40 protein-coding genes (2 of these 40 running past the window's edge) are annotated in these 57,671 nt (G+C 45.5%); 31 read left to right on the top strand and 9 right to left on the bottom strand.

Annotation, left to right across the window (positions count from 1 at the left end):
- The 4 genes from HQN88_RS18520 to HQN88_RS18505 all read left to right on the top strand — a co-directional run.
- Positions 1 to 397: the final stretch of an extracellular solute-binding protein gene (locus HQN88_RS18520; protein ID WP_173115187.1), read on the top strand. The gene continues 1,247 nt to the left of window position 1, outside the view; the window shows 397 of its 1,644 coding nt (coding positions 1,248-1,644); the start codon falls outside the window, past its left edge; it ends in the stop codon at positions 395 to 397.
- 125 nt (positions 398 to 522) lie between these two features.
- Positions 523 to 2,358 (top strand): cache domain-containing sensor histidine kinase, encoded by a 1,836-nt coding sequence (locus tag HQN88_RS18515; RefSeq protein WP_173115185.1) that lies wholly within the window; start codon positions 523 to 525, stop codon positions 2,356 to 2,358.
- An 18-nt stretch (positions 2,359 to 2,376) separates the two neighbouring features.
- The gene (locus HQN88_RS18510) at positions 2,377 to 3,183 is read left to right on the top strand and encodes a response regulator transcription factor (RefSeq protein WP_173115183.1); all 807 of its coding nucleotides are present in this window, start codon (positions 2,377 to 2,379) and stop codon (positions 3,181 to 3,183) included.
- Positions 3,184 to 3,284: 101 nt separating this feature from the next.
- Positions 3,285 to 3,815, top strand: coding sequence for a GrpB family protein (locus tag HQN88_RS18505; protein WP_246320311.1), 531 nt, complete (start codon positions 3,285 to 3,287; stop codon positions 3,813 to 3,815).
- 96 nt (positions 3,816 to 3,911) lie between these two features.
- On the opposite strand, the gene HQN88_RS18500 is transcribed toward HQN88_RS18505, so the two are convergent.
- Positions 3,912 to 4,910: a helix-turn-helix transcriptional regulator gene (locus HQN88_RS18500; RefSeq protein WP_173115181.1), complete on the bottom strand. Its 999-nt coding sequence runs from the start codon at positions 4,908 to 4,910 to the stop codon at positions 3,912 to 3,914.
- Positions 4,911 to 5,046: 136 nt separating this feature from the next.
- Here HQN88_RS18500 and HQN88_RS18495 point away from each other — a divergent pair, with 136 nt between their 5' ends.
- Positions 5,047 to 5,922: an SDR family oxidoreductase gene (locus HQN88_RS18495; protein WP_173115235.1), complete on the top strand. Its 876-nt coding sequence runs from the start codon at positions 5,047 to 5,049 to the stop codon at positions 5,920 to 5,922.
- 105 nt (positions 5,923 to 6,027) lie between these two features.
- A complete protein-coding gene (locus HQN88_RS18490) occupies positions 6,028 to 6,225 on the top strand; it encodes a hypothetical protein (protein ID WP_173115179.1) in 198 nt (65 codons plus the stop codon).
- A 474-nt stretch (positions 6,226 to 6,699) separates the two neighbouring features.
- Here HQN88_RS18490 and HQN88_RS18485 read toward each other — a convergent pair whose 3' ends face one another.
- The 3 genes from HQN88_RS18485 to HQN88_RS18475 all read right to left on the bottom strand — a co-directional run bounded on the left by HQN88_RS18485 (position 6,700) and on the right by HQN88_RS18475 (position 10,191).
- On the bottom strand, positions 6,700 to 8,235 hold the full coding sequence (locus HQN88_RS18485; protein WP_246320310.1) for an extracellular solute-binding protein: 1,536 nt from the start codon (positions 8,233 to 8,235) through the stop codon (positions 6,700 to 6,702).
- An 84-nt stretch (positions 8,236 to 8,319) separates the two neighbouring features.
- A complete protein-coding gene (locus HQN88_RS18480) occupies positions 8,320 to 9,201 on the bottom strand; it encodes a carbohydrate ABC transporter permease (protein ID WP_173115177.1) in 882 nt (293 codons plus the stop codon).
- A gap of 12 nt (positions 9,202 to 9,213) precedes the next feature.
- On the bottom strand, positions 9,214 to 10,191 hold the full coding sequence (locus HQN88_RS18475) for an ABC transporter permease (RefSeq protein ID WP_173115231.1): 978 nt from the start codon (positions 10,189 to 10,191) through the stop codon (positions 9,214 to 9,216).
- Between the two features lie 262 nt (positions 10,192 to 10,453).
- On the opposite strand from HQN88_RS18475, the gene HQN88_RS18470 reads away from it, so the two are divergent.
- The 4 genes from HQN88_RS18470 (at position 10,454) to HQN88_RS18455 (ending at position 15,227) form a co-directional block, all read left to right on the top strand.
- Complete coding sequence (locus HQN88_RS18470; RefSeq protein ID WP_173115174.1) at positions 10,454 to 12,742, top strand: AraC family transcriptional regulator; 2,289 nt, start codon at positions 10,454 to 10,456, stop codon at positions 12,740 to 12,742.
- Entirely contained in the window at positions 12,739 to 13,566 is an 828-nt protein-coding gene (locus tag HQN88_RS18465) for an AraC family transcriptional regulator (protein ID WP_173115171.1), read from the top strand. Before HQN88_RS18470 ends, HQN88_RS18465 begins: the two co-directional genes overlap by 4 nt.
- 164 nt (positions 13,567 to 13,730) lie before the next feature.
- On the top strand, positions 13,731 to 14,339 hold the full coding sequence (locus HQN88_RS18460; protein ID WP_173115168.1) for a pentapeptide repeat-containing protein: 609 nt from the start codon (positions 13,731 to 13,733) through the stop codon (positions 14,337 to 14,339).
- Positions 14,340 to 14,387: 48 nt separating this feature from the next.
- Positions 14,388 to 15,227, top strand: coding sequence for an AraC family transcriptional regulator (locus HQN88_RS18455; RefSeq protein ID WP_173115165.1), 840 nt, complete (start codon positions 14,388 to 14,390; stop codon positions 15,225 to 15,227).
- Between the two features lie 20 nt (positions 15,228 to 15,247).
- Here HQN88_RS18455 and mgrA read toward each other — a convergent pair whose 3' ends face one another.
- Positions 15,248 to 16,240, bottom strand: coding sequence for an L-glyceraldehyde 3-phosphate reductase (gene mgrA, locus HQN88_RS18450; protein WP_173115162.1), 993 nt, complete (start codon positions 16,238 to 16,240; stop codon positions 15,248 to 15,250).
- Positions 16,241 to 16,439: 199 nt separating this feature from the next.
- Between mgrA and HQN88_RS18445 the strand changes: the two genes are divergently transcribed.
- From HQN88_RS18445 to HQN88_RS18390, 12 genes are all read left to right on the top strand, one after another.
- On the top strand, positions 16,440 to 18,797 hold the full coding sequence (locus HQN88_RS18445; protein WP_173115229.1) for a helix-turn-helix domain-containing protein: 2,358 nt from the start codon (positions 16,440 to 16,442) through the stop codon (positions 18,795 to 18,797).
- A gap of 236 nt (positions 18,798 to 19,033) precedes the next feature.
- Positions 19,034 to 20,674: a type 2 periplasmic-binding domain-containing protein gene (locus HQN88_RS18440; protein ID WP_173115159.1), complete on the top strand. Its 1,641-nt coding sequence runs from the start codon at positions 19,034 to 19,036 to the stop codon at positions 20,672 to 20,674.
- Positions 20,675 to 20,762: 88 nt separating this feature from the next.
- Complete coding sequence (locus HQN88_RS18435; protein WP_173115156.1) at positions 20,763 to 21,740, top strand: ABC transporter permease; 978 nt, start codon at positions 20,763 to 20,765, stop codon at positions 21,738 to 21,740.
- Between the two features lie 12 nt (positions 21,741 to 21,752).
- A complete protein-coding gene (locus HQN88_RS18430) occupies positions 21,753 to 22,625 on the top strand; it encodes a carbohydrate ABC transporter permease (protein ID WP_173115154.1) in 873 nt (290 codons plus the stop codon).
- 46 nt (positions 22,626 to 22,671) lie between these two features.
- The gene (locus tag HQN88_RS18425) at positions 22,672 to 25,782 is read left to right on the top strand and encodes a glycosyl hydrolase family 95 catalytic domain-containing protein (protein ID WP_173115152.1); all 3,111 of its coding nucleotides are present in this window, start codon (positions 22,672 to 22,674) and stop codon (positions 25,780 to 25,782) included.
- 87 nt (positions 25,783 to 25,869) lie between these two features.
- Positions 25,870 to 29,088, top strand: coding sequence for a discoidin domain-containing protein (locus tag HQN88_RS18420; RefSeq protein ID WP_173115150.1), 3,219 nt, complete (start codon positions 25,870 to 25,872; stop codon positions 29,086 to 29,088).
- A 577-nt stretch (positions 29,089 to 29,665) separates the two neighbouring features.
- Positions 29,666 to 31,282, top strand: coding sequence for a glycoside hydrolase family 10-like protein (locus HQN88_RS18415; RefSeq protein ID WP_173115148.1), 1,617 nt, complete (start codon positions 29,666 to 29,668; stop codon positions 31,280 to 31,282).
- 17 nt (positions 31,283 to 31,299) lie between these two features.
- Entirely contained in the window at positions 31,300 to 32,901 is a 1,602-nt protein-coding gene (locus HQN88_RS18410) for a response regulator transcription factor (protein ID WP_337995162.1), read from the top strand.
- Between the two features lie 349 nt (positions 32,902 to 33,250).
- Positions 33,251 to 34,156, top strand: coding sequence for an ABC transporter permease (locus tag HQN88_RS18405; RefSeq protein WP_173115225.1), 906 nt, complete (start codon positions 33,251 to 33,253; stop codon positions 34,154 to 34,156).
- A gap of 30 nt (positions 34,157 to 34,186) precedes the next feature.
- On the top strand, positions 34,187 to 35,107 hold the full coding sequence (locus tag HQN88_RS18400; protein ID WP_173115147.1) for a carbohydrate ABC transporter permease: 921 nt from the start codon (positions 34,187 to 34,189) through the stop codon (positions 35,105 to 35,107).
- Between the two features lie 110 nt (positions 35,108 to 35,217).
- The gene (locus HQN88_RS18395; RefSeq protein ID WP_173115145.1) at positions 35,218 to 36,750 is read left to right on the top strand and encodes a type 2 periplasmic-binding domain-containing protein; all 1,533 of its coding nucleotides are present in this window, start codon (positions 35,218 to 35,220) and stop codon (positions 36,748 to 36,750) included.
- A gap of 114 nt (positions 36,751 to 36,864) precedes the next feature.
- Positions 36,865 to 37,701 carry a Gfo/Idh/MocA family oxidoreductase gene (locus HQN88_RS18390; protein WP_173115143.1) on the top strand — a complete coding sequence of 279 codons (837 nt, stop codon included), beginning with the start codon at positions 36,865 to 36,867 and terminating at the stop codon, positions 37,699 to 37,701.
- Between the two features lie 125 nt (positions 37,702 to 37,826).
- On the opposite strand, the gene HQN88_RS18385 is transcribed toward HQN88_RS18390, so the two are convergent.
- A complete protein-coding gene (locus HQN88_RS18385; RefSeq protein ID WP_173115140.1) occupies positions 37,827 to 38,378 on the bottom strand; it encodes a TetR/AcrR family transcriptional regulator in 552 nt (183 codons plus the stop codon).
- Positions 38,379 to 38,526: 148 nt separating this feature from the next.
- Between HQN88_RS18385 and HQN88_RS18380 the strand changes: the two genes are divergently transcribed.
- A complete protein-coding gene (locus tag HQN88_RS18380; protein ID WP_173115137.1) occupies positions 38,527 to 39,450 on the top strand; it encodes a ketopantoate reductase family protein in 924 nt (307 codons plus the stop codon).
- 94 nt (positions 39,451 to 39,544) lie between these two features.
- Here HQN88_RS18380 and HQN88_RS18375 read toward each other — a convergent pair whose 3' ends face one another.
- From HQN88_RS18375 to HQN88_RS18365, 3 genes are read right to left on the bottom strand one after another with little or no spacing between them, the layout of a single operon-like run.
- The gene (locus tag HQN88_RS18375; protein ID WP_173115135.1) at positions 39,545 to 42,700 is read right to left on the bottom strand and encodes an Ig-like domain-containing protein; all 3,156 of its coding nucleotides are present in this window, start codon (positions 42,698 to 42,700) and stop codon (positions 39,545 to 39,547) included.
- A gap of 19 nt (positions 42,701 to 42,719) precedes the next feature.
- On the bottom strand, positions 42,720 to 43,778 hold the full coding sequence (locus HQN88_RS18370) for a Gfo/Idh/MocA family protein (RefSeq protein WP_173115132.1): 1,059 nt from the start codon (positions 43,776 to 43,778) through the stop codon (positions 42,720 to 42,722).
- A 32-nt stretch (positions 43,779 to 43,810) separates the two neighbouring features.
- Complete coding sequence (locus HQN88_RS18365) at positions 43,811 to 45,409, bottom strand: FAD-dependent oxidoreductase (RefSeq protein WP_173115129.1); 1,599 nt, start codon at positions 45,407 to 45,409, stop codon at positions 43,811 to 43,813.
- A gap of 226 nt (positions 45,410 to 45,635) precedes the next feature.
- On the opposite strand from HQN88_RS18365, the gene HQN88_RS18360 reads away from it, so the two are divergent.
- From HQN88_RS18360 to HQN88_RS18325, 8 genes are all read left to right on the top strand, one after another.
- Entirely contained in the window at positions 45,636 to 46,736 is a 1,101-nt protein-coding gene (locus HQN88_RS18360; RefSeq protein WP_173115126.1) for an SGNH/GDSL hydrolase family protein, read from the top strand.
- A 39-nt stretch (positions 46,737 to 46,775) separates the two neighbouring features.
- Complete coding sequence (locus HQN88_RS18355; RefSeq protein ID WP_246320309.1) at positions 46,776 to 48,281, top strand: extracellular solute-binding protein; 1,506 nt, start codon at positions 46,776 to 46,778, stop codon at positions 48,279 to 48,281.
- Positions 48,257 to 50,107, top strand: coding sequence for a cache domain-containing sensor histidine kinase (locus HQN88_RS18350; RefSeq protein WP_173115123.1), 1,851 nt, complete (start codon positions 48,257 to 48,259; stop codon positions 50,105 to 50,107). Before HQN88_RS18355 ends, HQN88_RS18350 begins: the two co-directional genes overlap by 25 nt.
- A 61-nt stretch (positions 50,108 to 50,168) precedes the next feature.
- Positions 50,169 to 51,575 carry an MATE family efflux transporter gene (locus HQN88_RS18345; protein WP_173115219.1) on the top strand — a complete coding sequence of 469 codons (1,407 nt, stop codon included), beginning with the start codon at positions 50,169 to 50,171 and terminating at the stop codon, positions 51,573 to 51,575.
- Positions 51,576 to 52,116: 541 nt separating this feature from the next.
- The gene (locus HQN88_RS18340) at positions 52,117 to 53,859 is read left to right on the top strand and encodes a sensor histidine kinase (RefSeq protein ID WP_173115120.1); all 1,743 of its coding nucleotides are present in this window, start codon (positions 52,117 to 52,119) and stop codon (positions 53,857 to 53,859) included.
- Complete coding sequence (locus HQN88_RS18335) at positions 53,860 to 55,524, top strand: response regulator transcription factor (protein ID WP_173115117.1); 1,665 nt, start codon at positions 53,860 to 53,862, stop codon at positions 55,522 to 55,524. It begins immediately after the preceding gene.
- Between the two features lie 107 nt (positions 55,525 to 55,631).
- Positions 55,632 to 57,296, top strand: coding sequence for an extracellular solute-binding protein (locus HQN88_RS18330; RefSeq protein WP_173115114.1), 1,665 nt, complete (start codon positions 55,632 to 55,634; stop codon positions 57,294 to 57,296).
- 108 nt (positions 57,297 to 57,404) lie between these two features.
- Positions 57,405 to 57,671, top strand: the 5' end (the start) of a protein-coding gene (locus HQN88_RS18325; protein ID WP_173115111.1) for an ABC transporter permease. 627 nt of this gene lie beyond the right edge of the window; 267 of the gene's 894 nt are visible here — the first part of the coding sequence; the start codon lies at positions 57,405 to 57,407; the stop codon falls past the right edge of the window.

Genomic DNA, 57,671 nt, shown 5'->3' with positions numbered 1-57,671 from the left:
TGGCAAGATGAAGGTGATGACCAACGACATCGTAGACCCGACGACAATGCTGGACAAAAACGGGAGTTTCCGCGGTGTGCAGAGCTACCTGTTTGCTCCGGGACTGCAGGGCTGGCCGCGTTATCTGGATTCTGTACAGACCCGGAATGCTCAGGCGCTTGATGTCGCGATTAATAATAAGTTTCAGATTACGGACGCTTCCAACTATTTAGATTCATCGACGAAGATCGCTAAGCTGGTGGAACTGAACACGATGCGTGACTCTGTCTTTACGCAAATCATTATGGGTGCCGACATCAAGAAGTTCGACGAGTTTGTGGATAAATGGAAGTCACAAGGCGGTACACAAATCTTGAAAGAGCTAGAAGAGTCCTTCAAGAAGAAAACCGGCAAATAAAAGCCTCCTCTTGCAGGAGGATATCATCTGCATGAAGAAACCTTAAGAGATTGGGGAGCCCCTCGGCCGGCGAATTACGGCTGAAGGGGCTTCTGCAATAATGCCAGCGAAAGAGGGGGATGAGGATGGCAGTAAGTAAACAAAAGCGGAGCAGCAATTCGAGATTACTTACAAGACTGAGTCTTCCGATTTTTGTGTTGATCGTCACCTTCATCGCTCTTTTTGCAACGGCGGCCAGTTACGTCCTCATTCGCGTACAGAACGACCATACCCTCAAGATGGCGGAACAGTCGATGAAGTTTGTTTACAGGAATATAGGATACCAATTCGATACGATGAATAACGTAGCGGCTTTTATTTTATCCAATCAATCGATTGAAAATTTGCTGGAAAGCTCTTATCAGGAACCATTCGAGGCAGTCGGCGATTTTTATTCACTCCAGACCAACTTGCAGAATCTGTCTTTGTTGTCTCTCCTGAACGATTTCGGCTCCCATAATGTGGCGCAGCAATCCTATATTGTTTCCGTCGCATTGGAACCGGGGAGCGGGCTATACGAAATGGCACCAGATCATTTTTACCCATCAACGGGAATCTTTAAAAATGGGGATCTGAAGAGTGAGGAATGGTTTCGAAGCCTGAGTCGCGGGGAACGACAGACTGTGTGGTGGGGCCAAAAGACCGACCGATTAAATGCAGCTATGATCTATTCGGCGAGAAAAAAGACGAGCATCAAAGACGGCCGAAACATCGGTACGGTGATCGTTGCTGCGGATACTGGGAGCATCAAGGGTGCTTTCGACAATGCACCGCTGGAGAAAGGCTATCATTTGCTGCTGGATGAAAGCGATCGTGTTATCTTCAGCGAGCGATACGATTTTCTCGACAATGTGGGAGAACTTCCCTATATCCGCTCCTTGACTGGCACCAAGGGATCAATCGTGACTAGAATCTACGGAGAAAACCACAGGGTGATGTTCGAGACACTGGAGAACGGTTGGAAGCTGCTGGCGGTAGTTCCTGAGAGCCATTTCAGCAGATACACCTTCGTTATATCAGCAATCGGAGCGGCCACCGCCGCAGCTGCCTTGCTGGTCGCGGGTTTCTGGCTCAGAAGAATCGTCATACGGGTCACCGTTCCTATCACCAGGCTGGTTACCGCTATCCAACGTCCGGAAGTCGTGGAATTTAAAGAACCGCTTCCTTATCAAAATACAGGCATCTATGAAGTGGATGAGCTGAACCAGAAGTTTGCTTCCATGCTCGTCACCATTCATGGTCTGATCGAGAAATCCTTTGCCGAAGAGATTGAACGCCGAGTGATTCAGCTTGAGCTTTTACATGCACAGATCAATCCTCATTTTTTATATAACACGTTGGATTTAATCAACTGCCGGGCCATCATGGCGGGGGATCGAGAAACGAGCCAGATCGTCCTTTCCCTTGCCAATGTTTTTCGTTACGGATTGAATCAGGGGCATGCCTGGATCTCCTTGGAAGGGGAGGTTAAGCAGGTCGAAGCCTATCTCCATATTCAAAAGATGATGATGGATGATCTGCAGGTGGATATACGAATACCGGACGATCTCGTGTCCATCAACATTGTGCACCTTACTTTGCAACCGTTGGCCGAAAATGCCATCATTCACGGGTTTGCCGACCGTCCGTCTGAATGCCGGATCACAATTTCAGCCCGACTGGAGGGGATAGCACTTGTGCTGCGGGTCGAAGATAACGGGCGAGGCTGCGAGGTAGATAAAATGAACCGCATGCTCCGGCAGCCGCCCGTGAGCGATCCTGTCGGCAAATCGAACAGCGGTGGAACCGGCTACGGAACGATGAATGTTCATCGGAGAATTCAACTGCATTGCGGGGAGGCGTTTGGTTTGCGTTATGTTGAAGTAAGTGAGGGCACCTGTGTCGAAGTCGTTCTGCCCTGCAATACGGAGCAGTCGGTATGAAGATCGGGGGAGTTGCTAATGTTTAAGCTGCTTGTTGCGGAAGATGTGAAAACCATCCGTGAAACTTTGGTGCGCGCCATTCCATGGCAGGCTTTTGGCATCACATTGTTGGGTGCTGTAGAGAATGGGGAAGAGGTGTTGGCGTGGCTTGACCATGAGGAACCGGACCTGATTTTAACTGATATCGGGATGCCCAAGATGAACGGTTTGGAGTTGATTGAGACTGTAAAGGCTCGTAATCCGGACATCCGCTACATCATTTTATCTGGATTGAGTGAGTTTGAGCATGCAAGGCAAGCGCTAAAGCTTCAAGTATTGGACTATGTCCTGAAGCCTATCGATCCGGTTGAAATAGAAAGGGTTGTTTTGCGTGCGGTCGAAGTGCTTCACAAAGAACGGGAAGAGCGCCGGAAGTTGACCGTCGCAGAGCATGCCACCAAGGTAGAGTTTCCATATTTGTCGGATACGTTGCCTCAAGGGGAATGGTATGGAAGTTTGAAAAAGACGAAGCTGGTCGAACAGGCGATTCAGTATATGAAGGAAGAATTTACACGTAGGGAATTGACGCTAGCGGATGTGGCGGCCTCAGTCGGATTAAGCGAAAAATATTTGAATCTGCTGTTTAAAGAAATAACCAGCATGACGATCAATCATTGGATCATTCGCCTCCGTATGGAGGAAGCGGGCCGGCTGCTGAAGGATCCTGCGATAAAAATCTACGAAATATGTGACAGGATCGGGTATACAGACCAGGACCACTTCCGGGAGAACTTCAAGAAGCAGTTTAGTTTGACTCCGACCGAATATCGCAACAAGTTTTTGTAACGGGAGTTAAAGGAAAGTTTACCCAATAATAGTCATATTGAAATAGTAAGAAATATGATTTGGACGATAGAAGAACCCTGGATATAGGAGGAGTTAACGAATTGAAAAGGCAATGGTCGATTTCACCTTGGACAAATGAATGGAACCACCAATTTGAGATGGAGTCCAACGTTTTACAGGAGATTTTTCAAACAGAACTTGTTGATATCCATCATGTTGGAAGTACCTCGGTGCCCGCAATTGGTTATGCTAAACCGATTATCGACGTTTTGATCATCGTAAAAAATATCGAGCAAGTGAATGCATGTCATGAGCAAATGGTCAATGCGGGATACCTAGTAAGAGGAGAGAACGGCATTCCGAATCGACGATACTTCACAAAAGGGGATGTAGAACGTACGCATCACGTTCATATTTACCAACAGGGGGATCCAAGAATATTAACCTATTTGGATTTTAAGGCTTATTTGATGCAACATCCTGCGGAAGCTGAGAAATACGGTCAACTCAAGCTGGACATCTTAGCATACTATCCGAATGATCAATACCAACAAGTGAAAGAAAAGCGCATTAATCACTTGGTTGAGAAAGCAGTGCGATGGGGAGAAGAGGGAAGGAAAGGGTTGGAATGAACCTTTCGCGATGTAAGCAGCAGTTTCCTGAGTCGTGCGATACGTTAAGCTAAAAGAATAGTGACAAAAGACGGCAAGCATGCTCATTGTGAGTCTTTACTTGCCGCTATACATAGAAGATATGTTGTTCGCTGCCTCTAACAGTGCTTCGCGGAGCTCCGATGGTTCCAAGACACGGACCATAGTCCCAAAGCCTAGCAGAATTTCGCAAGCGGAGCTCAGCGTATTGAATTCCAGCTCTGCTTTACGCCAGACAACGGGACTATTGGCGTTTGCCGAGCTGGTTTCGGCTTCGTGTCCTTCGAGCCATGCGACTATGCGAACGAAGCGGGTCTGTTCGAGCCGAGTGGAGACGCTCGGATGCACAAGTGCTTGAACCGCGTAGTGTGGAAGTGCGCTGCGGAACAGGTCGACCGATCGCTGCCAATAAGCAGCGAGGTTGAAATGATCCGGGCGCACCACCGGCTCATCCAGTAAGGAAGCATCCCGGATGCGTGAAACACGATAGGTGCGTGGTTCTTGCTCGATGCCAGCCGCAACGAGATACCAAAGTGAGCCCTTGAGGACAAGCCCGAGAGGGCTCAAGATGCGTTCGCTTACAACTGAGTCGCCACCTGAGGCGTATAATAATCGCAGTTGACGGTCTTCCCATACAGCTTCCTGTAGGAGGGACAACCAGGGTAATTCTTCGACAGTTTGATGCCAGCCTGCCCCATCCACGTAGACCCGTTGTCGCATATAATCGGCATCCCGTCGTAAATTAGGAGAGAGCGAAGCGAGTACTTTCAAAACCGCTGCTTCATAAGCATCGCCGAAACCTAGATCGGTTAAATGCCGATGCGGCTCGGCGGCAAGTAAAGCCAGGAGCTCGTCTTTGTGCAGACCTGCCCAATCTGCTCGATAACCCTCCATTAGCCGCCATCCACCTGCAGCTCCGCGTTCCGCATAGACGGGAACTCCCGCTGTGCTTAACGCTTCCATATCCCGATGAATGGTCCGTTCCGAGACTTCCAGTCTCGCGGCTAACTCTCGAGTTGTCATGCCGCCGCGCGTTTGCAGCAACATCATTATTTGCAGTAACCGATCTGCTCTCAATTGTACCCCTCCTCATGTAATTAAATTCTAACATACATATATGACAACAGGTGACATGATTCTAAAGGTATGATGATACCAGAGTTAAGTTCATACAGTTTACTATCTTATATTTGAAGGAGTTGGTTCCATGAGTATGAAAAATCAACCATTACGCAATCAAATCGCTTTGGTCGCAGGAGCGACTCGAGGAGCAGGACGCGCGATTGCGGTCGAACTCGGCCGTGCTGGCGCAACGGTCTATGTGACAGGACGTTCGACGAGGGCAAAACGCTCGCCGATGAACCGACCAGAGACGATTGAGGAAACGGCGGAACTTGTTACGAAAGCAGGTGGCGCAGGCATTGCAGTCTGCATGGATCATACGAGGGAAGAGGATGTCGTGGCACTGTTCGATCAAATTAAGAGTGAACAGCAGGGTCGGTTGGACATTCTAGTCAATGATCTCTGGGGAGGGGACCCGCTTACCGAATGGGGCAAAGGATTCTGGGAGACTCCGCTTGCAAACGGATTGTTAATTCAGAAACAAGCTGTTCACTCTCATATCATGACCGCTTATTATGCAGCTCCATTGATGGTCGAACGCAAGGCTGGGCTTATTGTTGAAATTACAGATGGCGTCGGCTATCACTATCGGGGTAACTTGTATTATAGTCTGGCTAAAATCGGAGTTTCCCATTTGGCGCAAGGGATGGCGGCAGATCTGAAACCTCACGGTGTGACAGCACTTGCGGTGACACCGGGCTTCCTTCGATCGGAGGCGATGCTGGAGTACTTCGGGGTGCAGGAGGAGAATTGGCGAGATGCTGCGGAGCAGGACATCCATTTCCTACAATCCGAGACGCCATACTTCGTTGCTCAGGGGATCGCTGCACTCGCTGCTGATCCGCAGGTGGCGGAGAAAACCGGCCAACTGCTCAGTTCTTGGTCTTTGTCCGACGATTACGGATTCATCGATGTCGATGGGCGTAGTCCACATTGGGGAAGATACGCGAAGGAGAATGGGTTCTGAGTAGGACTCGCCCATTCTCCGCGCTGTAACGGGCCAACTCCGCCCAACCATCAAGCTGCAACGGTAAAAACATGCTTACAGCGTTGGCGCGGGGCGAATCCACCCATGCCCCCAGCTGTAACGGTGAAAAACGCGCTTACAGCGTTGGCGTGGGCCGAATCCCCTCACCCCCAAGCTGTAACGGTGAAAAACACGCTTACAGCGCTAGTGCGGGCGAATCCGCCCACCTCCCAAGCTGTAACGGTGAAAAACACGCTTACAGCGCTGGAGCGGGGCGAATCGGCCCACCCCCCCAAGCTGTAACGGTGAAAAACATGCTTACAGCGCTGGTGCGGGGTAAATCGGCCCACCCCCCAAGCTCTAACGGTGAAAAACACGCTTACAGCGTTGGCGCGGACAGGTGTATGCGATTTGGTAGCGTCAAAGTTGCAAAAATACACTTATTTCCGGGGAGAACAGCTAAAATTGGATGAATGCGTGCATATGAGCAACCTTTTTCGCCAAATAGGTGCGCAAATGATCCGAGCAAGCGGAAATTGTTGCACTTTCGCACGCATTTTTCCCAGAGGGGCTATTCCGAAAAAAAAGGATGCTCTTTTGCACTTTTGCCGCGGGATGACAAGTTGATGCCAGCAGTTTATCGCACTAATAATCAACGCAGAACCCAAATCAGACCTAACTAGGTACAATTGTACCTGATTAGGTCTGTTAGACGTTCAGCACTTTATTCACTTATTCTTTTATTCACTTATTCATTTTTTCATTTTTTCATCATGCTTATTTATTCTTATAAGCTTCCGTCATCTCTTGCACAATTTTCAGATACGTTGGATCTGCCTTCGTCTTGGCAACGAATTCGTCCCACGCGGCCAAGGATTCCTTGCCCATGATCACTTTGATTTTCATATCCAAAATTTTCTTGTTTAATTCAGGACCGCTCGTTAAGTTGGTTTGTGAAATGAGGCCGTAAGCGACATTCGGTTTACTGAAAGCGCCACGGTCATCAATAATTTTTTTGCTGCGATCATAGAACTCTTTGGGAATACCGTTGTAGTAAGCGCGCGTATATTTATCGTATTTCTGAGCAATTTGCAGGAGATTATTGGAAACATCAGGGATGTTGTCCACTTTGGCTTGTTCGGTTGCTGTTTTAAATCCATCCTTGATCGTATAATGCTTGTCAAGAATGCCATAAGCGGCGAGATCTGCGACATCATCGGATAAGATTTTATCCATAAAGCCCAAGAGTTGTTTCATTTTGGCCTCAGGCACCGTTTTCGGAATGACGTACATACCGAAGTTCCCCGAATCTTGCGCGGCAAATTTATTTCCGTCTGGCGTCATCAAATAAGTGAGTGGGAATGAATCTGCTTTCGGATCAATTTTGCGCATCGCATCTGTGTAGAGCCATTGTGGATTAAGGGCAGAACCGAGTACACCAGCCTTGCCACCCATGTATTGCTCACGTGCTTGAGAATTCTTGATCACAGCGAAATCTTGTGTTAGCACTTTCTCGTCATATGCTTTTTTGAGCCATTCTAATGCCTTGCGTTCCGTTGGCTCTAAAGCAGCGATGACAATTTGATTATTGGAAAGTTTCCAAAACCCATTATTGTTGTTAAATACATCTTCAATCCATCCGTATAAGCCCATGCCATCCGCATCAACTTGACCTGTGATCCCAATGGTATCCGCTTTACCGTTACCATCTGGATCTTTTTCGGTGAAAGCTTTCAACACAGCATACATGTCATCCATCGTTTCGGGTACTTTCATACCAAGCTTATCTAACCAATCTTTACGAACATGTACGCCCCAAGCACCTTCTAACGGACGAGGACGAGGGATTCCATAATTTTTTCCTTTTATTTTGGCATTGTCCCAAACCACAGTGGGCATCGCACTTAAAGTTTTATAGTCTTTAATATATGGCGTAATGTCCCAGAAAGCGCCGGATGTCGCCATTTGGACAACCTGTGAATCAAAAACATTCATCACGAGACTAAGATCGGATAAATCGCCGGAAGCCAGCATGACCTTCGTTTTCTCCGAGTATGTGTTAACGGGTACCCATGTGATATTCAGCTTCGTATTGGTTTTCTTCTCGATCTCTTGCAGAATAGGATTCGATGGGTCAACGGCTTGAGCCCCCTGTTGATTCGTGAACATGGAGATCTTGACAGGCTCGTTACTCGTAGCTTCGGCTTTCTTATCCGTTGTTGCTTCTTGTCCAGAGCTGCAAGCTGTGAGCGTTAAGGCAGCGATCACGCCGATAACAGTGCCCTTTGTAAATACGTGTTTGTTTGTGTTCAAATGAATCAACCTCCCATGGTTATCATACAATTTCTCATTGAACTTATAAACCTGTCTGCCATCGCGATACGTTCCCGAAATCTGTTAACCCTTAATCGAACCGACCATCACCCCTTTAGCAAAATGTTTTTGAAGCAGCGGATACACGAGTAGAATAGGAACTGTCGCGATGACAACTGCAGCCATCTTCAACGTATCAGTCGGAATGGCAATTTCCCCAACCATGCTATTGGCAATCTCTCCAGATGAAGAGGATGAGGAATCAATAAGGAGCTGTTGAAGCACAATTTGCAAGGGCCGAAGATCGGGCTTGGTGATATACAGCACAGCAGAGAAGAATGTGTTCCAATAAGCGACGGCATAGAAGAGTCCAAATGCGGCAAGCGAAGGTAAGGATAAGGGTAAAATAATTCGGAACCACACCCCCATATCCGTTGCACCATCGATCTTGGCCGCTTCTTCGAGCTCATCGGGGATGCTGTCAAAGAAGCCTTTCATTAAGATCACATACCAACCACTTGTCAGCACAGGTAAAATTAGTGCCCAGATCGTATTGATCAGATGTAAATCTCGAACAACGAGATACGGGGGAATGATCCCTGGGTTGAATAAAGTTGTCATCAAGATTAGAATAAGCAGCACTCTTCGGCCTTGAAGACGTTTTCTAGACAAGGCATACGCGCCGGCAGATGTAATGATCAAGCTTAGGGCAGTACCGACCGTGGCTAGAAAGGTGCTGACACCAGCTGCCTGGATAAAGACATTATTGGAAAACAGATATCGGTAGGAGTCTAGAGTCCATTTTTCAGGAAAGATAACAATGGTTTTCTGTAAATACTCAATCGGTGATGTGAAAGAGACAGCAGTTATATAATAGAAAGGGAATAACATGACGATAGCCACAAGAATCAATGCAGCTAAAATACTTCCCTCAAACCACTTGTCGGCTGTTGTACGTTGATTCATGGGTGAGACCTCCTAATAGATGCCGTCATCGCCAAATTTCTTGGCAAGCCGGTTCGTTAAAACGACCAAAATGACACCCACAATGGATTTAAACAAACCAACAGCCGTGCTAAAGCTGAACTGAGCTTGTTGAATACCGCTGCGGTACACATACGTATCAAACACATCTGCGACATCCGAAACAGCGCCGTTCATCATGAGATAGACCTGTTCAAACCCTACATCCATCATATGCCCGATGCGCAGAATGAGCAGAATGATAATGACATTGCGGATTGCAGGAAGTGTGACGTGCCATATTTGGCGAAGTCGCCCTGCGCCATCCATGCGAGCTGCTTCGAAGAGTTGGGTATCTACAGAAGCGATGGCAGCCAAGAAAATAACGGTACCCCAGCCGACTTCTTTCCAGATGGATTGCAGCGTAAGTAAGGCCCAGAACATGCCCTGACTTGTTAAGAAATTGATTTTGTCATAACCAAGAGACTCTAGAAATTTATTCACAAAACCGCTCGAAGTCGATAGCATCAAGTAGGTTATTCCTACAATAACCACCCATGATAAGAAATGCGGCAAATAAATAATAGATTGAATGATGCGTTTCACCCATTCTTTGCGTACCTCATTCAGCATGAGTGCGAGTACGATCGGTAAGGGGAAGAAGAAGATCAAGTTTAGTAAATTGATAGCGAGCGTGTTGCGTAATAATAGGAAGAAGCTGTCATTCGAGAAAAAACGTTCAAAATGCTGGAATCCGACCCAGGGACTGTTCCAGAAACCCAGATAAGGCGAGTAATCTTTGAAGGCGATCAGAACGCCCCACATTGGAAGATACTTAAAGATAAGGAAGTAGGCCAACATGGGAGAAGCGATAAGGTACAGCATGCGATCTCGTTTCAACCCCTGCCATACACGCCTGCTTTGCGAGAGAGAGGGGGTAGATGCGGGTTGTCTTTCACGAGAAAGAGTTGTGTGTGTTGTTTCGGTTTTCATCATTTTCACCTTTCCCAGAAGAAGTAGTTTCGGTCTCTTGGCTTTACTATAGGGAAGGAGCTAATTTCCGACAATTAGACAGTTATTCTAAGATATTTCCTAGCGTTTCACTTTTCAGCAAAGCTCATTTCCTGTCATTGGACATTCATTCTTAGCCTGTTTTTAATGATTTTCCCTTTGCAGATGGCTTTTTTTTCTTATATGATGGATGGACAACAGGTGAAAGACAAACATCGAATGTTGATAGGGAGGCGTAATGAGCATGCGGAGACAGCATTATCAACGGAAGGGATTTCTCATCGCCATTATTAGTGCTTGTCTACCAGCAGCGATTATCGGAATGATTCTCTATGTGGTTGGCACGCAGCAAATTGAAGCAGAGGCACAGAAAACGCATCGCAATCAAGTTGCCTACGCAACAGAGCGGATCAATGAAAACCTAAACCATTTGGAATCCATCATGGCCCAGTGGTCATTTAATTTAAATTTAAGCAGTAGTTATAAGGATTTGGATCTCTACAAAGATTACAAAAGTACGCGCTCGATTTATCAAGCGCTATCCTGGATTAAAGCGTCAGATCCACTTATTCAGGAAGTAACCCTCTATCTGGACAAGCAGCAAGTGCTGATCAAGGAAAGTACAGGTATTGTGGGCATTGAATCCTTGGAAGAGAAGCAGTTGTACCGTGCATTGGCTTCGTATCAGCGTGATGTCTATTGGACGAATCGGCTGGTGCCGCGCAAAGAGAACGTACCCTATACGTTAGTTGTGCGTATTCCAGGGGGACTTGTAGAAACGGAAGCCGCGTTAATGATTGATGTAAGCGCTAAACAATTAAATGCGCTCATCGCCGAATTAGATTCGGAAGGGACAGGAGCGACCCTGCTCATGCAGCAAGATGGGGGCATTGTTTCATTGGGTGCAACGGATATTGGTCAGCCAACCGAGCTAGATCAGACTTTGATGAAATCGGTTCTAGGGCAAAAGACAGAGCATGCTTCCTCTGTAGAATCTTGGGATGGCGAAGCTTATTCGGTCTCCTATGGTCAGATGAAGCGAATCGAGAATATGTGGATCATAGCCGCCGCTACGCCACTCGAACAAATGACCAAACCCGTCCAGACGGTGTCACGTGTCATGATCATGACCGGCTGCTTCGGAATCTTATTGGCTTTATTTCTTTCGTGGTATTCGTATCGCCACATGTACCAACCTGTCCAACGGCTGATGCAGCAGCTATTACCAGGCAGAACTGCCGTTACGACAGATGAGTTTGCAACCATCGCCGATGAGTGGAAGCACCTTTCGCGCGAGAGCCAGATTTTGCAGGAGCGGGTTGATCAACAACTGCCTTCCCTGCGGGAAAATTTCCTCCTCCAACTGTTACAGGGACATCTTTCTTTTCTGAGTGAAGTCGAACTGGCCGATCGCATGGCGCAGTATGGGTGGGAGGTGTCAGATCGTGTATTTGCCGTGCTAGCCGTCCAGATGCATGGTATATATCGATCCGAAGGCAAATTCTCGCAAGGGGACGAACAACTTGTTACTTTTGCCGCGGTGAACATTACGCAAGAGTTAACGAAGGGGAAAGGCATGGAGGCGAACACGGTTAATTTTCAAGATATGACGCTCGGGATACTCATTCGACAACCTGTGAATATGTCCGTAGAAGGCATGCAATCAAGTCTATTTCATTTGGCAGAAGAGCTCGCTCACACCTTGAATAGTTTGCTTAAGTTGGAAGTTACTGTAAGTGTTGGAACGCGTACAACGGAGTTGCGAAGACTTCCTGTTCTATTCGATGACGCGCGCAGTGCGCTGAATTATCGAAAAATTGGGGAGGAACAGCAGATTCTCGATGTGAATGAACTCATTCCAGATGGGCATGATGCCATTCACTACCCTTTCGAAGAAGAGAGTTTGCTCCTTAAGGCTTTGCGTTCAGGGAACGAAGAGGAGTTAAATCAGCGATTGGATGAGTTTCTCCGTCTATTGAAGAATCAATCCGTTATTGAACTTGGAGTTCGGCAAGGGCTGCTTCAATTGTGCAGCAATATGCTGAATACCATTATGATTTCCGGCTTTAATCCGCTTACGTTGAATGAAGGGCTGGATATGTGGGAACAACTAGCCGAAGTTCGAGAGCCAGAAGCGGTGCTTGCTTGGATGAAGCAGCATATTATTGAGCCGTATGTGTTACGCTTGCACAGCACGCAAGATATGCAGCTGAAACAGCTCGTTGAGAATGTGCTGCAAACGATTCATACGAATTATGCCACAGATATTTCGCTTGAAGCCTGTGCTGATTTGCATGGCACCTATTCCAAGAAACTAAGTCTCGGCTTTAAACAAGTAACCGGGCAGACGTTCATCGACTATTTGACACAGTTCAGGCTCAATCAGGCAAAGAAGCTGCTTGTAGAGACAGATGAAAAAATTAATGATATTGCGATACAAGTGGGTTATCAGCCTCCTTATTTCAACCGGTTATTCAAAAAGTATGAAGGTATTACGCCAGGTCAATACCGCGAAAAGGCGGATCAGGTATGAGTGATGAATTTCTGACGAGCTTTACACCTAGAATTATCGATGTTGTGGAGCGGGATCCGGCCTTTTGGGAAGATTTTAACTATCTATTATTGCGGGATAAAACCAAATTGCATACACTGTCTTATGTGTATCATGGTGCAGGAACACTTGAGATTGACGGGGAGAAGTATCAACTTCAAGCGGGACATTTGTTTCAAGTGCGGCCTGGCGTTAACATGCGAATCACAACGGATCCGAAGTTTCCCGTTTGTTTTATTTCTTTTCATTTTTTGTATCGCTTAGTACGATGGGAAAATGGCGAAATGCTGTCCGTGGACAGTATAGCGAAGTTGCCGATTTGTGGAGATGTTTTTCCAATAGGGCAAGTAAATATTGAAGAATCTTTTCGCAAAGCATTCCATCTGTGGCAGTCCAAAAGCAAGAACTATGAATGGCTTGTGAAGCTAGAATTTCTAAATAACGTCCAGGCCGTGAATGAGCTTGCTAGTAGGGAACTCGAACAGAGTTCAACAGCAAGTATGATTGAGAAGGCTTCAGCTTATATTCGAACCAACTATCAAGAAAATATCACCCGGGAAATAATTGCGGAGTATGTCTCGTTATCTCCAGGTTATTTATCCATTACTTTTAAAAAGCATACGGGAGTAAGTCTGATTGAATATGTGACGAAAATCAGGTTGGATAGGGCGAAATTTTTGTTGAAGAGTACGAAACTGCCCGTAAAACAAATCGCGGATGACTGCGGGTTTACAGACTCTTTCTATTTCTCACGTATTTTTTCCAGAGATACAGGAATGAATCCACGGGACTACAGGAACGCATAGTGCGGCTAATATACAATGAATAAAGCGACATCGGAAGCTTCTTGTCGAAGCTAGGGTGGCGCTTTTTCTCATGAAAAAATAAAACTCTTGACTTCCATTTGGTGATATGCAGGTACTTGACTGCCGTGTGCTATATTAAAATAACTAAACCTAGGAGGCAGCTTATGTTTCAGCAAATGAATCAGACTTATTCAGGCGTTAACTTTGGCACACAAGATTTAAGATATGGCGAGCTTATCAGTTGCACATTTGACGGATGCTCGTTTGCGAATGGTTCTTTAGAGGAAATTAATACTAGTCACTGTCGCTTCATTGCGTGTGACTTTCGCGGAGCTTCGTTAAATGGCTCTCTACATAAAGAATCCGCGTTTGAAAATTGTAGCTTTAGCAGTGCTAATCTGTTTGTTACGAAATTCGAGAACTGTAAAATGTTGGGATCTGATTTCTCGAACGCGAATTTGGATGGCATTACGATTGACCGGGGGGATTGGTCCTACACCAATTTACGGCATAGTCGATTAGTTAGACAGGATTTGCGCGGGGTTAAATTTCATGAAGCTGATTTCTCCGGATCCAATCTGGATAGGGCTGATTTAAGAGATTGTGATCTGAGTATGGCGAACTTCGCCAAAGCCAATCTGCAAGGCGCTGACGTTAGAGGCGCCATAATGGCTGGCGTAGATTTCAAAACCTTGACCATCACCGGCTTGCGTATGGATCGAGAGCAAGCTGTCTTATTCACGCTTTCGCATGGTGCTAAGATCAATGGATGATTGATTTATGGTATAATGTCTGTACGCAAGAGGAGGTGAGGATGACGAATGGCGATCTTTCATTACAATCAAGAACGATTATTCCGGAAGGATCCGGATATACATCTCATGCATTGGGGCAAAGAGGATTGTAAACCCGGTCATACCGTAGGGCCAGGCGTTCGTGATATGTACAAAATTCATTTTATTCATAAAGGTACGGGATTTGTCCGTATCGGAAATGGGACACATCAGCTGAATCCAGGGCAGGCATTTCTTATACACCCACATGTGATTACCTATTACGAAGCAGATCAGGCAGATCCTTGGACATATTCGTGGTTTGGCTTTCAAGGGGCACAGGTTGAATCCATTTTATCTCGAACTAGATTGTCGCCGGAGCAGCCGGTTTTTTCGATGGATCGGAAAGTTATGCCGACGATGTACGAACAATTAACGGACGCGAATGCTCATGCTCATAGTGCTGATTTACAGCTGAAAGTTATTATGTATGAATGCATGACGGCATTACTTGAAGTGGCTCCCGCCTCTTCGGTTGGTGATGTACTTCCTAATAGATGGGATAGTTATATGATCCAAAGTATGGAATTTATTCATGCTCATTATAATGAGCCTATTTCAATCGAGGGGCTTGCTGCACTTCTGAAGCTGGATCGCAAATATTTCTCGGCTATTTTCAAAGAGGCGACAGGGCTGCCTCCCCAGCAATATCTCCTGCAATATCGGATGAATAAAGCAAGTGAGTTACTGGAGAAGAGCAACTATGCCATAGGGGAAATTGCTAACTCAGTCGGCTATCAAGATCAATTGATCTTCTCCAAAATGTTTAAGAGAGTCAAGGGCGTATCCCCTAAACATTTTCGGAATCAGATATCACAGAATGCTTGATGATCAAGAAAATTGAGCTCTTATGCGTTCAGAATCTTATCGATTTGGTCTAATTCTTCTTGGGTAAATGCAGGAGCTTTCAATGCTTCAACCGCATCTTCGATTTGGCTGACTTTGCTAGCTCCGATAAGAGCTGATGTGACACGACCACCGCGCAACACCCATGCTAATGCCATCTGAGACATTTTCTGACCGCGTTCAGCTGCAAGTGTGTTTAATTGTCTGACCTTCGAAATTCTTTCTTCATTAATATCGGATTCTTTAAGGAACACACTGGAGCTTGCAGCGCGTGAATCCGGTGCAATACCGTTCAAATAACGGTCGGTAAGTATTCCTTTGAACAGGGGTGAAAAGGCAATCGAACCGATTCCTTCTTCTTCCAAAACATCCTGAAGACCATCCTCAATCCAACGGTTCATCATGGAATAACTCGGTTGATGGATCACGCAAGGCGTCCCAAGTCGCTTCAAGATACGGGAGGCTTCTTTCGTTTCTTCAGGCTTATAGTTAGAAATACCAACGTATAGTGCTTTGCCTTGTTGCACGATTTGATGCAAGGCAGCCATCGTCTCTTCAAGCGGTGTATTTGGATCTGGACGGTGATGATAAAAGATGTCAACATAGTCTACTTGCATCCGCTTCAAGCTTTGATCTAAACTGGCAATCAAGTTCTTCTTGGAACCCCATTCCCCATAAGGCCCCGGCCACATGTAGTATCCCGCTTTCGTCGAAATAATAAGTTCATCTCGATAGGCAGCGAGATCACCTTTGAGCATCTTCCCAAACATTTCTTCTGCTGAACCCGGTGGCGGCCCGTAATTGTTCGCTAAATCGAAGTGTGTAATCCCCAGATCAAACGCACTCTTGAGCATCGTTCTGCCATTCTCAAACGCGTCAATCCCGCCAAAATTATGCCACAGTCCTAACGAAATCGCCGGAAGTTTCAGGCCGCTGCGACCACTCCGGTTATAAGTCATTGAATCATATCTGGATGTACGAGCTGAATAACTCATCATTAAACCTCCTAATGGTGTGAATAAGTTACATTTTAGAGAGATTTGATTCATAAGACAATGTTCACAAGGATGTTATTTATGTCCTAATGTCTGTTTATATGTGGCGTTCTAAAAAGTTGTATTGCAACTTTGATGAAGAGAAGCTACAATTTTTAGTAAATTCGTTTGCGGAATGGATGGTGAGCTTGTTTTGAAAATGCCTTTCATTATACGTCTTTTCGATAGTCGCAAAAGTGCGCTTTCAACGATCATCGCCTCCAATTTATTCATCCTATTGATACCGCTTGCAATGGGACTTTTCCTGTATACAAAAGTAGAACAAAGCTTGGAGAAGAGCTCGACAAGATCCAATGTGGCCATGCTCGAGCAGCTGAAACTGTCACTCGATAATAAATTGTCGGAAGTGGATACGTTAATGCGCCAAGTCGTGTTCGATCCGAAGTTGGACTATATGCTGCGAATCCCAGCCAACTCGAGTGATGTTGATAAATATGAGTTTATTCAATTCATGCGAGACAAGATGAGTAAATATCACAGCATGACCAGTAATTTTATCCTTGATTATTATGTTTATTTCGCAAATAGCAATACGATTGTCAAATCGGATTTGGTGACGGACTCATCGACCTTTTATTCGATCTATTATGCTTATAAGAACATGACGTATGAGGGCTGGCAACAGCTGCTCAGCAAGGAACATAAGATGTCTTATTTACCGGTATCTTCATTATCCAACGGTGTAGATCAATCCCCGAAAGAAGTCATTACCTATATACAATCACTTCCTGTTCAATCGCAATCACAAAATCTTGGGAATTTTATCGTGTTGATTGACGTCGATCAGGTTAAGCAACTGTTCGCGCAGCTGGAATCAGCGAGTCATAGTTCCGTTTATATTATTGATAACGCAGGCAAAACAATTATGAGCAACAGTGAATTACCATTTCCATCTGATTTGCTGGGGCGTGTTCAAAAGAACACGGGGCCGTTTGATTACCGGCTTAAAGGTGTGGATCAAGTGGTTTCCGTGACTTCCTCTCAAAAAGCAGGATGGAACTATGTATCGATCATGCCCAACGATGTTTTTATGCAGCAGGTGAATCAAATTCAGAGTTGGTCCATTGGACTGTTCATTCTATGCTTGATTTGCGGGTTAGTGGCTGTCAGCATCGGGGCTTATCGCACGTACAAGCCACTCCAAAAAACAGTTCACGCGATTATGCGCGGGAAAGAAATGATCTTGCGTCCTTCCTCGAATGAATATGAGTTTATTCGGCAAACTGTCGAGGGCTCCATTCATGAAGAGAAGAACCTACGCATGACCTTAGCGCAGCAAGTTCCTTTTATTCGAGCGAACTACTTGTCTCGTCTTCTCAATGGTTATATGGATGTGGATATATCGGTCGAAAATGGAGATCGGCTTCAATTCATGGATTTACAATTCACAAGTGACAGCTTTGCAGTACTCATCGCAAAGATTGAGGATGTTCATTTCTTAGGAGAAGAGGATGAACAGCAGTGGGCTCATGCAAGGTTTATCGTCTCTAATATCGGTACGGATCTCATTGCGACGAATCATAGAGGATTCTCCGTTGAACTCGATCGAGATCGCATTGCGTTTCTCATTAATCTGACGACAAATAAGGAGAGTGTGGCCCAAGCGAATATCCGCGAAATTGCGGAATTGCTCCTCAGCATCACCTCTCAAAGATTCCATATGGGCCTAACCATCGCAGTTGGCGGCATTCATACAGGCCCCAAAGCGATTCGTGATTCTTACCCAGAAGCACTAGCAGCACTTGAGTACAGGCTGATCGTAGGTAAGCAGGCAACGATTCATTTTCAGGATATTCTCGAGGTAAAACAGCATTATTATTATCCGCTTGAAATCGAGATACAGCTCATTAATTTTGTGCGCAGCGGTGATACCGAGAATGTTGAAAAGGTTCTCGATAAAATTTATTCCATGAATTTCGATTCCAGTCAGATCACGCCAGAATTAGGCAAAGCCTTGTTCTTCAATGTGACGAGTACGCTCTTGAAAATTATGAACTCCACGAATACCAATCAGGAAGAAGTGCTTGGCGTAGGTTTTGATCCCATTAAAGAAGTGTTTAGTTATCCAACTGCCCAAGGCATGTACACGAAAACCAAGGAGCTTTACGAGACGCTGACACGTTCCTTTAATCTAGAACGATCTGATCACAGTTCACTGCGTCTTCAGGAAATTGTCCGTATTGTACACGATAATCTAGGCGACTCGAACCTTGGGGTTGCACAAATCGCTGAACGTATCCAGATGACACCGCAATATTTATCCACTTTTTTTAAGAAGAATCAAGGGCAGAATCTGTTGGATTACATCACGCAGAAACGGGTTCAGCAGGCGAAACAGTTGATGGAGAACAGGGAACTAACGATTGTACAGATCGCTCAGAAGGTCGGCTACAATAATGATGTCGTGTTCATCCGAGCCTTCAAGAAGATCGAGGGCGTTACACCGGGGAAATACCGGGAGAGCATGCTGCCGGATATCATCGGCGCAGACACATGAAAAGCAGCCTCTTGAGGCTGCTTTATTTGATTCGCAGAGGCAACTGACGATTTCTAAGACGGACTGATGATTTCTCTTGTAGCCCGAATTTCTTACTAAAATACAGCGGAAATGAGATCTAGACAGTATTCATATCGTGCCTGGAGAAGCATACTTGGGAACAGGTGCTGACGACGATAACCGCTTCTCAGTTCCAAGCAAGCTTAGTGTTACTCATATAAAGGGAGGCAAGAAAAATGAAGAAAACATTAAAACAAGCTGGATCCGTTGTATTACTATCTGCACTAGTCATTTCGGTAAGCGCATGCGGTGATGATACGGGTAGCACTAACTCATCAGCAGCGCCCCAGTCAAGTACAGAAGCGCAACCGCCTAAATTGACGAAATTAACGTATTGGGTAGCTAATCACTCGGCAGCCTCAGGTCAAATGAAAACATACGCAGAAATGGGCATGTATAAGGAGCTCGAAAAAGCTACTGGGGTCAAGGTTGACTTTCAGCATCCACCACTTGAGGTACCGCAAGCACAAGAGCAATTCAATCTCATGATTGCGACAAATGAGCTGCCGGATGTCATTGAAGCGAGTTGGGGAGCAACAAGCGGAGCCGTTATTCGTTATCCAGGCGGACCGGAAAAAGCGATATTAGATAAGAAAATTATTAAGCTGAATGATCTCATCGATAAATATGCCCCGAATCTGAAGAAGCTGCTAGCTGCACATCCAGATTGGAAAAAGCAGATATCCACAGATGAAGGAAGCATCTATGCGTTCCCGTTCTTGCGTGGTGATGATAAAGTCAGAGTGTTCTTCGGTCCATCTATTCGCCAGGATTGGTTGGATAAATTGGGGTTGAAGATGCCGACAACCATCGACGAGTGGTATACCGTGCTGAAAGCTTTTAAAGAAAAAGATCCCAATGGCAATGGCAAAGCGGATGAGATTCCAATCTATCTGGATAAAAATTTATTCTCAACAGACGCTCCTTTCCTAGGCGCATGGGGCATTAACTACAGCTTCTATCAAGATGGCGGCACGGTTAAATACGGTCCGATTCAGCCTGAATATAAGGAATTCCTGGCAACTATGAACAAATGGTACAAGGAAGGCTTACTGGATAAGGATTTCGCAGCTCCGAACGATAAATTATTTGATAACAAAATGACGACCAACCTCTTGGGGGCAACGGCGTCCTTCAATGGCGGGGGCATTGGGAAATATGCCGGTCTCATGAAGGATAAAGATCCTAAGTTCGATTTGGAAGCAGCTCCATATCCGGTATTGAAAGCTGGCGACAAAGCAATTTGGGGACAAAAGGATTTTGCCTATAACGGTGTTGGGGCAGCCATTTCGGCAGTGAACAAAAACCCAATCGAAACGGTGAAATGGCTCGATTACGCTTATGGAGAGAAAGGCGATCTGCTGTTCAACTACGGTGTAGAAGGTACGAGCTATAAGATGGAGAACGGCAAAGCAACCTTCTTACCAGAAATTTTGAACCCGCCAGCAGGAACAAGTATTCAACAATCGATTGCCAAATATAATCGTGCGACATGGAGTGCGCCTTTCGTGCTGAGCGATAATTTCCAAATGCAATATCTCGCGTTGCCACAGCAGAAGAAAGCCTTGGAAATTTGGTCGAAACCAACAGCAGAGCGTAAGATTCCGCTCGTCTCTCCAACGCAGGATGAAAGCAGCAAGTTTGCTTCCATCGTGACGGATATCCAAACGTATCAAGACGAAATGCTGTTGAAATTCATCATGGGTGTGGAACCGATTGATAACTTTGATTCCTATGTGAAAAAGATTAAGAGCATGGGCATCGATGATGCTACGAAGATCCAGCAAGGGGCTTTGGAGCGTTTTAACAAACGCTAAGGCATGGTGTAACTGGGGATGAACAAGGCGATTAGGGTTTATCCCCTTTTTCTAAGTAGAGACACTGAATGAAAGGGTAGGGGAAACGATGAGGCAAAGCCATGCACCTATAGAGGCCGCACAGGCCATAAAGACAACGAAAACCTATCGCAATCCGACTGTTCTGGAAACCATACGTAGGGATTTGAAACGCCATTGGTCCATTTATGTCATGGCCATTCCTGTTATTGCGTATTATTTAATTTTTCATTATGGACCGATGTACGGATTGCAAATTGCGTTTAAAGATTTCTCCCCAGCGAAAGGGATTTTGGGAAGTCCATGGGTGGGCTTTAAACATTTCGAGAGTTTTTTTAACGGGATTTACTTCTGGCGATTAATCAAGAATACCATCTTAATTAACTTGTATGATTTGCTGTTCGGCTTTCCGGCAGCGATCGTTCTTGCGTTATTGCTTAACGAAATCCGCCATAGCGTGTTCAAAAGAGTCGTGCAGTCTATCTCCTATTTGCCGCATTTCATTTCAATTGTTGTTGTGGCAGGGATGATGATTGACTTTTTGAGCCGTAATGGACTCATAAATCAAATCCTAGGCAGCTTTGGCATCGAATCGATTGATTTCTTGCAAAAAGAAGGCTGGTTCCGCTTTCTATTCGTTTCCTCTGGCATCTGGCAAGGCATCGGCTGGGGCTCCATCGTATATTTGGCGGCGATGTCTACTATTGATCCAACACTGTATGAAGCAGCCAGGATGGATGGCGCAAACCGCTGGAAGCAGACGCTGCATATTACGATACCAGGCATCATGCCAACAATCGTTATCTTATTCATTTTGCAAATGGGGAATATGCTGACGGTTGGCAGTGAAAAGGTGCTCCTGTTATACAATCCACTGACCTACGGAACAGCCGACGTGATATCGACCTATGTATATCGCAAAGGGGTACTAGAAGCAAGTTATAGCTTTACAGCAGCTGTGGGTCTGTTCAACTCGGTGATCAGCTTTATTCTGATCGTAACGGCCAATAGCTTTTTTAAGCGGATTAGTGAGAACAAACTGTGGTAAGGAGATTTGCATATGAAACTAACCCGTGGAGAGCGCACATTCGGCTACTTCAACCTATTATTCATGCTCATACTTTGCGCGGTCACCTTATATCCATTCTTGTACGTGGCACTTGCCTCGCTTAGTGATGCGACATCGCTACTGCAGCAACGGGGGATTATGCTGTGGCCAGCAGGCTTTGATCTTGGCGCCTATAAAGCCGTCTTCGAGAACCCAATGATCGTGAAAGGGTATCAGAACACGCTCGTATACGTATTTCTCGGTACGGCGATAAACCTACTTATGACGGCAATTGGCGCTTACGTATTGTCCAGGCCGAATCTCTACTTCAAGAATATCATCATGTTTTTTATCGTCGTGACGATGGTGTTTCATGGGGGACTTATTCCTAGTTACCTGCTCGTGAATGATCTCGGCATGATGAATACCATGTGGGCTATTCTCATTCCAGGTGCGATCAACACGTTCAATATGATTATTATGCGTACTTCTTTTCAAGGCATCCCAGTCAGTTTGGAGGAATCCGCTAGAATGGATGGCGCAGGAGATTGGAAGATTCTATTCCGCATTGTCATCCCGCTTTCGATGCCGGTCATTGCCGTTATGATCTTGTGGTATGCGGTAGGACATTGGAATTCCTACTTTAACGCCCTCATTTATTTGCGAAATAGGGAAGCTTATCCCCTCCAGTTAGTACTCCGTGAAATTCTGATCTCGAACAATACGGATTCCATGATGTCCGGTGGAGGCGACGATAAATATGCAATCGGAGAAACTATTAAGTATGCTGCGATCATGGTCTCGACATTGCCTATCATCTGTTTGTATCCGTTTCTTCAGAAGTATTTTGTGCAAGGCGTGATGATTGGGGCCATTAAGGAATAGATACACGTCGTATCACCGCGAAAGATGGACAGAAGGAGAGATCTATGTGAGAGGCGTTACATACGAGAATGCGCCGAGCAGCTGGAATGAGGCTTTACCGATTGGTAACGGACATTTTGGAGGCATGGCCTATTTCGAGGATAACAAACTGACACTAGCGCTGAATCATTATGAGGTTTATTATCAGAAGCTCCATCGTTACAGTCAGAAGTACCGCAATGGGGATGGGCCTGATTATACACGACAATATGGACGGACATCGGATGAACTGAGCACACTGGCAACAGAAAGGTATCGTAATCCTGAGCAGGGACCCATATTTCTATATGGTGATGCATTATCTGCCAATAGTATGTACAGGAAATATGGCAAGGCTTCTGGCGGAACATCGCACTACCCAACTGGTGAGATAGGGCTTTTTCCTTCAGCGGAGCTGGAACAGCCTGATGAATATTCCTTAAGGCTTGATGTTGAAAAGGCTGTAGTTCACCTGCATGTGGCGAAGGATCATCAGCAGCTTGACGTGAAGACGAGAATTGCGCAGGATGGCGACTTGGTCATCACAGAGATCAAGCAAACAGCGTCATCCTTGTTGCAAGCTGTTACGCTGGCAGTTCCCCAAGGGCGATATGTCGATATGAATGTGATCTATTGTGGGCTGAATGAAACGACTTTCTACTACCAAGGCAGCTTTTATCCCGATGGTGAGAATAAGGAACAATATGAACCCTTCAGTTTCATCGTAATGATGAAGATAATCGGAGCCAGGGGCCGAATCGATAGTTCGGAAGGCTCCCTCCGAATTGCTCTTGAGGATGCAAAGGAAGAAATAACCTTGCTGGCTACCGTGGTGACGGAGGAGGAAACGAAGGAACTGCTTCCTACTGCTCAAAGGAGACTGAATGAGGCATCATCCCAAGTACAGGAGCGAATAGCCTATCATCAAGATCATTGGCTCAGTTTCTGGTCGCGTTCCTCTATCATTTTGCCGGATAAAATGGTAGAAGAACTCTGGTACATCAATTTATATGCGATCGCCTGCTGTAGCGGAAAAGGCGGCAGAATGCGCGAGCAAGCATGCGGCTTGAACGGATTATGGGATATTAAACAGCCGACCAAATGGGGCAGCATGTGGTATTGGGATGTGAATATTCAAGCGGCGTTTTGGCCGCTTTATACGGCTAATCATCTCGAAGTTGCGGAAGCTTTCAATGAAGGGCTGCTATCCTACGTTGATCTAGCGACACAGATGTCAAGGCAGTTTCATGGTCTGGAAGGCATTGCCGGAGATTACCCGCATGCGCTGTATGTCAGCATTTGGCCTTGGTGTGCGCAATTCCTGTGGGACTACTACCGATACAGTATGGACCATGATTTCCTTAAGGTTAAAGCGTACCCGTTATTTAAGGGGATTGCACGCTTTTTCGAAGGCTATTTGCAGGTGAATCCGAAGTCAGGCTTGTATGAGATATTCCCGGATATTTCGCCGGAACAGGGGCCTTTGACCCGAAACTCAACCTGTAGTCTATCGACAGTCAACTATGTCTTGAAAATCGCGATTGAAGCGAACGAACGACTAGGCGAAGATGAGGCCGATCAACTGAAGTGGAAACATTTAATTGATAATTTGGCTCCTTATCCTACAGCTGATTCCAAGCGCTACGGGGATGTCCTGCGGGATTCCGAGTGGGCACCTGTTGACTTGCATTTGCGGCATCCTTCGCTGCTTATGCCGATTTATCCGATCGGGGAAATCAATAAAAATAGTGAAATTACATGGAGGAAAAGAGCAGAGAATACGCTTCGTTATGCGGAACATCAGACGGAATTTGGCATGTTTCAGTTCGGATGGCTCTCCTGTACCGCCTCTAGATTAGGCAAGGGAAATACGGCACTTCGACTGCTGTATGAGCAAGGCATTGACTTGTCACTCCGCAGCAACGGTCTGTTTGCAGAAGAAACCGAACGTTGGATGAACTACTGCAACATCACGAATGAACCTCTGTATCATCCACATATGATGGAGGCTTCGGGAGAAATGGTAGCTGCGGTGAACGAAATGTTACTGCAAAGTTATCAAGGCGTGATTGAGGTGTTCCCAGCATTACCCTCGGGCGAGCCTGAGCATGAACGGGCCATTGGTATGTATGACCATCATGTGGCGGAGAAGGTAAAGCCATATGAGCAATGGAGCGATTGCTCCTTTCAGGGATTGCTTGCTGTAGGGGCATTTGAAGTGAGTGCAGAAAGGAAAGACGGTCGCACGACTTGGGTGACGATCCGAAGCAAGGCAGGGAACAAGGTTACTCTACGTAACCCATTTGATACGGATAAACACTTCGTAGTTTTATGTAAAGTCGGTTCTACGTGGCGTACCATTGATGTCGTGCAGGATAATGAATGTATTTCATTTGAGACCGAGCAGGGAGGGGAGTACGCCATACATCCGGTGTTGACAGCTTTTCAGCCTGAGCACTATGCAGCAGAGTCCACTAGTCTAACGGTGAAGAAGAATGATCCCTTGGTTCATGTAGCCCATACCCATCGACGAGTATTCCTTGGCAAAAATCGAGACACGCAGCACTACCGAATGCTTGACCATTTTACTTTCGATTATTATTCAGGTAATCATCGAGAATCCAGACTGGCTGCCTATCGGCTTGATTTTGGCGTAGCCTCGCATGTATTGGAGAAAGAATATACGCATGTGCTGCCAAGACAGGTCCATATGGAAGGCGTTCTCGGTCAAACGTTTCGTAAAATAACCCCAGAAACCGTGTTCCAGTCTTATACCGGGATCGGATGGGAAAACAGGATTCATCTCGAAGCGATGGATCGTGAAGTGCCTGACGAGCTGCGCAGGGACTTTATCGGCGGAACGTGTGAAGCCACATTTATCGTGGAGCTTCCGAAGGGACGTTATGATTTGCTATTCGTAACTGGCGACAATGATGCACCGTCCTACACGGAGCTTGAAGTCGTTGGGCAAATTACGTGGAAGCCTGAATTGGCATTGAAAGGCGGGCAATTTGCCACGGAGATACTGCCCGTCACACAGAGAAAGGATGGATATGTGAGAATCAAATTCAACAGCTGCAATGGCATGTCGTGGCGAGTAAACGTGTTGATTATCAATAAAAATTACACGTACTTATAGAAGGAATTACTGAAAGGGGGTGAGTTATTTCTGAGGTAGGTTAAGTGATTGTTGCGGGGCCAATATGAATAACATGGAGGTTACAGTATGCGTGCGCTTAAAAAAGTAAAATTGACAGCATCACTTGCTATTCTAACATTGCTAACGATACAAGCAGTGGGGGGATTACAGACAGCTTCTGCTGCGACAGAGAAATTCCCAACGTATGTACAGCATACAGCCGTTCCAAGTCTCACATCGGGCAGAGCAGATATTGCTGGCTCTGCGTTCGTCGACAAAGACGGGGATTTTCACTGGATGTATTCACTAGCTGACTACTCGGCATCGGACAGCGGAGGTTCGTGGATTAAATACAATACGAATACGGACATGGGAGCCCTAAACACGAATTGGGGTACGACAACGATTTATAATTCGTATTGGGATCGGCCGGGAACGTTCAATTATAAGATAGACGAAGCCTATGGTATCCCAACGCCTTATCAAGATGACCATAATGATGGCATTGGCGTCTGGATTGATCCAGATACAGGTTACTGGTATGCATTGATTAATGATGAATATCAATTCTCGCCATTTGCGACGAATAACCCGACGAACAATGAGCGGATTGCCACGGGTATCCACAACAATCGGGTTCTATCCACCTACTCGACAGATAAAGGAGCTACCTGGCAGTTAATTGGGCAGGTTGCGACTTCGCCATGGAACGATAGTAATGAGGCTGCAACTAGTACGAATTTCCCTGGCACGACTTGGTCATACGGTGTGGCTGGCACACGTTTTTTTGTTGATAATGTAAACGGTTACTTCTACGCACTCTACAATAACCACATTAATTGGAAACCAGGGTATAGCAACATTCTTACTTACTTCAGTCTCGCTCGATCACCAATCTCTGCCAAAATGGCCGAAGGCTCTTGGGATGTCTGGTACAACGGGACATGGACGCGTTCTGCACTGAAAGGTTATGCAGGTTGGATCGGTAGTCCAATGGGTGCTGGTAGTGATCATAATCTGACCGTCAGCTATACACCAGCTACTGACAGTCTGTCTTTAACAGGTACGGGCATGGACGGTTCAGCCTTGAACATTACCTATACGAAGCTAACAAGCAGTGGAGATTTCACCTTCCAAGATCTCGCAGGCAACACGTATACGGCTAATAAGACCAATGGCACGATTAAAAATGCAAGCGGGACCAGCACTCCCTCTGTCTCCTACTCGGATCCGGCACTGGATGCGACAATGACGATTTACATTAAAAACAACCAAGTTTGGATTGACCAGGAAAACAACGCCACGGGATACCTGACCTCCATTCAAGCGGGGTCAAGCGGCAATGCCGTATTTAAAAATACAGCGACACAACGCTTATTTCTTCCCGTTAATACCCAATATCAAAATGCCTTCTCTTATAATGCTTATAGTGGCAAATACCGCTCTGTTGGTTACGACGGGTACGTTTACGAGACGGATGATTTGGGCAAACCAGACGCATTCAAAGTAGTAGGTAAACTTCCTTCTACGGTAGGTAGTTATCTGTCTCAACTGGATACAGGAAGTTTGACCAATCAACAAGTCAGCGGGAACTCTTTCCGAACGATTTCGGATTTATCGGGTTCTCAAAAGAACTATACAACAGCAGTTCCTAGTGCAGGGCAGACGTACTACTCAGCCTATAATCCACCAAAGGATCAAAATGGAACAGCGATTTCAGCTTCCACGGCGTATACGATTAACATAGGTGGAACGGCCATCCAGGATGGAACTGCTGGGCAGTGGCAATTCGTTCCTGTTCCTGATGAATTCGATACTTCTAAGAACAGCGGATTCTATCGCTTACAGAATATCTCCACAGGTAAGTATTTGAAAGTGGCTGGGGCGACGGCGCCAGCAACGCGGGCGATGGGGGCAACGGTGATAACTGGTGCAGCCGATGCAAATGCTAATCCGAGCGGAAATGGTGGGAATGGCGCAGCAAGCGGCAGTGATCAATGGTATCTTTTGCCTGTCGGAAACGCAACACCTGCCTATCTCACACCATCTTCCTCTGCCGCCACGATCGCAGCGGCAACGAATACAAGTCTGAATGGCTTAACGACTTATCGACTGGTAAACCGAGCTAGTGCGCTTGGTGTCGAGTTTACCTCAGGTCAAGCACGTATACAGAGTGTGAAGTTTGGGGCAAGTAACCCACAGGCAATGACGATTACCCCAGTAGCCTCAAATCCGAATGTACCATCGATGCCAACAGGTTTACTTGCGACTTCAGCCTCCATGTCTCAGATTAACGTCAGTTGGAATAATGTCACAGGCGCCACCGGGTATGACCTGATTGTTGATGGCGCATTGGTTAATAACGTAAGCAGCCCCTATACACATGCAGGGCTTTCGGCTGGTTCCACACACACGTATACGGTAAGGGCCAAGAATAGCCAAGGCTCAAGTATGTGGAGTTCATCTGTAAGTGCGACTACAGGTACAGGCATTGTTTCACAAGGCAAGACAACCACGGCAAGCTCTTTTCAAACAGGCAATGAGGTAAGCAATGCCAATGATGGGAACACGACGTCTACCCGATGGGCAGCCGTTACGAATAGGTATCCGCAGTGGTGGAAGGTTGATCTAGGCAGTTCCATGCCGATTTCCAAGCTCGAAAGCTACTGGTACAACAGCTCGTCCTATCCTAGATCCTACCAGTATAAAATAGAAGGAAGTAATGATGATGTGACGTATACAACAATCCTTGATCGGAGTAGTAATACGACACAAGGTTTAACTACGGATACATTCAATGCCGCATACAGATATGTCAGGGTTACCGTGACGGGCTCCAGTTACAGCGGTGGAAGTGCTTCGGCCTATGAATTTAGAGTGTTTGAAGGAACCAACCCAACTGGGCAAGTTGTTTCACAGAGCAAGACAACGACGGCTAGCTCCATCCAAACGGGTTATGATGTTAGCAATGCCAACGACGGAAATGCAACGACAACTCGGTGGGCAGCAGTCACCAACACGTATCCGCAGTGGTGGAAAGTCGATCTCGGCAGCTCCATGGCACTGACCAAGCTTGAAAGCTACTGGTACAACAGCACGACCTATCCAAGGTCATATGCTTACAAAATTGAAGGCAGCAATGACGATGTGACGTATACAACCATCCTTGATCGAACGAGTAATACAACGCAAGGCTTGACCACGGATACTTTTAGTGCCACTTATAGGTATGTCAAAGTTACCGTAACGGGTTCTAGTTACAGTGGCGGAAGTGCTTCGGCTTATGAGTTTAAGGTATACAATTAATACAGCTGGATTCTCGACACGAACGTATTGAAAAAAGGGGCTATCTCAAAAGTCGATTTCGACTTTTTGAAATAGCCTCTTTTTTCCGTTAATGACCGATGCGAGGAGTAATAAACATGCTTTTCCGCAAGTAACTGGATTTTCTCCATTTAATTGAAGTGGAATTCTCGAATTTGGAAGATTAACTGTATTTCCTGTAGTTAATTTCCTTAGAAGCACTCAACTATTCAAATATCATGCAAATCAAATGTACTTTTTCCATCTAATCATCCAAATACGTCAGATTCAGGTAAATTAGCTGTAGTTTATACATCTAGATTCGAATTGGTAGTCAGTATACAATCATAAGCCACCTAGAAGCAATTTGAAAGCTGCATTGAATCGAATTTCTCGGAAGCTAGGATATTCCTCTGTGAGTTGAAATAGCCATTGGCACGAATCATACCCTCCCGACCAACTTGCTTTTTCTCTGTTCATCCACACCAAATTACCAAAGGAAGTCATCAAATCCCCCTAGGAAGATCCGGATGGATATGTTATTTTCTATACCAAACATGCTAAAAGGGGAGCTTAAGCCATGGCTGATCAGGAAACCGCACGATGTTTAGAGCAGGTAGAAACGCGTATTGCTAGGGCGCAAAGGCTGATAGAGACGAATTGGGAGCGCTATATCAACGCGCCTTATGACTTGGCTAGACATCATCTAGCGAGAGCTGATCGGCTGCTTGATGAGGCGCGACAGGCAGCATCAACCGATACGGAGGGATGTTTAGCCAAAGCGACACTTGCATCAACGGAGGCATGGGAGGCGTACCTGCTTTCTCTGCCCAGTAGAGTCGCGGAGGCGCGAGGAGTCTGGTACCGTCCCGTAGAGAAGAGCCGTGAAGAAGTGGCTCGCACTTTGGATCGCGTACAGGCGGCTGGCTTCAATGAGCTGTACCTGGAGACATGGCTGTGGGGATATACGATTTATCCAAGTCATACGGCGATGATACATGGTATCGAGGCGCAGCATCCAGCGTTTCGCGGGTATGACCCTTTGGAAGCTTTCGTTCAGGAGGGAAAGTCTCGAGGCATCTCCGTTCATGCGTGGATGGACGGGTTCATGGTTGGTGTCGACACGACGGGTGGCCCCGTGCTGCGAGCCTATCCAGCATGGGCTGCGCTATCATATCGGCAAGCTCATTCACAGAAGCCAGTTCCTCAGCAGGGGACAGGTTACTTTTGGCTAGATTTGACCAATCCTTCTGTTCGTAAGTATCTCTTGGATATTGCGAAAGAGATTGTTTCTACGTACACAGTTGCAGGTATTAATTTGGATTTTATGAGATTCCCGCATACGGAGGAAGATTGGCAAGATAACTATTGTTTCAGCTTGTATGCTCGTGAAGCCTTTCAGCGTGAACATGGAACGGATCCATTAGAGATTTCTAGGGAGCAGGAGGAGCTTAGGACGACATGGTCGAAGTGGCTTGAGCAACTGGAAGACGATTTTGTTTCACAGTTGTACAAGGAGATGAAGCGGATCAGCCCGAATTTAATTGTATCGGCTGCACCTGAACCCGGTGCGGAGTCTACTAAAATTGGTAACTGGTCGCAGCACGTTGATGTTGTTATCCCGCAGGCTTATCATGCAACAGCCTCTGAGGTTCGACCCTCTGTTCATTTGCATAAAATAGAGCTGATGCCTGGTAATCTTGTCTACACCGGCATTTACCCGATGTATGCGCAGTTGGACGCACAGGAAACGATAGAACAAGTGCTAGCAGCGCAGGATATCGACATGGGCACGGTCGTATTCGCCTTTGGCCAAGCGACGGACGAAACGATTCGCGCTCTACGATTAGGACCGTGGCGAAACTCTGCGATTTCGACAGGGATGTTTCCACTGCGCGCCATCCAAGCTTTGTTGGAAGCAGTAAAAACAGATATGGAACAAGTTTATCTGCCACGGCTTGCGATTCATGAGCACAATGCGATTGCCCTCAGTGACTGTTTGGATGCGTTGCTTGAAGCTGTGAGAAGAGACGAGGTAGTTTTCGTTTTGGAGGAAAAGTTAACGGAGTTCAAGCAATTGCTGCTCCAACTTCAAGTGGATGAGAAGATTCATCCTGCTGTCGTGGAACAATTGAGGAACACATTAACAGCTGTTCAAGAGCTTCTACATTACGCACAGATAAAACAAGTGAAATAAATCCGAACGGAGGTCTCATGATGAATTTATTAATTGTAGAAGATGAAATCCGTCTCCGAAATGCGCTAGCTAATAATATTCCATGGGATAGGCACGGTATCGAAGTTGTGGGTCAAGCAGGCAATGGTGCGGAAGCCCTTCGAATCATTGACCGTAAAAAGCCGGACATCATTTTGCTGGATGTGCAGATGCCAGAAATGGATGGATTAACGCTGGCAAGACATCTTCGCCAAGTGGATCCTTTATTGAAAATCATCGTACTAAGCGGACATGATGATTTTACCTACGCACAAGAGGCACTGGGACTTGGTGTTATGAAGTATTTATTAAAGCCAGCAGGCGATGAAGAAATTTTGGAGACCGTACTCGAAGCTGCAGAAAAGTTGAAAAGCGAGCTTGAGCAGCGTCATAACGAAGATGAGTTGAAAATGAAATGGAAGCTTCATCTTCCTTACTTAGTTAATGAATTTTTCCAAGGCATGTTGAATGGGAAGTACGAAAACTGGGAGATTGGTCAGAAATGTAAAGATCTACAATTAGATCTGCAGAATGATGCTACTTATGCCGTTACCATCGTGGATATGGATCCAATCTCAGAGACGGACAACCGATTCAGCAGGAAGGACATGTCACTGCTCCAATTCTCACTCAGCAGTATCGTAAGGGAGGCTCTAGCGTCTACGCTTTGCTGGGTATCTACCAACTATGCGGGATGTACGATTATTGTTTTTCTAATGGATCGTGATGAGGAACCGAAAGTAGCGCTGCAAAAAATCAATGCTTTGACCGAAAAACTGTTATTCACGGTAAAAAGCTGTCTCAAACTTAGTGCGAGTGCCGGGATTAGCGGGATGACCGGCGGCTTAGCAGATATGAATAAGCTCTATGTTCAAGCTGTGCGCGCCCTACAAGATCGAATAGTACTGGGTCATGATCTTGCAATCCCCTACCGGTCGGAGCAAGGGCGAGAGCCAGAACTGACTTTTCAGCCCAACCATGAGAAAACACTGGAAATTGCCCTTGAAACAGGTGATGGGGATACAGCATTAGACATGTTAACTGCGCTTTGGAACGGCGGTATGGCGAAAGCGGAGACCGTAGATGAAATTCGTGAGCATATTCTGTATTTTACATATTTATTCGTCGGTATGATCCAAAAGCAGGGATGGCCCGTCCGGGAAGTAGCTGGCGAGGATTATGTTTATTTTCATAACCATTCGGAGCTGGCGTCCAAGGAACAGATCTTCTTCTGGCTGCAGCGGATGATCAAGGCCTATTTAACCTATGCAGGCCAGAGGCGCAAATCGACCAGTCATGGCATGATCAAGACCATTCTTAGTCTCGTGGAAAATGAAATCGATCAGGAAATGACCCTGCATGCTGTCGCAGACAGGATGTATGTGAATTCCTCCTATTTAAGCCGGTTATTCAAGCAGGAAACGGGTAAAGCATTCTCCACCTATGTGATGGAACGCAAAATGGAGCGGGCCAAAGCAATCCTTCAAGAGGGTTCACGTGTGTACGATGCTGCATCCGCCGTAGGGTACAGAGATGTTAGCTATTTTACAAGAGTCTTCCGTAAATACTGGGGTGTCACACCTGGGGAAATACGTAATTGATAGCTAAATATGACGTTCAGTAGCCTTCTCGGATTCCTTGGGAAGGTTTTTTCTATGTTCAGAATTTATAAGTTGACTTCTTTATTAGAAAGTGAGTTAGTCGATGAAACCGACTAACTCTAGTGATAAGGACTCGCGACCTAAGAGGACGGCTTGCGTTGTATTTTCATTTTCCTACTCGAGAAGTTATGAAAGTACCAAAACAAGTAATATTCCTCTAATTCGCATTAAAACGGGGGATGATACACTAGGTTTAGAAAGAGAGTACGAAGGAGGAGGCACCTTGAGCGAAACGAACACAACGAAAGAAACGGTCCTATCCATCAATAAAAATGTTAAAAAAAGATATATGCGTCAATTGTGGATCGATGTCAGGAAAGACTGGGATTTGTATCTCGCACTCCTGCCTGGCATCGCATTTCTCCTGCTGTTCAAGTACACCCCGATGTACGGAATTATCATTGCGTTCAAGGATTTCAATATTTTCGATGGGATGGCAGCAAGCCCATGGGTTGGTATGAAGCATTTCGATAAGTTGATTTCGTCAGCAAGTTTTTTGCAGGTATTTCAGAATACGTTGCTCATTTCCGTTTACAAAATTTTGTTCCTCTTCCCCCTTCCGATCGTAATTGCCATTCTACTCAATGAATTAAAAAACATGGCGTTCAAGCGAAGCGTTCAAACCGTCGTCTACTTACCTCACTTTTTGTCTTGGGTCATTGTCAGCGGATTATTCATCGATCTACTTTCCACGAATGGTGGTATCGTGAACAAAATCATCGTCGCCATGGGCGGCGAACCCATTCGATTTTTCTTAGACAGTCAGATTTTTCGTTCTGTTCTCATTGGGACGGCAGGTTGGAAAGAAACAGGTTGGAATACAATTATCTATCTGGCTGCCTTAGCTAGTATTGATCCTGGTTTGTATGAAGCAGCTAAGATCGATGGCGCCAATAAATGGAAGCAAATTGTACATATCACATTGCCTGGCTTGATACCAATTATTTTACTCATGTTCATACTTCGTCTGGGTTATGTGTTGGAAGCTGGAACGGAACAAATCCTCGTCATGTATAACCCCAGTGTTTACAATGTCGCAGACGTGATTGGCACGTACGTATACCGGATCGGACTCGGCGAACAGGATTATAGCTTTTCAACAGCTGTAGGGGTTTTCGAATCCGTTGTTGCCTTTATTTTGATTCTTACAGGTAACGGGCTGGCCCGGAAGTTTTTTGGACGAGGTATCTGGTAAACGGTGCATTCAGCATAAGGAGGATCTGAGATGAATTTGAAAAGCAGTTTACAACCTAGGTCCAGCAGAAAGTCCTCAGCCATCCCGTTATCGCTCGGCGAGAAAATTTTCACTGTGGCCAATCACTTATTCTTTATTCTTTTGGGCTTATCGACCATTTTTCCGTTTATTAACCTGATTGCCAAATCACTAAGTAGTGAGGCGGCCGTTGTTGCGGGGATGGTGAGCCTATATCCAATTGATTTTCAAATAGGAACCTATACGTATGTGGCGAGCAATTCGATGTTTCTGAGTGCATTTACGATCTCCATCACGGTAACGATTGTTGGATCACTCATCGCATTGTTCATGACGACGCTTGCCGCTTATCCGCTCTCCAAACCAAGATTAAGGGGACGTAAGCTGTTCATCCTTATGTATTTATTTACAATGTTGTTCAGCGGTGGCCTGATTCCGACGTATCTGCTCATGCACAAGCTGCATCTCATTGATAAACTGCCGGTTCTCTTCCTGCCCTACATGATTAACGTTTACAATATGCTCATTATTAAAAGTTACTTCGAAGGCCTGCCTGACAGCCTGGAGGAATCGGCCAAGATGGATGGGGCCAGCAACATGCGGATATTTGGGCAAATTATATTACCTCTTTCCATGCCTGTACTTGCAACGATTGCCTTATTTTATGCGGTTACGTTCTGGAACGATTATTTTACTTCACTTATCTATATTAATTCCGCAGATTTGAAGCCGTTGCAATTGTACTTGAAGGAGTTGTTCGTCTCCTCCACGGATACTTTCATGCGGACGAATGTCGATGCATCCTTGAACGTATCGCCGCAGTCAATTCAGGCGGCATCAATTATTCTAGCTACACTTCCGATCGTATGCGTGTATCCGTTTTTACAGAAATATTTTGTTAAAGGTGTGTTGGTTGGCTCTGTAAAGGGATAAGGTCACATGTCAATCATGAAGGGTGGTGGTGGGCCAGCTCTACAAGGGTTCCATGATCGTTGGTATATGGCAGTATCCATACTCAAAGGGAAAAATAGGGAGGCTCTTACATGGTAAAAAAAATGTTAGTTCTCATGTCCATCACAGCGATGACAGCAGGGATTACGGCTTGTGGTGGATCCAGTCAGACCACTAGCAGTTCTACAACGCCAGCTGCATCTACAGCTCCTGTTGCAACCGTAGAAGCAAATAAACCAAAGCCTGAATTCAAAGCACTGCTGCAATATGCGCGTTTTGATCCGAATACCGAAGTCGTAGCCAAGTTCCTGAATGAAAAAACGGGCTACAAGGTGACCTACGACATGCTGCCAGTTGAAAATCCGGATGATAAGCTCAATTTACTCATGGCGAACAAAGAGAAATATGCCTACATGCTGCTCAGTGGACCTCAATATTCGAAGCTTGCTGCCTCTGGTGCGCTGGAGCCGATTGATGAGCTGGTTAACAAATATGGTACGAATATGAAGAATGTCATTTCACAAACCTCTTGGAACGGTGCGAAGTTAAATGGCAAAATTTTCGGCATACCGCAAACAGGTTCAGGAACCATTGTGAATACACAGCTCATCGTCCGTCAGGATTGGATGGATGAACTTGGCTTGAAAGCACCTACGACACGTGATGAATTGTATACCGTTTTGAAAACGTTGAAAGAAAAGAAAAATGTCATCGGAATGTCCGGTGGGAAAAGTCCACTTCTACCTGAAGTGCTGCCTACTTTTGGCATCCCGATGGTTCAGGGTACTGCTACAACCGGTTGGCAGGATGTTAATGGTAAATTGGTAAATTCCGTTGAGAATCCGAATATGAAGAAATATTTGGAATTCATGAAAAAGCTGTACACAGAGAAATTGATTGATCAGGAATGGTCGCTGAACCAAGCGAATAAAGTGATCGAGAATTTCACAAGCGGTAAAGCGGCGATCATTTCAAATGCTTATTTTAACGCGCCAACTGTGCAAAATGCCCTGCTGAAAAATTCGCCAAATGCCAAAATCGGCAGCTTCCCTTACTTCAAGGGGGACGATGGCAAAGTCCAGGTCATGGGCAGCGCAGGGATCAGCTTCTATGTGGGTATACCGAAATGGGCAGAGAACAAAGAAGATATTATTAAATATTTGGATCTGAAGCTCGATAAAGATATTTTTAAAGAAGCGGCGATTGGCAAAGAAGGCGTTCACTATAAGTTGGAAAACGGCAATTACTTCCCGATTCTGCCGAAATTCAATGATGAATATAACAATGCTTCTACGTTCTTAACAGGTGTGGATGAGAAAAATTACCCAATCTACTGGCAGGCGCGTGTTCGCAAAGATCCGATCTTAACGGATTCCTTCAATAAAATTCAAGAAGCTGCCAAAGGTAACATTGTGTTAGATCCACTTGCTTTTGCGCCACCATTGGAGGCGATTGGAAAATACAACTTGAAGCTGCAAAAGCTGATGGAAGATACGTTCTTGAAATACATCACAGGTGCAGAACCACTTGAAAACTATGATAAGTTTGTAACGCAATGGAAAGCAGATGGCGGAGAAGAAATGACCAAAGCGGCCAATGAATGGTACGCAGCAAATAAGAAGTAGCAGCGAAATCCCCTGCGGTAATGCCGTGGGGGTTTTCATTCTAGATAAGTGCATCTATCTGTCCAATATGGACGGTAAAATCGGTTATTTTGCCCAAAAGGAGTGGAGTTTGAGATGAAGAAGATTGGTTTTATTGATTATTTTCTAGATGAGTGGCATGCGGAGAAATATCCTGGCTGGATCGATAAGGCTTCGAGTGGACGTATGCAGGTTACTTATGCATATGGGAAAACGAATGTGGATGGGAAGCTTAGCAATGGGGAATGGAGCCAGAAGAAGGGGATACAATTGCTTAATTCCATCGAGGAAGTTGTGGAGCAAAGTGATTATTTGGTCGTTCTTTCGCCGGATCACCCTGAGTATCACGAAGAACTCGCAAGTCTGGCCCTGCAGTCGGGCAAGCCAACTTATATTGATAAAACGTTCGCTCCTGATCGAGCGGCTGCCTTGCGGATGTTTGAGCTCGCTGAAAAGCACCGAACTCCGATGTATTCGACCTCTGCACTGCGGTTTGCAGCGGAGTATGCAGGTATCGAGAAGCAAGGTATCGAGTCCATCATCAGCTTAGGGCCAGGGATGTTTGCTAACTATGCTATTCATCAGGTGGAGCCAATCGTCTCCTTGATGGGGACGGATGTGAGACGTGTGATGTGGGTGGGCACGGACCGAACGCCAGCGTTGATACTTGGATATGGGGATGGCCGGCAAGCGATGTTTCATCAATACGGCTGGGAATGTCCATTTAGTATGGCCCTTTATTATGATGGAGGGCAGTCAAAATTTTTAAAGATTGAGTCGGACTTCTTCGGAGCATTTATCGAGAATTTGGTTGGGTTTTTCGAGTCGGGCAAGCCGCCGGTTTCCCATGAGGAAACGATAGCGATTGCAACGATTCTAGAAGTCGGCATGAAGGCTGCGAAGACGCCATATCAGTGGCTGCAGCTGCCGTAAGCCGTATCGCATAGAAAGATCCAGCACCTTTCTTCTGGAGGGGGCCGGATCTTTTTTAGGTCTGGAAGTGTAAGGAGCAAATAAAGTTGTAGACTGACGATGTTTCATTGGTTTGAATGACAGACTCATTCTTTAAAATAGGGCGTAATCCCTCTTGCATATAGGTTTTCCACTAACTTGGAAAATTCTTCTGACGATAAATCCTGTTTACGCTGGAGCCAAAGACGAAATAAAGAAAGGGAAGTTGTCAGGTAAAACTCAATGAAGTATGGCGTTAAGGAGTGGTTTTTCGGAACGTTTAATTCTAATTGATCCAAAGTGATTTCTTTTTTTAAACGTTTTAAAAAACGGGTACTTCCGTAATCACCCAAAAGAGCATTAAGAGCCAGGAGATGTTCTCTATCGTCCATACAATAGAACGTATCTTGAATCGTATGCATCGAGAGCTCTTTCATCGCCAATTCTTTTTTCATGTCATTTATTAAGTCATTTTCAACAGCGTCTAACAATTCGTAAATGTCAGTAAAGTATTGATAAAAGGTGCTGCGGTTAAATCCTGACTCATTCGCAATTTCCTGAATCGAAATTTTCTCAATCGGCTTTTGGCTATATAACTCACAAAAAACTTCTACAAACTTTTGTCTCGTTTTCTCTGTTATTTGGGGTTGCTTTTTCATGTTTCCCTCCTACTGGCGAATAAGAAGATCATCCGACAAATACTGAAATACTGATGGTTGATCGAGGAATAATAAAGATTTACAATCACATCATACAACATGTTGTCTGATAATCAAAAGATAATGTTCATAAGTAGGGGTGGTTTTCATGTCAGTAAAGCAAGAAAGAATTTTAATTTTTGGTGCAGGTGTTATCGGGAGCATGTATGCAATTAAGCTTATTGAAGCAGGGTTTGACGTTAGCCTGTTTGCGCGATCTAATAGATTTAAATCATTAAGAGAAAACGGCCTGCAATATAAAGAAAAAGGTACAGTTAGATCCATACAAGTGAATGTCATTGATACGCTCGAAAATGACGATGTATACGATTTTATTTTCGTTACCGTTCGTTATGATCGGTCCGAATCCGCGTTGTTAGCACTAAAAGATAATCAAAGCAAACATATCGTTACGATGACGAATAATTCAATTGGATTCTCTTCGTGGCTGAATATCGTAGGGGATAGACTTTTACCAGCTTTTCCCGGCTTCGGCGGACAGATTAAAGATGGCGTATTGTATGCTCGATTTATGCCAAAGATTATAGTGGCAACTGTATTTGGTGAAATGAATGGCGTAGTGACAGAGCGCATAGAAAACCTCGCAAAAATATTTAAAAGAGCAAAGCTTCCCTACGTTATTAAAAAGGATATGCAAGCATATCTAATCACACATTCCGTAGCAGACATTGCCCTGTTGAGCTTTTTGCATTCTGAGAATAAAGTAATTGACAAAAAAACAGTCAGAACCAGAAAGACAGCACGCCAAATAACAGTCACTTTAAAAACGTATCTAAGGGCAATACAAAAAGCCGGTGTCTCAATTGATCCACCAATGCTTAGAATGGCGCTTATATTTCCAAACATATTTTTGGATCTTTTCTTTATGGCATGGCTGCGAACTAAAATGGTAAGTGATATGATGCTGCCGGATTTTGCGAATAGTGCCACTAATGAGATTGTGCAACTGAAGAATGATTTAATGAAATTTTTAAGTCAGCATGATATCAAATCGGACATGCATGTTCAGTAATTTCGCACTAATGGTGCCGGCAAAGCAAAGCACCCGAGTTCATCGACATATCGATGAGCTCGGGTGCAGAAGCGGCTACGCATATGAGGAAAACTCAGTCGATGGATTCCTCCATCACCGCATCTTCATTTTTATCTTTATGGCTGTTGAACACTTTAATCTTAATATCAGCCTGCTTGCCACGATAGGAAGCTTTTATTGTAGCTGATCCGGGCTTCACAGCTGTGATGACGCCGTTAGTTGTAATAGACGCTACTTTATCGTGGGAAGAGCTGTAGGCCACATCTTGGTTGATGTAGGCATTGACGCCATCGGAGTAAGTTACTTTAAGTGGCGCTTGGTAAGTTTCGCCTTTGACAAGACTGTGCTTGTTCTCGTCGAAGCTGAGACTTGCCACATCCACGACAGATACGATGGACTTAGCGGTTTTACCTTCGAAGCTAGCCGTAATTTCCGTGGTTCCTGCTTTCAATGCGGTAACGTTACCATCTGCGGCAACAGTGGCTACCGATGGATTACTGGAGCTGAATGTAGCTCCAGCGACAACGGCGCTCGACTGATCTGAATAAACGGCGGTCGTTACGGATGCGTGCTTGTCACCAACAACAAGGCGATAGGCAGCAGCATCAAGCTGAATACCTGTGAGGACAGGAGCTGTACGCGTGATGTTTACGGTTTTCTCGTTCGTTTTGCGACCATCTACATAGACGGAAATTTTCACATTATTTACCCCGATTGCGAGATCCACATTCCCGATAAAGTCTCCACTACTGGACACCTCAGCCGGTACGCCGTTCAGAAGAACACGTGGTGTCCCCGTTCCAATCACTTCGACTTCGCCTTTGATCTCTAGATTACGCAGGGCTGTACTCGTACTCTCATAATCCAAATACCCGCGAAGCACGGCCGAACGTACGTCATCACCGACCTTGTAGGTTCTTGCGACCAACTGCCTTCTCGTCCGCACACCAGAAGCATCCAGCGCAGAGATAACGAAGCCGCCTTGTGGAATCACACTGTTATTCGGCGACATAGTAGCCCAGTTCCAGGTAAGCGCCTGCTGCTGGTTCACGACTTTCGTGACTTTTCCTGAGCTGTCCACGATAGCTTCTACACCGAACGTGCTGGTGGCCGTCGTTTGACCGAAGTCATCGGAATAAATGTTGAGATTATTCTCGTTTCGACTCACATTGAAGAGATCACCTTCAAGGAATGACTCCGGACTGCCTGGGATGCTTGAGCCGATTTGATAATCCTTTACATAAGCCACGTCATGGAGCGATGCCTTCACCACGGACCAGTTCACTTGTGAAAGATCGAAGAGCATGAGGCCATTCGATTGCGACAAGCCAGCTTGAAACACGGAACGCTGCAGTGGTGGGTCTTGAATGTTCGCCAAAGCAATACTAGCATACATCGGGACTTCACCGTTCGTTACGATGTTACCCAAGGTAATGTGGTGTTCGATTTCCTTTTGTGTCGTTTGATACGTACCAATCATGAGGAAATCGATGTTGCCTGCATATCCGGTCTGCGCGTATGAGTCCGTATAAAGGCTGTCATCCGGCAGTTGCAAACGGCTGTCGTACTTGAAATTCGGACTGCCCCAATGGACGCCGTTCAAATAGTAAGACTCAAACCAAGAACCCACATAAGCGGAAGAATAGACCTTATGACCTTTCAAAGCGGAGTAACGATCGGTTAGTAAACGAACATCATCCGTAAACGTTTTGATCGTTTGCGAGCGGAACTCCCACCAGTCATTAATGAGCGGACCCGCTTGACGAACATTGTTCACGTAGCTGAAAACATCCGCAGGCCAATTCGTCAGCTGCTTACCCCGAGTAGCAAGAAACGCCTCAAACTTCGTGCGCGTCAAGGGGCTGAAGTCGGCCGTTTCGTTGTCATAGCGGGTACGATCAAGAACTACACCGTCTACATCATAGTTCTTGATCACTTCTTCCATGTTTTTCAGCTCAAAAGCTCTTACGTCATCATTGGCTGGGTTCACGAAAGCAACGAGGGACTTGCCCGATGTATAGTATTTGCTCTCACGCAGACGCAAAATTTGGCCGTTATCCTCAGGACGGTACACATGCTCTTCCCAATCCAGATGCTGGTTCAGCAATCCATACTCGTTGTGTGCAGGCGAGCCTTCAGCAAAAACGTTGAATGCTGCATGAATTTTGATACCAAGCTGATGTCCGTACTTGATAAACTCTTCCAACATATCCAGATTCGGGTTGGCACCCGCACGCGTTGGCGCTGTCATTTGAGAGATGTGCGGACGATTCGTCAAATCGTTCTTCTTATAGTTGGCGAAGCCTTCGACGCCTTTGACATCAAGCGCAATAGCGGTCACACCAGCGTCTTTCGCTTTGGTCAGCATATCACGAATATTTTCTGGCGTTTGCAGTTTGAAAATATTGGTTCCTTGGTCGACCCAGAGGACGACTTCTTTGGCAATACTGGTTTGTTTTTTATAAAACACAACAAGTGTTTTTCGATCATTCTCTACGCCATTCTTAGAGGCGACGACATCAAGGTAATTCACGCCTTCAGCGAGGCCTAACTCACTCTGGAAAGTACCATTCGCTTGCAAAGCAATCGAAGTCTGGTTAACGCGAATCGCATAGGTGATACCTGACTCCAAGTTTTCCAACTTGCCGGAAATCGTCGTTTTCGGCACGGTTACCGTAAACCAATCGTCGTTATCCAGTTTAAGTCGCGCTTGAGGCCCTTGACCCGTCATAAGTGCGGAGACAGGGACCACTTCGCCATTTTTACGCAGCTTAATGAGGTCGCCAACCTTGAAATTTTTGGCTAGATACTGTTTAAAGGTTTTGTTCGCCCAGCTGTCATCATTCGCGACAAGAATGAAGCCGCCTTGAGGGGTCGTCAAGGTTGTCGGTCCTGTCCAGACAGGCACACCGCCGTTAACGGATGGATTGACAACCCGAGTCACATGATTTGTCGCATCGACGACAACACCGATGGAGGTGGTGCCAACGGTAACGGATGTTGCAAATTCCGTTGTGAATAATGCGACATAATCGGTGATTCGACTCATATCCGTATCAATGGCATTGATTTGCTTGCGCGGACCTTCAATATCAATGGTGATATCGACGGGAGCTGCTTCGACTTCAATAAAATCAGTGGGGCTGGTTGCCGCAGATGCGGTTATGGACCAAGAAGAAGCGAGTAGTGTAATCAATAAAGTCATGATTAGCCATTTCGATTGTTTCAATTGGTTTCACATTCCTTCCCTAGAAGCGGATTTCTTCACCTTTTTCGCTAGATTCATAGACACCACATAGTATTTTCATCATCTCAACCCCGTCCTGTACAGGTGATAGAGTCTCCTTTTTACCTTGGCAGACTTCAATAAAGTAATTGATTTCATCCTGAAAGCCGGCAACAAAATCGAAAGAAAGATTATTAATCTGCGGAGTAAGATTCAGAATGGTATCGTACTTCTCTGTAATGATGGATAACTGCGGTTCTAATTCTGCTCCGCCTTTGTCCCCGTATAGCTTAACCGTCAATTCGTCTTCCTTGGCATGAAGCGTAAAGCTAACGTCAACCAGGATCGAAGCACCGTTCTCAAATCGAATGAGGGCATTGGCCAAATCCTCGACTGTATTATGAGTGGGGTCATAATCAGCAGCTTTGTAAAAAGCCAAGTTCTTCACATTGGCACGATTCCCAAGTTTTTTGTAGGTATTACCAGAAATGGATTTGACTTTAGGTCGTCCCATCAAGTACCAGCACAGATCAATCACATGTACACCTACGTCGATCAAAGGGCCGCCACCCGAACGATCCACATCGGAGAACCAGCCACCTGGGTTGCCCAAACGACGAATGCAGGATGCCTTCGCGTAGTAAATGTCGCCGAGCTCGTTGTTATCGAGGAACGATTTGATGATGCGGGTATTGGAAGCGTACCGGCGAACGAAACCGACTTGCAGCGTTTTGCCAGTACGGCGAACTGCATCTTCGACTTCCAACGCCTCTTTCACCGATGTACATAGTGGCTTTTCGGTGAGTACGTTTTTACCAGCCTCCAAGGCGGCAATGGATATTTGGGCATGGCTATTGTTCCATGTACAAATGCTAATAGCATCTATAGCCTCATTTGCTAGCAATTCCTCATAACTTGTATAGATATGTTGGATGCCATATTTCTCAGCTTTTGCTTTTGCGCGTTCCTCGTTCAGATCACAGATGGCATAGAGTTCAGCATCCGGATTCGTATGATACGATTTCAAATGCATTTCGGATATGGAACCTGCGCCAATGACACCAATTCGTATTTTACTCATGAACATGCACCTCTTCTTATGGATGATTAATGTTAGACAGGACGTATCGTAGGCCAAGCCAACTCGATGCCGTAGCTTTCAAGCATAGTCTGGAAAGTGCGAAGCTCAGAAGCCTCATTGCGTACTTCACGTGGCATGATGCCACGATCGATACAGTGACTTGCGAGAAAACCAGCCGCTTCGCCAATATTCCACTCGACAGGATGTAGTCGGTAACATCCATTGGTGATGTGGGTGACACCCAGATTTTTGCATGCTGGCAGCAAATTGTTCATTCGGATCGGAATCAAGCTGCCCAGTGGAATCTGGAAGGGTAGGGAAGAGACATCTATATAATGACGATTGCCCGTACTCGGATGGAGGTCGATGCGGTAACAACCGATACCAACGGAGTCATGGAACTGTTCGGCTTTCCCGTCAGGTCGGCACGCAGTGCTTACATGTTGCTCCAGAACAGTAAATTCGGCTTTAATCCTGCGCGACTCTCGTATGTAGGGATACATAGCCAGCCCATCATCCGTACCGACGATATCTGGACGCAGGCGAAGACCGGGGTAACCTTGCCCGCCATCAGGCCTAGGTGCTTCCGTTTGCAGCCAATAGAGCAAGGATAAGCTGAGCTGTTTTGCATCCCATAGGTGTTGCTCTCGTTCCTCTGCGCTGACATCGATAACTGAGCCTAGCCAGTAGTCGTTCTGCGGCCAATTGACCAATGTAATGTCACCGGGATAAAAGCCTTCCTGGAAGTTCCGACTATCAATAATGCGCCGATAAAAGAATAAAGAGTACTTGTCCGTGCCTTCAAACAGTTCATAGGAGACATGCTCCAACGTGCTCGGACGAACACCCGACCAGCTGAGCAGCCGATCAGGCCAGAAGTCTGCTTTGTACGTTTTCCAGAAGTCATAGCGCTCTGGGCGCGCAATGGTGTGGTCTTCACCTTCGATGTAATCCATGGCGAAACAGTACGTGAATCCCTGCATGTCTTGCGGTAGGGCATCACCATCTACGGCATTTGGCTCGCCAGTCTGACTTTTAGACTCAGCACCTGTCACATATTCCGCACCCGCAAGTGGCAGCACATCGCCACATTCGGTGGCGTCAAGGAAATAAGTACCATGCAGCGTCACGCTCTCGCCGCTCGTTAAGTTGCGAACTGTGACGGAATGAACATCATCACCGTCCACAGATACGGATTCTAGGCGATGGCGAGTTAGAATCTGCAAGCGCCCGCTGTTAACATAGGGAGCCAGCATATCGTGCAGGACGGCTAACGCTGCCCGCGGCTCATGACATAACCGTGAAACGCCGCCATTCCCAGGATTAAGATGTGGTCTTGAACGCGCCTCTGAGGTAAGTGGGAAATGACGGCGGTAATAGTCACGTACACCTTCTCGGAACTGTCGATAACTGCGTGTGCAGCCAAACTGTTCGATCCATGGGTGCTCATCGGGCGGAACGGCTTGGCTCGTTAATTGCCCGCCGATCCAGTCGGTTTCTTCGGTCATGATCACTTTTTTACCGGATTTGGCAGCGGCTAGTGCGGCTGCATATCCGCCAGTTCCACCGCCGATCACGACGATATCAGCTTGGTGGTTGTGCGTATGGGGATTGCTTTTCGTGTTAACCAACGATGATTGTCCCTCCTTTAACCAATTCGCCTGCAGGCATTCACAGGTTATCCCTATTGTATTACAGCTGGTAAATAGCCACAGCGGAGGACCATGACTTCTTTTGGTACTTTAATAACCCATTCGTCGTGAAAAAAAAGGGATTGTACAAGCGAGGGCGAAGATTGATTACCAAACAAGATATTAGTGTATGGATGCGAAATTACCAATAGGGGAGAGATTCTTAATGAATAATCAACAACAATCAAGTGATGTCTTGAAATTGGATGCGAATATGAGCATTCCTGAACTTGATGACCAACAATTGGAATGGTACTCACCGTTAGAGCAACCTTTTTATGTAGCGGGGTTTGGATGGCTTAAGGAGGAGCAACTGTACCGTCGACTGCCCACGAATCCCGCATGGACGCTGCCCGAGGCGGTGGATAACTTAGCGAACTGTACGGCTGGCGGGCAAATTCGATTTACAACGAATGCGGTCTCCCTATCCATTAAGGTGAAGTTGACCAGTGCTGCGAATATGTATCATATGCCCGCAACAGGTCAATGTGGATTCGATTGTTACATTGGAGAGCCAGGTGAACAGTTCTATTACAGTACGACTCGTTATGACTTGAAACAAACCGAATATGAAAGCGTTATGTTTACGGATATGGATCCCACAGATAGAAGCATTACTTTAAATTTTCCACTGTATCAAGGCGTTCAAGAGGTATGGATCGGCTTAAACCCATCTGCACAAATCGCTCCTCCACCAGCTTACGATAACAGTGAAAAGATCCTCTTGTACGGTACTTCCATCACGCAGGGAGGTTGTGCAACCCGTCCTGGCATGGCCTATCCCAATATCCTGTCTAGACGAGTGAATATGGAATTTCTGAATTTAGGATTCTCAGGTAATGGTAAAGGAGAGCCTGAGCTTGCGCACATGGTAGCAGAAATACCAGATCCTGCCTGCCTCGTCTTGGATTATGAAGCAAACTGCGTATCCACGGAGAGCCTGCAAAAGACTTTGCCCGAATTCATTCGTATCTATCGAAATCAACATCCAGATACGCCGATTCTCGTGATTTCTTGTATTACTTATGCGAAAGAAAGATATAGCAAGCAGTTGAAGTTAGAAAAGGAAGAGCGTAAAGGAGTCCAGCTCCGCACGGTCGAACAATTCCGTGAAAATGGAGATGCCAACATCTATTTTTACGATGGATCAACGTTACTAGGGGAAAATGCGCACGAATGCACCGTCGATGGTGTGCATCCGACTGATCTTGGATTTCTTCGTATGGCGGATGGTCTCACTCCTGTTCTCAAGAAAATACTCGCTTAATTGTTTACCGGTTGGTTACGATGGAAGGGGAATGGAAGGATGAAAAGAATGAGGGCAGCTGTTCTAGTCATACTCGCTTGTTGTTCAACTGCTGGCTGCGGCATTCCGAATTTGACCTTGAAGGAAGAGAATAAGGTGGGCACAGCAAGCGAACCTGCTATTCGAATCGTTGTGAACAGCCTGGGTATGAATTTCCCGGAGGGGATGGATGAGAATCATAATCCTTATCTTCGTTATATCGAGAAAAACATTGGTGTTCAGGTCAATGTGACACTCCCTCCGCTCAATGGCTATGATGAAAAGCTAAACGTCATTATGGCGTCTGGCGAGCCCCCGGATTTGCTGAATACAAGCGATCCATCGTGGTTTATCCATTTCGTAAATCAAAAGGCGCTGACGCCTTTGAATGATTATATCGAGAAATACGGCGCCAATCTGAGAGCCAAAATCCCCAAAGAAGCATGGGATAATGTCACCGTGGATGGCAAGATCTATGCAATACCGAGTTTGAACGAGGTGAAAGGAACGGAAATTATCTACGCCAGGAAAGATTGGCTGGATAAGCTTGGGCTGCAGCCTCCTAAGACAATCGAGGAGTATACGGCGGTGATGAAGGCCTTTGCGGAGAGAGATCCGGATGGCAATGGGAAAAGAGATACCTATGGCTTATCCATTCTGGAGCGGCTTCGGAGAACTTCGCCATTACTAGGTGCATTTGGTGTACAAATGAAAGCTTGGTACGAACGAGACGGGAAGTTAGTTTACTCGGGGGTCCTCCCGGAAATGAAGGAGGCACTTCTGTATCTGCGAGGTTTATATGACGATAACGTACTAGACCCCGAATTTCCATTAAATAAAATTGATGTATTGGGTGAAAAAATTGTAAGCGGACGTGTGGGCTTGTTTTCGGCAGCCTGGTCGGACACGCGTTCACATATTGCAGCTAACCGCAAAATCGATCCGAAAGCGGAATGGATTCCTCTGGATTTCCCGATCGGACCTAATGGGAAGCATGGTGTCTACAGCACGTCCAACGTCCGTTCTTACAACGTGATCCCAAACAAGAGCGACAAGGCAGAGGCTGTCGTTAAGTTCTTGGATTTCGTCGCAGGCCCAGGACAAACCAGTTTAAAGCTTGGCTTTGAGAACGAAATTTGGACGAGGGTTAACGGAAAATTGTCCATTCGGTTTGATGAACATACGAAGCACGGCTATCGTGGTATTTATGGTGCGTTGGCGGATATGGCAGATCCAAATGTCACGCGAGATCGGCTGGAGGCTCTAGGTTCACAGTTCCGCCTTTATGATAACATCCAACGGATCGAACAGAATTTGATGGTTGACCGATTCAATGGGCCTCCAACACCAGCTATGGGTAAGCATCAAATTAAGCTGTCTAAGCTGCAAGAGGATACGTTCACGCGAATTATTGCAGGCTTAAGCCCTATAGAGGAGTTCGACGCTTTTGTGAAAAAGTGGAAGGAAGCCGGCGGTGATGAAATTACTGGGGAAGTGAATGAATGGTGGCGAGAAACCAACAAATGATTAGAGAGTTCCTATCCAAAATTCGTAAACTACTAGCCAGTTATATCCAAGTTCGGCTGACGTGGTATTTTCTACTCATTCTACTCCCATTAGCTGGATTTAGTTTGTTTGCCATAGCCAAATCGCAGATGATTCTGGAAGTGCAGACAGGGGAAAGAACACAGGGCGCTCTCCATACAATGACGGATTATCTTGATCTGACCTTGCAAAATATTGAACAGCTGTCTTCCTTAATCGCCTTTGATACGAATGTTAACGCCACACTGCAGTCTGTTGGTCAAGAGCCAGAAAAGCAGTCGTTCGTTCATTTTGCTCAAGTGATGGATCAGATAACAAGTATGACGACGGTCAATCTTATTGTGGACCAAATCACGATTATTCACATGCCTTCACGTACGGTTATTTCCACCAAATTCGGTGGAGGCAAGTTGCCATCCGGGGCTGAGAATCAAGAATGGTATCAGCATTTGATGGAGGCAAACGGAGGGACTATTTTTTTTACACCGCAGGTGGGTGAATCCTACTTCGATGCAGACAGTGTGCATCTGATTCGGACGATGGATCCGTATAACCGTACGTTGATGAATCCGAATTTGCTTATTTTATCTGTCAAAAAGAGTGCTCTGATCGAGCTTGCGAAACCTCTGCTGCCTTCCAAAAATGCGAACATCTATCTCTTCGACAATGACGGAAGATCGATCACAGGCACAGGTGGCAGTGTGAATGCCCAAGTGTGGGAGAAGGTTGAGCAGGTAAGAACGATTCGCAAATCACCCCAAACAGGGACGGAAATGGTAACGATCAGCGTGAAATCGAAGTTATCTGGGTGGTCGCTTATGATGGAGCAGCCTTTATGGGAAATTCGAAGTCATACGGACTCGCTGAAGATTTTTTCTTATGGTATCCTAGTCGTCAGTTTAGTTTTGGCAATTTGGACTTCTTGGATTATTTATCGAGGTATATCTGCGCCGCTGCGCAAATTAGCCTATGGGATGAAGCAGCTCCGTACGGGGAATTTCACCATCCAGCTGGAGGATACCCGAGTAGATGAATTAGGCTATGTAATTGAATCCTTTAACCGAATGGCCGAGAATCAAAAAACACTGATTCGGGATCATTACGAGAAGCAGCTTTTATTGTCCAAAATGGAACTGAAATTTTTGCAATCTCAAATTAATCCGCATTTCCTCTACAACACGTTGGATTCGATTTATTGGACGGCCAAAAACTATGAAGCAGATGAAATTAGTGAAATGGTGTTGAATTTATCGAAATTTTTCCGTTTAAGCTTGAATAAAGGAAATGAGACCTTTACTGTTAAGGAAACGATTGAACATTTGAAGTATTATATTAAAGTGCAGCAATTGCGATTCTTAGATCATTTCACGGTACGCTTCGACATTGCCGAGGAAAGCGCCCATTATCATGTGCTCAAGCTCCTCCTGCAACCTTTGGTAGAAAATGCTGTGCTGCACGGCTTAGAGAAGCAGAGCAGTGGTGGGGAACTTGCCATTTCCTCCTATTTGGATGACGGTCATCTCGTCCTAGAAGTACACGATAATGGCGTCGGTGTCAGCAAGGATAGGCTGAATTATATTTGTGGCAAATTAGAGGAGGCAGCTAGGCAAGCGACCGAAGGTATTACTACGGATATCAAAAAAGAGAAGGATTTGTTCGGATTACGAAATGTTGTCGCACGTATGAAAATGTATTATGGGAATGAATCACAATTTCTATTTGAGAGCGGTTATCATATGGGAACGCGGATTACACTCCGTCTCCCACTGGACATGTGTGAATCACCGATTGAGGAGCAAGCAGGGTAATAGGGTAATGCTGACTTCAATCATTCCACATTATAAATCTAACAAAAAAGAAGATGATGTGATGGGAACAGCATTTAGCTTGAGACGTAAAGCTTTTATGCATAAGCATTTCTCCGGCAAAGTGATGGATTATCAACAGATTATTGGCCTATATATACCGATCCTTATCGATCAGGCATTCCTTGTCGGACTTAATTTGGTGAACATTGCCATGATCAGTTCGTCAGGAGTTGCCGCCGTTAGCGCAGTAAGCATGATTGATTCGCTTCAAATATTTCTGATCAGCGTATTCGTAGCAGTTTCAACAGGTGGAACCGTGGTGGTTGCCCAGTATAAAGGAAGCGGTAATGACGGGATGGTAGCCAAAGCTGCAGCTAGCTCCATTTCCTTGGTGTCGGCATTCGCGCTCGGTATTAGCTTGTTAATGATTGTGTTTCATACGCCAGTCTTAACACTACTGTTTGGGACAGCCTCTCCGGAGGTGTTCGCTTATGCCAAGACCTATCTGATTGGGAGCAGCGTATCTTATGTAGGGATTGCCATTGTAGAGGCTGTTTGCGGCGCATTGAGAGGGATTGGAAAGTCCCGAACGTCGTTGAAACTCTCCTTAATCATGAATTTATCGTATGTACTACTGAATGTGATATGTATCCATTTCTTACAAATGGGGGTACATGGGCTGATCATCGCTGTGAATGTATCTAGATTTCTGGCGGCATTCGTAGCTGTGCTGTATGTGGTGAAATTAGATACGAATTTCCAAATGCGATTGTATGATTTATTGCATGCAAATATCGCTATGATGAAGAAAATTTTATTTATCGGGCTGCCCTTTGCGGCGGAGCAGATGTTCTTTAATGGCGGCAAAATTGTAACGCAAGTGTTTATCGTGAGTCTTGGCACGCATGCTATGGCGACGAATGCAATTGGTGGTACGCTCGCAGGCGTGTTACAGATTCCGGCTGCCGCGTTATCGCTGACTACGGTAACTGTGATTGGACAATGTATGGGGGCGCAAAATGTGAAAGATGCCCGCAAATTTGCCAAATCGTTTCTCTGGCTTGCGTCGTTTACACTCTTCCTGACGGCATTGATCCTCATTCCGTTGTTCAAACCGCTAGTTAGCTTGTTTCACCCACCGGATGATATCCTTAGGGAGCTCTTCATCATCGTGTTGATCAATGCGATTGCGCAGGTGCCACTCTGGCCAATCAGCTTCCTCTTGCCAGCAGCGCTGCGAGCTGCGGGGGATTCCAAATTCACATCCGTAACTTCGATGCTGTCGATGTGGCTGTTCCGGGTCGTTCTGGGCTACGTGCTTGGCATCGTGTTTCATATGGGTATTATTGGTGTGTGGTTAGCGATGAATATCGAATGGGGTGTTCGTGGGCTCATATTCCTATGGCGCTTCAAGGGGAATCAATGGTATCGTCATCGATTGATTGAGCCATCTACGGATACCAAATAAGGAAATCACGAAGTAACGAAGACGCTAAGACAAGAAGACACCAAGATGCAAAGACAAGAAGACACCAAGATGCAAAGACAAGAAGACACCAAGATGCAAAGACAAGAAGACACCTTCCTTGCGAAGGTGTTTTTTCTTGTCTTCGCAGCCCTTTTTTCAAATAAATGTAAAATATACAGTTATTATTGCCGATTTAACAGAGTTTTAGTGAATAGATGGAAAATGTACATTTAAATTAAGCGTAATTGATAGTCTGGTGGATTTTAGCAGAAATTAACTGTAGGAAATCCATCTAGTGCTCACAAATGGTGAGAATCAACAAAAATAACAACATAATATCCATTTATTTGATTTGTGGCGCTGGAGGAAGGTGTGGTTGCGGCAGAAGAGGTAGGAGTAGGAGGCTTAACAATTTGAATTGTTCACTTCTAAGTTGGTACGGTTCATGTTAGTATTGCTACTAAACTAACTTTCGGGTAGTCTTACATAGGATCCGAGAAAATATCGAATTGGATAATTATTCCTTAAAAGGGGGATTGCTATGAATCTGAATCTAACGAGGCATCCTTGGAAGAAGAATGCACTTAGAAGATTGATTCTTTCGTTTATTTGCATTCTGTTACCACTCTATATCCTCAGTATGATTATTTATAATTGGGGGATTCGAACGTTACAGGATGAAATATCCAAATCCATGATCTCGCAGGTATCGGGGTATTTCAGCGGGTTGGAAGAGGAGTTCAAACGCATTCAAACGTTGCAGTACGATGTGTTGAGCGATGATAATTTAAATGCATTAGGAGCTATTCCAGATTCGTTGAATGATATCGAGAAAATGCAAAGCATTCTACGACTTCAGCAGCGACTTAATGCCATTCGCAACAGTTCGACGTATATCAAAGATGTGTACGCTTACATCCCTGCTATTCAAAAAAACGTTTCAGCGCTGACCATATCCTCATTTAACCAGCAAGATTTTGAAAAGTTGAGGAATATTCCATTAACACTGGATTCGCAGGTTATGAATGTGGATGGCAGCATGTATCTTAGCGCTGTATATCCCTTTTCTATGCCTAGCAGTAAAAGAGGTCCGCTCTTCATTGTGGCCATCGAGTTGTCGAAGGAGAAGCTGGAGGAGCATTTGAAATTAATGATTAACTCCCCTGATGAGGGATTAATTTTCAATAGCTCACAGTTTGTTATTACAACCAGTCACGATGCGGCATTCGATAAGCAAATCTCTGCCCATATGTCCAATAACGCGAATATTGGCAATGCACAGAAACTTGTCATTCATGACAAGCATTATTTGGCTGTGTATACGTCATCTGACTTTTTTGGCGCCGTATTGAGCAAATATGTGCCGGAAAACGCAGTCTTTCAACCGCTTCAGAAGTATCGGAGTTGGTTTCTATTATTAGCAGCCGTAGCCCTAGTTATTATTGTTATTTATTCGTTATATGTGTATAAATACATTCATAAACCGCTGGATAAGCTTGTCAAAGCTTTCCGGAAAATCGAGCATGGCGATTTCGATGTTCGCATCGAGCATGCAATTAATGATGAATTCCAGTACATTTATAAGCGGTTTAATGTGATGCTAGGCAATTTGAAATCCTTAATTGACCAAGTGTATAAACAGCAGATTTTAACTCAAAAAGCAGAATTGAAGCAGCTTCAATCACAGATTAACCCGCACTTTCTTTACAATAACCTGTTTATCCTGAGTACGATGGCACGCCTTGGTGATTATGAGAATCTCGAGCAATTTACGAATCAGTTGGGTGAGTATTTTCAATTCGTCACACGCAATAGCTCAGATGAGGTGCCGCTCTGGAAAGAAGTCAATCACGCCAAAGTATATGCGGAAATTCAAACGATGCGATTTTCGAATCGGCTTCGGGTCGAATTCGACGACTTGCCTGAAAATATCGGACACGTCATGGTGCCGAGGTTAATTTTACAGCCAATCATTGAGAATGCATTTGAACACGGTCTAGAGCGGAAGCCAGAGAAAGGCATTTTGCGAGTTCGGCTCCTAAAGGCAGGGAATGAGATTCAGATGATCGTTGAGGATAATGGCGAGGAGCTGGATGGAGAGCGAATTGCGTCGCTTAAGGAGGCATTATCCAATCAAGAAGGGTTGGAGATGACGGGTATTTTGAATATTCACCAACGAATACGTTTGAAGTTTGGTCATACAAGCGGTTTATTGGTGGAGCGCAGTGAATGGGGCGGTATGAAGGCGACGATTGTGATTGATCACAAGAACGGAGGCGTTTAAATGTACAGAGTACTGGTTGTAGACGATGAAATGATTATTGCAGACGGGTTATATGAAGTGCTTCAGACCATTCCACAGTTGGAGTTAGATGTGTATAAAGCCTACTCGGGCATGGAAGCCGTTCGGCAATTCGATCGGACGCGCTTCGATATTGTGCTCACTGACATTCGTATGCCTGGACTGGATGGCTTGCAGCTCTTAGAGAAAATTCGCGAGAGATGGCCGCAATGCCGGGTTATTTTTCTCACAGGATATAATGAATTTTCCTATATTTATTCGGCTATTCAGTATGAGAAGGTAAGCTATTTACTGAAAACTGAAGGATACGAGAAAGTGATTCAGATGGTGGAGCATGCAGTGTCTGAAATTGAAACGGAGCTGCGGGCGCAGTCCTTGCTGAAAATAGCCCAAGAGCAATTAGATAACATGCGCGGGATGCTTCAGAACGAATATGTGAAGCGGATTCTGAATGAACAGCTCGACGTGATGGAGATTCACCAAGCGCAATTTGACGAATTAGCGATATCGTTGAAAGCGGATAAGCCTATTCTCATTATGCTTGGAAGAATTAACAGCTTATCTAGCAGAACAACCTATTCGGAAAAGTCTAAGCAGTTATATAGGATCAAGATGATCGCCGAACAGTATTTGTCTTCGCATGTGTCTTTTGTCGATACTGTGAATGAGCATATGGATCTGATTTGGCTGATTCAGCCACTCAAGGATAATTTGGATAAAGAGGGATGGGAGCGAACGCTGACCTTCGTAAAAGGAAATCTGGAGTTGGTGCAGGCGGCCTGTCGGGAGTCTGTCGGTGAGTTATTGTCCTTTGTATTGGATGACAGTACGGTGGCGTGGGCCGATGCAGCAGAACGGTTCGCGACATTAACGATGTTGATGAATTATCGTATTGGTCAGGGCAGTGGGATGCTCCTGCTGGACAAGCAAATGGTGGAGCAAGAGCTACAGCAGTCTGACAGCAGCCACCGGGAGAAATCGCAGATCCGCCATGCTAAATTGGAGCAGCTCGCTGATCAATTAGAACATGGGCAACGGATGGAGTTCAGCAAGACGCTGCTTGCTTGTGCCGATTCGCTGAAGGAGATCGATAGTATGCATGATGTTCCTGCACAAGAACTTTATTATTCCATCGGCTTGGTCTTCTTATCCTATATGAATCGTTGGAATTTGGTTGAGACGGTTGCAACCAAAATCGGTTTGCATAAGCTCATGCAGCCGGGAGAGCATGAGTCTTGGGCGATGGCTTTTGAGTATCTAGCCCGTGTGGAAGACATTCTGTTCAATCTTCAGAATCAAGAGGAAGAGCGTAGGGCGAATGCGATTATTTCCTTGATTCAGAAGCATATTAAGGAAAATCTTCATAATCCAGATGAAGTTTCGCTGGTGAAATTAGCGGAATTAGTGTATTTTAATCCGTCTTATTTATCACGTTTATTTAAACAGGTAACAGGAAGCAATTTATCCGATTATATTTCTTCGACACGTATGACAAGAGCGAAGAGTCTTCTAGAGAATCCGAATATTAAAATTCAAGAAGTCGCTGAGCAAGTCGGTTATGGAACAGCGACGAACTTTACGAGATATTTTCGCAAGATTACACATATGACTCCTCTGGAGTATCGGACCTCGATATTCAACAAGTAAACAAGTGATTCAAATGTAAAGACATGAATATTGAATGCCGATTGATTGCGCATTACCATTAGAGATGTAGCAACTCTAGTATATTCAGATCATTCGGGGAGGTTCACATGAGACAAAGAGATAAAGCGAAAACGGCGGTTATTCTCTCGGCGGCAGGACTATTGGTGCTCTCGGCTTGTAGCTCAGAGGGATCCAAAGATAGTAGTGCAACAGCGACACCTAATGCTTCTGCAACCACGAACGCGAATTTAATGGCGAAGTATGAGAAACCAGTGGACATCTCAGCTTGGCGCTACACAGAAGCGACGTATAAGTATGAAAATGGCGACACGATCGAGAATAATATTTATACCAAGGCTTATCAAAATGACCTGAACATCAACTTGAAATATCAATGGACCGTGCCTGTTGAGCAATTCGATCAAAAGTTGAATGTCGCGATTGCTGCCGGGGATCTACCAGATGTCATGTGGCTGAAAAACAAGCAACTCACAGATTTGGCTGATAATGATATGCTCTATGACTTGACAGAGCTGTATGACAAGTATGCCTCACCGATGGCGAAGAGTATTCTGCAGCAGGATCAGAAGGCGTTTGATACAGCCAAAATTGGTGGCAAGCTGATGGCGATTCCACAAACATCGTCGGCCATCGACGGTTTACCGCTCCTGTATGTTCGGGCGGATTGGTTAACGAAGCTAGGACTTTCGGAGCCGAAGTCCATGAAGGAAGTTCTGGCGGTTGCTGAGGCATTCACGAAGAAGGATCCAGACGGCAACGGCAAAGATGATACCTTCGGGATGGCTTTCACGAAGTCGTTCTTAGCGGATACGCATTTCGGAACGACGGGCTTCTTCTCTGGTTTTCATGCGTATGCGGGGAAATGGGTAAAGGATGCATCCGGTAAGCAACTTGTCTATGGAAGTATTCAACCAGAAGTGAAAACGGCATTGAAACAACTTCAGGATATGTACGCACAAGGCTTGCTCGATAAAGAATTCGGTGTTAAAGACAGAGCGAAGGTAACTGAATCCGTTGTCGGCGGCAAAGTCGGTATCTTCTACGGCAGCATGTCTGCGCCATTGTCAATCATTCAGAAAAACATTGATAACGATCCGAAAGCAGATTGGAAAGCGATTCCGCTGGTGTCTGTTGACGATAAGATAGCAACCCCAATCGGTAAAATGCCGATTCAAAGGTATTACGCAGTTAGCAAGAAGAGCAAGAATCCAGAAGCGATTATCAAGCTTCTCAATTTCGCGATGGATGGCTATGACGAGAGTAAAAAGATAAAACCAGAGATGAGCTTCTCCCCTACGAATGTCCCTGTCTATCTCTATAGCCTGATGAATCCAGAACCAGCGAACAAAAACTTGAGCGCACATAACAATACGCTGAGTGCGATTGCTTCGAACGATGCGTCCAAACTGACGACGGAAGAGAAGGGCTACTACGACAAAATTGTAGACTTCCGCAAAGGGAACAATGCGAATTGGGGTACAGAGCGCGTATTCGGTACGCCGAGCAGTTTCGACGTGATCAGCAAGTACGTGAAAGACGATAACTATATGTTAGATGCTTTCTATGGAGCAGCAACACCTACGATGGTTGAAAAGAATGCTTCACTTCTGAAGTTGGAAGAGGAAGTATTTACGAAGATTATTATGGGCCAATCCATCGATACGTTTGATAAATTCGCCCTCGACTGGAAGAAGCTTGGTGGCGAACAGATTACGAAGGAAGTCAACGAATGGTATGCAAAAAGTAAATAAGAAGTTGACGGCTTAATACGAGATTGGAGCTTAGGGGGAAGCGGTCGTACACTGCTTTCCCCTTCGTTATTTGTCCATGCATGCAAACGGAGAGGAGTATAAACGGAAATGAATAAAAAACTGCAGGAAATTCCTTTGCATCTTATGCTATTACCCGGTGTTATTCTTACGATTATTTTTAGCTATGTCCCGATTGCAGGGATCGTTATTGCTTTCCAGAAATTTGTACCATCCAAAGGGATTTTCCATTCCAAATGGATCGGGCTCGATAATTTTCGCTATATGTTAGAGATGCCTAATTTCGGCGGCGTTGTGTGGAATACGGTTTTCATTGCAGTCATGAAGATACTCGTACACTTAATTGTACCTGTTATA

The sequence above is a fragment of the Paenibacillus qinlingensis genome (assembly GCF_013204845.1).
Taxonomy (GTDB): Bacteria; Bacillota; Bacilli; order Paenibacillales; family NBRC-103111; genus Paenibacillus_E; species Paenibacillus_E qinlingensis.
This window is presented reverse-complemented; position numbering and strand designations above follow the sequence as displayed.

What these genes read in the sequence shown, in the direction of transcription:
- mgrA (WP_173115162.1), bottom strand. Translation starts at nt 16,240, where the DNA reads ATGAGTTATTCAGCTCGTACATCCAGATATGATTCAATGACTTATAAC.
- HQN88_RS18420 (WP_173115150.1), top strand. Translation starts at nt 25,870, where the DNA reads ATGCGTGCGCTTAAAAAAGTAAAATTGACAGCATCACTTGCTATTCTA.
- HQN88_RS18405 (WP_173115225.1), top strand. Translation starts at nt 33,251, where the DNA reads ATGCGTCAATTGTGGATCGATGTCAGGAAAGACTGGGATTTGTATCTC.
- HQN88_RS18400 (WP_173115147.1), top strand. Translation starts at nt 34,187, where the DNA reads ATGAATTTGAAAAGCAGTTTACAACCTAGGTCCAGCAGAAAGTCCTCA.
- HQN88_RS18410 (WP_337995162.1), top strand. Translation starts at nt 31,300, where the DNA reads ATGATGAATTTATTAATTGTAGAAGATGAAATCCGTCTCCGAAATGCG.
- HQN88_RS18465 (WP_173115171.1), top strand. Translation starts at nt 12,739, where the DNA reads ATGAGTGATGAATTTCTGACGAGCTTTACACCTAGAATTATCGATGTT.
- HQN88_RS18480 (WP_173115177.1), bottom strand. Translation starts at nt 9,201, where the DNA reads ATGAATCAACGTACAACAGCCGACAAGTGGTTTGAGGGAAGTATTTTA.
- HQN88_RS18510 (WP_173115183.1), top strand. Translation starts at nt 2,377, where the DNA reads ATGTTTAAGCTGCTTGTTGCGGAAGATGTGAAAACCATCCGTGAAACT.
- HQN88_RS18490 (WP_173115179.1), top strand. Translation starts at nt 6,028, where the DNA reads ATGCCCCCAGCTGTAACGGTGAAAAACGCGCTTACAGCGTTGGCGTGG.
- HQN88_RS18330 (WP_173115114.1), top strand. Translation starts at nt 55,632, where the DNA reads ATGAGACAAAGAGATAAAGCGAAAACGGCGGTTATTCTCTCGGCGGCA.
- HQN88_RS18355 (WP_246320309.1), top strand. Translation starts at nt 46,776, where the DNA reads ATGAAAAGAATGAGGGCAGCTGTTCTAGTCATACTCGCTTGTTGTTCA.
- HQN88_RS18460 (WP_173115168.1), top strand. Translation starts at nt 13,731, where the DNA reads ATGTTTCAGCAAATGAATCAGACTTATTCAGGCGTTAACTTTGGCACA.
- HQN88_RS18370 (WP_173115132.1), bottom strand. Translation starts at nt 43,778, where the DNA reads ATGAGTAAAATACGAATTGGTGTCATTGGCGCAGGTTCCATATCCGAA.
- HQN88_RS18385 (WP_173115140.1), bottom strand. Translation starts at nt 38,378, where the DNA reads ATGAAAAAGCAACCCCAAATAACAGAGAAAACGAGACAAAAGTTTGTA.
- HQN88_RS18475 (WP_173115231.1), bottom strand. Translation starts at nt 10,191, where the DNA reads ATGAAAACCGAAACAACACACACAACTCTTTCTCGTGAAAGACAACCC.
- HQN88_RS18415 (WP_173115148.1), top strand. Translation starts at nt 29,666, where the DNA reads ATGGCTGATCAGGAAACCGCACGATGTTTAGAGCAGGTAGAAACGCGT.
- HQN88_RS18360 (WP_173115126.1), top strand. Translation starts at nt 45,636, where the DNA reads ATGAATAATCAACAACAATCAAGTGATGTCTTGAAATTGGATGCGAAT.
- HQN88_RS18470 (WP_173115174.1), top strand. Translation starts at nt 10,454, where the DNA reads ATGCGGAGACAGCATTATCAACGGAAGGGATTTCTCATCGCCATTATT.
- HQN88_RS18445 (WP_173115229.1), top strand. Translation starts at nt 16,440, where the DNA reads ATGCCTTTCATTATACGTCTTTTCGATAGTCGCAAAAGTGCGCTTTCA.
- HQN88_RS18380 (WP_173115137.1), top strand. Translation starts at nt 38,527, where the DNA reads ATGTCAGTAAAGCAAGAAAGAATTTTAATTTTTGGTGCAGGTGTTATC.
- HQN88_RS18340 (WP_173115120.1), top strand. Translation starts at nt 52,117, where the DNA reads ATGAATCTGAATCTAACGAGGCATCCTTGGAAGAAGAATGCACTTAGA.
- HQN88_RS18395 (WP_173115145.1), top strand. Translation starts at nt 35,218, where the DNA reads ATGGTAAAAAAAATGTTAGTTCTCATGTCCATCACAGCGATGACAGCA.
- HQN88_RS18390 (WP_173115143.1), top strand. Translation starts at nt 36,865, where the DNA reads ATGAAGAAGATTGGTTTTATTGATTATTTTCTAGATGAGTGGCATGCG.
- HQN88_RS18350 (WP_173115123.1), top strand. Translation starts at nt 48,257, where the DNA reads ATGGTGGCGAGAAACCAACAAATGATTAGAGAGTTCCTATCCAAAATT.
- HQN88_RS18440 (WP_173115159.1), top strand. Translation starts at nt 19,034, where the DNA reads ATGAAGAAAACATTAAAACAAGCTGGATCCGTTGTATTACTATCTGCA.
- HQN88_RS18335 (WP_173115117.1), top strand. Translation starts at nt 53,860, where the DNA reads ATGTACAGAGTACTGGTTGTAGACGATGAAATGATTATTGCAGACGGG.
- HQN88_RS18345 (WP_173115219.1), top strand. Translation starts at nt 50,169, where the DNA reads ATGGGAACAGCATTTAGCTTGAGACGTAAAGCTTTTATGCATAAGCAT.
- HQN88_RS18455 (WP_173115165.1), top strand. Translation starts at nt 14,388, where the DNA reads ATGGCGATCTTTCATTACAATCAAGAACGATTATTCCGGAAGGATCCG.
- HQN88_RS18515 (WP_173115185.1), top strand. Translation starts at nt 523, where the DNA reads ATGGCAGTAAGTAAACAAAAGCGGAGCAGCAATTCGAGATTACTTACA.
- HQN88_RS18435 (WP_173115156.1), top strand. Translation starts at nt 20,763, where the DNA reads ATGAGGCAAAGCCATGCACCTATAGAGGCCGCACAGGCCATAAAGACA.
- HQN88_RS18495 (WP_173115235.1), top strand. Translation starts at nt 5,047, where the DNA reads ATGAAAAATCAACCATTACGCAATCAAATCGCTTTGGTCGCAGGAGCG.
- HQN88_RS18430 (WP_173115154.1), top strand. Translation starts at nt 21,753, where the DNA reads ATGAAACTAACCCGTGGAGAGCGCACATTCGGCTACTTCAACCTATTA.